Source organism: Carboxylicivirga litoralis (genome assembly GCF_025499605.1).
GTDB lineage: Bacteria > Bacteroidota > Bacteroidia > Bacteroidales > Marinilabiliaceae > Carboxylicivirga > Carboxylicivirga litoralis.
The window spans coordinates 287503-345173 of record NZ_JAFMVC010000002.1; the positions used below are offsets into that span (position 1 = coordinate 287503).

Consider the following 57671-nt stretch of genomic DNA (forward strand, 5'->3'; position numbering starts at 1 on the left):
TCAATGAAAAGATTGGACCATATATGCAACCGTTGTTCGATAACCTGGGAGTGATTAAAAGTCGATTTAAGGCAACCAGTAAAGAGGTGAACAATCTGGATGAGATGCTGAAAAATGAGCAGTTAATCATCACGCCTTTGGCGTATATCAGAGGGCGCAGTTTGTCTGATGCTTTCTTTATTGTGGATGAAGCACAAAACCTGACGCCACATGAAGTGAAGACTATCATAACACGAGCTGGTGAAGGTACCAAAATGATTTTTACGGGCGATGTGCAGCAAATTGATTCGCCGTATCTGGATATGCAGTCAAATGGCTTGGCCTACCTGACTGATAAAATGAAGGGACAGGAAATTTTTGCCCATGTTAACCTGGTGAAAGGCGAAAGAAGTTACTTAGCTGAGCTGGCTTCTGATTTGTTGTAATTAACTGTTTAAGCTTTCAAATATTTATAAATATTTAATAGCTATTGGCTGAAGTCTATCAGCTGATAGCTTTTTTTTACCTTTGCACTTTCATTTTTTTTACAACGATGATTGATACTTCGGTTTTTGAAAATAAGAAAGTGGCGTTTCACACCTTTGGATGTAAGCTCAATTTCAGCGAAACATCAACAGTGGCGCGCACCATGGTAGAGGCTGGTTTTGAGAAGGTAGATATTTCTGAACATGCCGATGTGTATTTGTTTAATACGTGCTCGGTAACGGAGCTAGCCGATAAAAAATGCAAGCAGGTTATTCGAAAAGCCATCAAGCAAAATCCAAATGCCTTTATTGTAGTGACTGGATGCTTTGCTCAACTAAAACCAGAAACGGTCTCAAATATTGAAGGGGTAGATTTGGTATTGGGCTCCAACGAAAAATTTGACATCCTTCAATATATGGAGGACTTTAAAAAGGTTGATAGAGCCACGATTCATGCTGGACAAATCGGAAAGAATAAAGAGTTTAAACCATCCTATTCGTTTGGCGATCGCACCCGCTGTTTTTTAAAAGTGCAAGATGGATGTGATTACTTCTGCAGTTACTGTACTATCCCTTTCGCTCGGGGGAGAAGCCGAAGTGACACAATTGCCAATACAATTCAACAGGCCGAAAAAGCAGCCAGTGGAGGTGCTAAAGAAATCATTTTGACGGGTGTTAATATTGGTGATTTCGGTAAGGAATCAGGCGAGTCGTTCTTTGAATTAATCAAAGCGCTTGAAAAAGTGGAAGGTGTTGAACGTTTTCGTATTTCGTCCATCGAGCCTAACTTGCTGACTGACGAAATAATTCAGTTTGTGGCCAAATCAAATAAGTTTATGCCGCATTTTCACATTCCTTTGCAGTCGGGTTCTGATAAAGTGCTTAAGCTGATGAAGCGGAAATATGATACGGCTCTGTTTCGATCGAAGGTTGAACGCATTAAGGAACTTATACCGCATGCTTTTATTGGTGTGGATGTGATTGTTGGTGTTCGGGGTGAGTCGGGCGAAGATTTTAAAACCACACATCAATTCTTGGCCGATTTGGATATCTCACAATTGCATGTGTTTACTTATTCCGAACGACCTAATACACAGGCTTTAAAAATTGATGAGGTGGTGCCTGTTCCGGAACGTAAAGAGCGAAGTAAAATACTGCATGAATTATCAGAAAAGAAAACACGGCATTTTTACAAGCAATATATTGGCCATGAAAACACCGTGTTGTTCGAAGGCGCTGAGCATGATGGCATGATTAATGGCTTCACAGAAAATTACATCAAGGTTGAGGTGCCTTATGAAAGTCATTTGAGCAATACCATTCAGCCTGTCAAGCTGAAGCATTTAGCCCTGGGAAGCTTAAATATGGTCGCAGAATTAATATAAAACACATGGATTATCAATCGTTATGTCAGCAGGTTTGTGATTTGGCAAAAGCCACCGGAGCGTTTATAAAAAACGAACGCAAGCATTCATCTGTCGATGTTGAAGTGAAAGGTAGTAACGATTTTGTTACCCAGGTCGATAAGGCATCGGAACGAAAAATTATTGAAGGCTTGAAAAAGTTGCTGCCCCAAAGTGGTTTTATTGCCGAAGAAGGAACGGATAATAGCAAGGGTGATGTGTATAACTGGATAATTGACCCCATTGATGGGACAACTAATTTTATTCATGGATTATCGCCTTATGCCATTAGTATTGCTCTGCAGGAAAATGACCAATTAGTGCTTGGTGTTGTTTATGAAATTGGTTTGGACGAGTGTTTTTATTCCTATAAAGAAGGAGCTGCGTGTTTGAATGGGGTACAAATTCAAGTGTCAAAAACAAAGACGGTTAAAGATAGTTTGATTGCAACAGGCTTCCCATATTCCAACTATTCGCGTTTAGAGGGGTTTATGAAATCGATTCAGTATTTTATGGAACATTCGCGGGGTTTGCGCCGATTGGGTTCGGCTGCTACTGACCTTGCTTATGTAGCATGTGGTCGTTTCGATTCGTTTTATGAATATAACTTAAAGCCCTGGGATGTAGCGGCTGGTGCTTTTTTGATTCAGCAAGCAGGTGGTGCTGTATGTGATTTTGAAGGTGGTGATAACTATCTGTTTGGAATGGAGATAATTGCCTCAAATAGTGCTACTTTTAATGAGTTTAAAACGATAATAAATGATATAATGTAATATGCAAAAAATTGGCAATTATATATCACTGGGTTTTTTGTGGTTGTTTAGTTTGCAACCATTTTTTATTCTTTATTTATACTCCGATTTGTTATATCACGTTATTCGGCTAATTGGTTATCGTCGAAGCGTTATTAATAAAAATCTGCGCTATTCATTTCCTGATAAATCACAAGCAGAATTAAGAGATATCCGCTTGAAATTCTACCGAAATTTTTGTGATGTGATGGTTGAAACGATTAAAGTTCAATCGATGACGGAAAAGCAGATGCGGCAGCGCGTCAAGTGGAATAATTCTGAAGTTATTGATCGATTTACGCATCAGGGTAAAGATGTGATTGCAGTGATGGGGCATTACTGTAACTGGGAATGGATCCCATCTATCAATTTAAATGTAGATTGCCTTGGCTGTGCCACCTATCGACCATTGAAAAACAAAGAGTTCGACAAGTATATGTTGAAATTGCGTGGAAAATGGGGAACCAAAAACTTTACGATGGCCGATACGATTCGTGAACTTATTAAGCTAAGAAGGCGCAATGTAAGGTATATTATTGGACTAATAGCTGACCAATCGCCGGGAAAGAAAACGTTGAATTACTGGACCAACTTCTTAAATCAGAATACTGCTGTTATACTGGGACCTGAAAAAATTGCTAAGTCTACCAAGTCACCTGTAGTTTACCTGGATATGCAACGTGTTAAGCGCGGTTATTATGAGGTGAATGTAATACCGGTGTCGGATGATCCGCTTAGTACAGAGGAATATGAAATTACAGAAAAGCATTTACGTTTGTTGGAAGATGCGATTAAAAGAAAGCCGGAGAATTGGTTATGGTCGCACAAGCGTTGGAAGTATTCTGAAAACCGTGAAATATCTGAAGTCGAAAGTTAAGTACTGATATGTCAAAAACAGCTGTTGTAATACTTAATTGGAATGGTGAGGCTTTGTTGAAAAAGTTTTTGCCTGTTGTTGTTGAAAATTCGGAATATCCCAATGTGGAGATTATCGTGGCAGATAATGCTTCAACCGATAACAGTGTGGCTTTTGTAGAAAAGAACTTTTCCAAAGTTGGCCTTATTCAACTCGATAAAAATTATGGGTTCGCCGGTGGTTACAATAAGGCGCTTCAGCAAGTTGAAGCTGATTATTATTTATTACTCAATAGTGATGTTGCGCCTGAAGCGGATTGGTTAGGGCCTTTGATTAAGGAAATGGATGCAGAACCGAACTTAGGTGCCTGTATGCCGAAGATTCGAGCCTATAACGAGCCCGATAAATTTGAGTATGCAGGTGCTTCGGGGGGGTATATCGATTTATTTGGTTATCCGTTTTGCCGGGGGCGCATATTGAATAGCATCGAGAGTGATAATGGTCAGTACAACGAGCCCTTACCTGTTTTTTGGGCATCTGGTGCTGCATTAATGATCCGTTCCGAATTGTATTTGAAAGCAGGAGGTCTGGATGAAGCATTTTTTGCCCATATGGAAGAGATTGATTTGTGTTGGCGCATAAAAAATATGGGGCTTGACATCAAGATTCTTCCATCGTCAGAAGTTTTACATGTGGGGGGTGCCACACTAAGCCAGCAAAATGCTAAGAAGACCTTTCTTAACTTCAGAAATAACTTATTGATGCTTGTTAAAAACCTGCCATCGAAACGTTTGTTACCAATCTTGTTTATTAGGATGGTGTTGGATGGAATTGCCGGCCTTCATTTTATTTCAAAAGGGGAATTCAGGCATTTTATGGCTGTTTTAAAGGCGCATTTTAGCTTTTATGCAAAGTTGCCTTATGTTTGTCGTTTGCGTAAGCAGCAAGCGTCATTCAGGGTTAAAAACGCCCACAAAGAGATTTATCCTCAAAGCATTATTTGGGCATTCTATATAAAAGGATTAAGAAGGTTTAGTGAGCTAAAACACTATCATCTCGATTAAAGATGAGGTAACAATTCCTCTAGTTTATTGCTTCGTGAGCCTTTAATCAGGATGCTTTTACTAATTAAGGGCTTGGCTTCCATTTCTTTTATCAAGATGTCGTTATTGAGATAAAAGTCTGCGCCGGATGTGTTTAAGTCTTTAAATTCAGAGCCAATAATGATGACCCTTTCAAACGATAAACTATTGGCTGTATCAAGTAGTTTTTGATGCTCTTTATTGCAGTTGTCGCCCAATTCCTTCATGCTGCCCAATATAACCACTTTGTTTTGAGCATCTATTTCTGAGAAATTCTGTAATGCCACCTGCATGCTTGAAGGATTGGCATTATAAGCATCCATTATAATCTGGTTGTTCTCTGATTTAATAAACTGCGACCGGTTGTTAGTTGGCGTATAATTTTCAATGGCAGCATTGATGTCTTCAATATTCACTTCAAAAAACTGACCAATACAAATGGCAGAAAGGATATTTTCGAGGTTGTAAGCGCCAATTAATTGTGTTTGTAATGAAAAGCTGTTATCGGCTTCCTGATGCCATTTTATCGCAATAAAAGGATTGTTCTTTGTTATCTGACCATAAACAAAACCACAGTCTTTACCGAATTCAACCCGATTGTCAATGTCGGCTGCCATTTGCATTAAGTGCTGGTTGTCGTGGTTTATAAACAACCTTCCATTGTTGTTTTTTAAATATTTGTATAATTCACCTTTGGCTGTTTTAACACCTTCAAAAGAGCCAAAGCCTTCGAGGTGAGCTTTGCCAACATTGGTAATCATTCCATAATCAGGTTCGGCAATCTTACACAACAACTCAATTTCACCAATGTGATTTGCACCCATTTCAACAATGCCTAGCTCAATGGATGTATCCATGCTAAGTAAGGTTAATGGAACGCCAATGTGATTGTTGTAGTTGCCAGCTGTGGCTTTAATTTTGAATTTCTGGCTTGTCACTGCGGCCACCAGCTCTTTTGTAGTTGTTTTTCCATTAGTACCGGTGATGGCAATAATCGGGATGCCTAAATAGCGACGATGATAAAGTGCTAGTTCCTGCAGGCATGAAAGGACATCGTCAACAATAAAAACATTTTTGAGGCCAGTCAGAGTTGTGTCATCTGCCACGGCATATGCAGCACCCTTGTCGAGCACATCTTTAACGTACTTGTTGCCGTCGAAGTTAGCTCCTTTTAAAGCAAAAAAGATAACATCTTTGTTGTTGCTTCGGCTATCGGTTGAAACGCCTTTGCTCGATAAAAAGGCTTTGTGTATGGCAGCTATTTGACTCATGATGGAGTAGGATGAATGATTACTATTCAAAAACAAAAATAAAAAAAGAGGCTAACTTTTAAAGTTAGCCTCTTGATAATATTCTGCTATAAGAATTATTTTTTTCCACTGCTTACCGGACTTCCTACACGTGTCATTGCACAACGGAAACCTAGGTCATCGCGGCTTTCTCTTTCGTCAAGGTAACGGCGAGCACCAGGTGCTAACCAATAGGCACGGTCTCTCCAGCCACCACCTTTATAGACGCGTGAGCGGTCAGATACAAGGCTACCAAGGCTGCTGTTAGGAGCTCCAGAATACATATTGCTTGTATTCGAATCGTTATCGTTCCAGTCAGTACCTGTTACAGCGTTTGATGTAGCATCACCATCGGCATAGTTACGGTTGTCTGATGTTCGGTAGTTTTTACGATTTAAGATGTCCTTATCTTCTTCGCTTCTGTAACGAATGCGTCCAAGGCTGTCTTTTTCAACAATGTATCCTTCCTCGTCAAGAACTTTTTGCTTAAATACGTTACCACGGTATGGGCTGAATTCTTCAACATCTTCGAATGATAATGGGCGATATACATCGGCAACCCACTCATTTACGTTACCGGCCATACAGTATAAACCGTAGTCGTTAGGGTAATACGAGTCAACCGCTACAGTGATGTCACCACCATCGTTCAGGTTACCGGCCATACCCATCATATCACCAGTACCTCTTACGAAGTTGGCCATCATTTTACCACGCTCTTTTTTGTCAGCGTTTCGTGTGATGTGACCATCCCAAGGATAGATACGACGGTTTGTCATGCGCTCGTCGTAAGAGTTACCAATCAAACCAAGAGCAGCATATTCCCACTCAGCTTCAGTTGGGAGGCGATAGCGTGGTAAAAGCATACCATCATCCCATCTTACACGGCGTGTATCGTTATTTGGATTTAAATCTTCCATTGGGTTTTTGCCCTGGATACCTTCGTATTGGCCATATAAATAGGCTTCGGTGTTGAAGTTATTTTCGCCAATCTGGTTAACGTCAAATTCAAGGATGCCTTCGTCAACCAAAATCATCTCGTTAACACGGTCGGTACGCCATTTACAATAATCTTGTGCCTGAACATGGCTAACACCAACTACTGGGTATTCAGCATAAGCTGGGTGACGCAGGTAGTTTTCAACCATTGGCTCGTTATAGGCCATTGGACGACGCCATACCAATGTATCAGGTAAAGCCTTGCGGTAAACTTCAGGATAATCAACATAAACACGTTGAATCCAGAATAAATACTCAAGGTAATCAATGTTTCTTACTTCTGTTTCGTCCATGTAAAACGAAGGAACTGTTACACGACGAGGAGCGTTGTTCCATTCATAAAGAACATCTTGCTCAACACGACCCATAATAAAGGTACCACCTTCAATAAAGGTTAATCCAGGTCCGGTTTCTTGCTCATAACCTGACTTGTATTGAAAGCCACCATTGTCTGGGTTATTATATTCCCAACCTGTAGCAGAAGAAACAGATTTGCTTCCACCGCCTTTACTACATGACGATAAGCCTACTAAGCTAAAAGCCAAAACAGCCAATATAACTGCGGTATTTAATCTCATAGCACTTTGATATTGTATTCTAATTATCAATTATTTACAAACTCGATATTCACGCACGTTAGACGTGTAACTGACTCCATTATACTGCAAAAATATAAAAAGGTTATAGCTAAGCTCCTTTTTCGTTCGTTTTTTTAATGGCGAACTAATACTAACAATGCAATTTTTCAAGATTCAGAACGTTAAAAATAGAAATTTCTTGTACAGTTATAGCTATTTTTGTGCTTTTTGATGAACAATTGTACTTGAATGAAGTATAAATTGAAGTAAATGCTCCTGATTAGTCAGTAGTAAGTCAGATGGTTAAAGAAAGATAATGGTTAGATATTTATATATAGTTTTACTAATGTGTTTTTGCCAGGTGGAGGCACAAACATACTCGGGGATGGAATATTTTACGTGGTTAGGCTCTGAAACATCTGGTTATAAGGAAAGACCATTTCAAATACAAGAATCAGCTGAGTTTAACGAATCGAGTCAGTTGCCGGTAAAAGTGCTGCAACATGCTTTACCATACTTTGTTGAGCTTGATGATTTGGAAATCAATTACACCATTGAAACTTCGAGTGTAAACGATGAAACCCAGGCTAATTTTCTAAATGCATTGAATCCAAATGATTTTGAGTTTTTAAAAAGCCATGTTGTATGTGTTAGGGGAGAATACTTTCTGCAGTTGGAAATAATACCGCTAGTGTACGATGACTTTGAGAAACAATATCACCTGGTCAATGAACTCAATTATACCATAACAATACCTGAAACTAAGATAGAGCCCGTATTAAAAAGTACGCAAGAGGTAAAGAGTAATTCAGTATTGGCAAGTGGCAAGTGGGTGAAAATAAAAGTCAGTGAATCGGGCATTCATAAAATTCCCTACTCTGTGCTTTCTTCATGGGGGTTTTCAAATCCACAAAATGTGAATGTTTTTGGTAATGGTGGTAATATGTTGCCCCGGTCAAATGCAGCTTTTCGGCATGAAGATTTAACTGAAAACGCCATTATTCACCAAGATAATGCCATTTATTTTTATGCGCAGGGGCCAACTGCTTGGAGCTATAATGCCACACGAAACATGTTTGAGCATCAGAAGCATGATTATACCGATGTTGCCTATTACTTTTTATCGGACAGTAATGGGGATGGTAAACGGGTGCAAGCCAGTGATTTGATAAGTGAAACATTTAACATCGAAACTGATGAGTTTGATAGCTATCAATTTCACGAATTCGATAATCAAAACTTGCTAAAATCAGGAGTGGAGTGGTATGGTTTGCGATTTGATCCGGGGCAAACGCGCAGCTATACTTTTGAGTTTACAAATAGGGTTATTGGTAAAGACGTTAAGTTGCATACCAATCTCATTGGCAGATCAAATGTGACTTCTTATTTTAAAACTCATGTTGAAGGCGTTAGGGTTCAGGATATAAAAATTACAAAGGTAGATTATTCTAATACTGTTGGAGCATTCGCTAACGAAGGTCAGGCATGGTCGAATTTTAGTTCTTTTAAAAACACTATTACAGTTGATTTGACTTATGAATCTACATCAAGTGGAGCCAGTGGTTGGCTTAATTATTTGTGTTTGAATGCAAAAGAGCAGTTAATTGTAGATAAGCAGTTGCAATTCAGAAATGCTGATGTGACAGGGAGTGGAAATGCTACACGTTTTTACCTGGTTGGAACTACGTCATCCACCCTGCTTTGGGATGTAACTGATCATACTTCAGCGAAAAGTATTTCGATCAATGATTATAACGGGAAACAAGGATTCACTTATCAAACCAGTGAATTGAAGGAGTTTGTTGCTTTTGATAAAACGAGCAATTTACCTCAGCCCGAATTTGAAGAGACAGCAGATAACCAGAATATTCATGGAATTTCAGTGCCTGAGATGCTAATTGTTGTACATCCTTTATTTGAGAGTGAGGCTCAACGTCTGGCCGATATTCATCAGAAGCATTCAGGCTTGCAGTGTGAAATTGTTTTTCCATACCAGATATATAATGAGTTTTCGTCTGGTTCGCCTGATATTACTGCTATACGTGACTATGCTCGTTATCTTTATAAAAAAGAAAAAGACTCGAAGTTTAAATATTTGCTACTGTTTGGCGATGGATCGTTTGATAATCGAACGTATAATGACGAAAACACGAATTTTATCCTGACCTATCAATCATATAATTCCATAAATATTAAAGATTCGTATGTTTCTGATGATTATTATGGTTTTTTGGATGATACTGAAGGAAACAATATACTGTATGATAAGCTTGATATTGGCATTGGACGCTTTCCTGTAAGTACACTCGATGAGGCTAAAGTAATGGTAGATAAAATTGATAACTACCTTAATGAAAGTGCTGTTGGCGCCTGGAAAACGGATATTACTTTTTTGGCTGATGATGGAGATAGTAATCTGCACATGCGACAGGCCAATGAATTATCGACACAAGTCTATGATGATTTCCCATCCTTTAATCATAATAAAATATTCTTTGATGCCTATCCTAAAGTGACAACTTCTTCTGGAGATCGTTATCCGGAAGTGAATGAAGCGATAAAGAAAACAATTGGAGATGGTACTTTACTGTTTAACTACACTGGACATGGTAGCGAGCGCCAGTTATCTGAGGAAAATGTATTAGACATTACAATGATAAAAAGTTTTACAAATATTGACCGTCTGCCTGTTTTTGTAACTGCGACTTGTGAATTTAGTCGCTACGACGATTATCATGATACTTCTGCAGGAGAATGGGTGGTGCTATCGCCATTAGGTGGAGGTGTGGCATTATTTACTACCACACGTATTGCCTGGTCGCACGAGAATTTTCAGATTAATAAGAGCTTTTATAAAAACATATTTAGCCAAGATGAAGAAGGTAATAAGATTAGGCTTGGTGAGGTTATTCAAAATACTAAAAATGCTCAGAGTAGTACAAGTGTTAATAAGTTAAATTTTACCTTGTTGGGCGATCCTTCGCTGCAATTGGCCTATCCTCAGGGTAATATTCTTACAAAGAGTATCAATGGCGAAGAAGATCCTGCTAGCAGAGCAGAGATGAAGGCACTTACAATAGCCGAAGTTGAAGGAGAGATTAAGGTTGAATCGCCAAGTAATTCGGTTGTAACAATGCAGGTTTTTGATAAGCCGATAACTGTTAAAACCCTTGGCAATAAAGGAGCTGTGCCATTTGAATACCAAGTGTATCAAAATCGTATTTATCAAGGACAGATGGAGTCAGAAGGCAACCATTTCTTGGCTTCTTTTATTATTCCAAAAGATATTCGTTATAACGTAGGCGAAGGTCGTATTAGCTATTATGCTTATGGTGAAGATGGTGTGGAGTCGTTTGGTGCCGATAATACAGTGTTGATTGGTGGTGTATCTGATAATCCGCCTAATGATGCGGATGGCCCTGCAATTAAAATGTGGTTAAACGATGAATCATTTACGAATGGTGATGTAACAGGTTCGCAACCGGTTTTGTACGCTGAACTTTCCGACGAGAGCGGGATTAATACAAGTGGAGTAGGCATTGGTCATGATATTACTTTAGTGGTAGATGATGAACGTTCTTTGCCAGTTAATTTGAATGCGTATTACACCTCAAATTTTAATAGCTTCACAAGTGGAATAGTCACTTACCAGCTGCCACAATTAACACAAGGAAATCATACACTGGAGTTAAAGGTTTGGGATAATCTGAATAATTCATCTACAGCAAGCCTGAATTTTGAAGTGTATTTAGATGGCGGTTTGCAGATAAGCAATGCGTCGGTTTATCCGAATCCTGTTGAGCCGGCTGCTCCTGTCTATATTTCGTTTAATCACGATGCGCCCAATATGCTACTTGATGTGACTTATAGCGTTTACAGTATGAATGGCCGTTTAATTGAACGTCATGAAACGACCCAGGCTGCTATAGGAACTTCCATCGCACCTATTGAATGGACACCTTCATCGTCGTTGCAGAAGGGTTTATATGTTTTACATTGTGAAATTCGTTCTTCCGAAAATCAAGTTGGGAAATTCTCGAAAAAAATACTGGTGGTTAAATAATAAAAAGTGATTTTTGCAGTTCTGTAAATACTCCCCTAACACAATGGACTAGTAATTTTTGAAGAGAGTTATACATTATGAATCAAAATATGAAGCAAGTATTGACAAAAGTAAGCCTCCTTGTTGTGGCTTTTCTGTTGAGTTTGAATGTGATGCAAGCGCAGTCAGATGGTAATAACGCTATCACTACTGCTGCCCCGTTTTTGAATATCAACCCGGATTCAAGAGCGGCTGGTATGGCCGATGCAGGGGCTGCGACAACGCCAGACTTGAATTCTCAGTTTTTAAATCCCGCCAAATATGCTTTTATCGATGGCGATATGGGTGCTGCTATTTCATTTACACCGTGGTTGCGTAAACTGGTTGACGATATTAATATGTCAACGGCTACATTTTACTATCGATTAGACAAAATGCAGGTGATTAGTGCCTCATTACGTTATTTTTCAATGGGTACCATCGAGTTTACCGATGGAATTGGAACACCACTTTATAGCGGTAAGCCCAATGAATTTGCTATTGATGCCGCTTATTCGCGCGTACTATCAGATAAATTCTCAGGAGCTGTTGCTTTTCGTTACATCCGCTCTGACCTGACCAATGGTTTTTCAAGCGATGGTGGTGACTTAAAGGCAGGTAATGCGTTTGCTGCAGATATTGGTTTTTACTTTAGAGAGCCTATGCGTGTTAACCGCAATGATGCAGAGTTTACGGCTGGTATCAATATTTCTAATATTGGTTCAAAAATTAGTTACGACGGCATTAATAAAGAATACCTTCCAACCAACCTGAAGTTAGGTTTAGGTTATGCAATGGAGCTTGATCGCTATAATAGCATTGCCTTTGCATTAGATTTTAATAAGTTATTGGTTCCATCGAATCAGATTAAACCGGAAGATGCGGATGAGGATTGGGTTGACCCCAATGAAGACAAATCGGTTCCGGCAGCCATCTTTGGTTCATTTAGCGATGCACCAGGTGGTTTTGAGCAGGAAATGCAGGAAATCACATTTTCATTAGGTGCTGAATATTGGTACAACAAGCAATTTGCCATTCGCGCTGGTTATTTTCACGAGCATGAAAACCAAGGGAATCGTAAATTTGCATCAGCAGGTTTTGGATTGAAGTTTAACATGTTCACACTGGACGCTTCTTACATTATTCCAATGGTTCAGAATAATCCATTGGCCAATACAATGCGTTTTTCTCTTTCATTTGATTTGAGCGACTTCAAATAAGAACTTTATTCATTATATTTGAAAAGACCTTAGGGAATATCCTTAAGGTCTTTTTTTATGCATTAACTATGAAGATAAAAGTAGGATTTGGATACGATGTTCACCAGCTGGGTGAAGGCGAAGAATTATGGATTGGCGGATTGCACATTGAACACACCAAAGGGAGCATTGGACATTCGGATGGCGATGTGTTGATTCATGCCATATGCGATGCTCTATTGGGAGCTGCTAACAAACGTGATATAGGGTTTCATTTCCCCGATACCGATCCAAGTTTAAAAGGTGTTGATAGTAAATTATTATTGAAAAAAACCATGCAATTGATACGCGAAGATGGATTTGAGTTGGGAAATATTGACAGCACAATTGCGTTAGAACGTCCTAAGCTAAAGAACCTGATTCCTGATATGCAAACGACTTTAGCTAAAGTAATGGATATTGATGTAGCAGATATAGCTATTAAAGCCACCACAACCGAAAAACTTGGTTTTGTGGGAGAGCAAAAAGGAATCGCTGCTTATGCTACAGTGTTGATAGAAAAAATATAATACTCACCTAATACCAAACCTATGGATAAGCCAGTACTAAAGTATTTTTCTCATCAGCGATGTAATGTTTGCAAAGTGTTAAAACCCAAAGTGCAGCAAATGTTAACAGAGAAGTTTCCAAAGATGAGTTTCGAATATGTAGATATTGAGGAACAGCCTGCTGTTGCTGCCGAAAACCAGGTTTTTACCGTTCCTACATTATTAATATTTTTTGAAGGTAAAGAGTATTATCGCTTTGCACGAAATGTTTCGTTAGGGCAATTAATTGATGCTATCGAACGTCCTTATCAGATGCTGTTTGAATCGTAGTTTGATGTGTTTTTTAACTATTTTTAGTCAGTAGGTATAAGTTTGTGTGGATGTGCATGACTTTTGGCTAAAAATACCTTAATTTAAAGAGCCCTAAATTTTTACAGTAGTTGAAAACACATCTATTTCTAATATTGCTTGCTGCAATTTCTATTTCTGTTGATGGACAAAACCTTTTGAAGATCCGAAAGGTGAGTTTTAAAGGGAATAGAACGATTAGCGCATCAAAGCTTGAGGGAGAATTGAGTCTTCATGCGGCTACTAAGTTCGGAGAGCGGTTTTCAGACAAAGAGGCCGATCGATTTACCATGCCACTTTACGAAGAAAATCTGGATAGAATCAGGTACGTCTACCAAAAAGAAGGATTTTTAGATGTTCAGTTCAATGAGCCAGTCATAAAAGTCACTCGCAATAATAAGGTTAAACTGACTTTCAATATAATAGAAGGCGAACCGATTGTGATGAGCGAGATTAAGTATACGGTCGATTCAATAAAGTATGAAGATTTTCTGGCTAAAAAAACACGACGTAAAATTCGCTTGCAGTCTGAATTGAAAGTTGGTAAACGATTTCGGGATGAATGGTTTTATACCGATCAATCATTTATCAGCGAAGAATACAATAACATGGGCTATGCTTATGCCAAAGTAAAGCATAAATTGAATGTTGATACACTTCGGAGAACGGCTGAATTAAACTGGATTATCGATAAAGATAAGCTTTGCTATTTTGGACCTATTGTGATGCAAGGCAACGAGCGTGTGCCAACAAAAAAAGTGGCTAAACAATTACGTTTTAAAACGGGTGATACCTGGTCGAAATACGAAATTGACGAAAGCCAGAAGCAGATTTACAACCTGGGCATGTTTCGGGTGGCTTCTATAAAAACACTATTAAGCGAGGAAAAACCAGATACTCTGCCAACTATGATAGTGCTTAAAGAAGCACCTCGATGGTCGTCAAGGTTTGGTGCTGGATATGGGCGTGAAGATGATTTTAGGATATTTGTTGATATTCAGTATCTTGGGTTTATAACCAATACTGGTCGAATTAGTCTTTATGCCAAACACTCAGGATTAGAGCCTTATAATTTTCAACTAAAATTTATACAGCCGGCGGTTATATTTCCTTTTAATTCCATGATAATTAATCCATTTTTGATGAAGCAGAACGAACCTGCCTACAGAATTATCAGGAATGGTTATAACTTAACTTTCCTTCAGCATTTTTCCGAACAGTTAAATACTTCTATTAATTTTTATTTAGAGGATGTTGATTCTGACACGACGCTAGTAGAAGGTAAACGTTCGTTGGCGACTAGTAGTGACTTAGGTTTTGATAATTATAGTAAATCAGGTATCTCCGTCGGATTTATATACTATAATGGATTACCGCGCCTGGATCCTGTTACAGGGTTTTCATTGGCCGTTAATGTTAAACGTAATGGTACTTTTATTGAAGAATCGGTACCTTTTTACCGTAGCTTGGTTGAGTATAAAAAATATTTAGGTCTTAAGCCGGGTGTTACAATGGCCTTAAAAGGAAAGATAGGAGTGGCTAAAATGGCACAAAATGATGGGCTGGTACCTGTTGAAGAGCGGTTTTATGGCGGAGGCAGCTATTCGGTCAGAGGTTGGGGACGAGCTCAGTTAGGGCCAAAAGATGCCGAAGGTAAGCCCATCGGTGGAAATAGCTTATTGGAAGGAAGTATCGAAAATCGCTACCTGATTGCTCCGAAGTTGATATTTGCGGTATTTTGTGATGTGGGAAACGTGTGGCAGGATTCGTTTTATTACCGCTTTAATGATTTGCATTACGCAGCAGGATTTAGTTTTCGCTTTAAAACGCCTATAGGCCCTGTTGGACTCGACTTTGCGCGACCAATTTTCGACACTGAAAAACGATGGCAGATTCATTTTAATATAGGGAACCCATTTTGATATGCTTAAAAAACTGTTCAAATATCTGCTTCTTTTTATTGGCCTTTTAATTGTTTTATTAATTGGAGCCCTTGCTTATACTCAAACGGCATCTTTTCGTGAGTTTTTGCGAGTAAAAGTACTTGAAGTGGCCAATCCCTATTTTAATGGCAAGTTGGCTATTGGGCGAATTGATGGGAACCTTTACAATTCGATTCATTTGAGTAATGTTGCGCTCACAGAAGGTGATTCAACCGTCCTGAGCATTGATTCAGTTTACCTTAACTACAGGTTGGTTGACCTATCAACAAAGCATATACAATTGGATACAGTGTTTTTTCAATCGCCCCAATTCAACCTATGGTACAAGGATAGTACTACCTTACACCTTATGTATGTGTTTGATAAAATAATTGAGATTGCTAACTCCACGCCCTCGAATTTCCCAATCATTCTTGATGTTAAAGATATCGCTTTTGAAGATGGACAGGGGAAATATCAGCTTAGCTATGGCAAAGAGCCAATCGTATTTCAGAAGATAAATATGGAGGCGAGCGGTTATTTTAAGAAAGAACATGTTGAGCTGACCCTTCATGCTATGAATATAAAAACGGATAATCCTGATTTTGAGCTTCAACAAGGTCGGTTTCATGCATTGAAACAGCGTTCGATTATTCAGGCAGATAGTATCTATTTAAAAACCAGAGCTTCAGAATTATCAGCTGATGTTCGGTATGTGTCTAATAATGATTTTAAATTAAGGCTAGAAGCTAATCCTTTGGATAAGAGTGATGTTGTTACTTTTTTGCCTGACCTGCCGCTGCGGTCAATTTCTGAGCTGAAATTTGGCTTAGAATCCGATGATGAAGTGTTGCAGTGCGATGTATTATTGGCTAAAGGTCGAAAGCACGTGGGTTTAAATGGTTCGTTTTTTAATCTTCCGGAAGCATTGAAAGATAGTAGCCAGACATCGGAATACAACGCAATTATGTTTTTCAATGAATTTGTACCCGAAGAGTGGTTTGAGATTGACCAAACGGGTGCTTTTCTGAATGGTTCATTGGCTGTAGATGGTGATAACGTGTTTGATTATAAGAGTGATGTCAATGTCAAGGCTCGTTTCAATCATTCATCCTATCAAAATACGGTGGCCGATACACTGCATTTTGATGCCTCGCAGGTGAATAAGCTGATTAAAGCAGAAACGTTGGTGGTGTACAATAATAGCCATAGCGAAGGGCACCTGACTATTAACGATTTGTATGAGACGCCCGTTTATTCAGCTAATTTCATGACACGCAATCTAGACATCGGAGCTATTCAACCAAGTGCCAAAAACACCATTGTTAATGGCCATATTGTGTTATCCGGGAGGCATATTTTATCGGATGAGCGTAACTTTATCACTCACGCCGAATTATACGATAGTAAGGTTTACGACATTGGTGTTGATACGGTTGTATTGCGTTCAGCCTTTAAAGGAACAAGCCTTAGGATTGATACATTGGCTTTTATTGTTCAGGATAACACAGTGATAAGTTCGGGAACGGTTGATTTTGATACTTTTGATTTTGATACTCAAACAAAGATCAGGAGCCGGTATTTGGGATTCCTCAAAAAGTTTGATGTTCCTGAATTTTCATTCAACGAAGCAAATCTTAACCTTTCTTTAGCTGGTAATCTAGATTCTGTAAGTTACCAGGGTGAGATGAGTGTATTTAATTTTGGATACGACTCCATGTATGTTGATATAATTAATGCTAATGCAATGGGGCGTTATCAGCCCGATTCTTTATCGGCACGAGGCGTAATAAGTTTACTAAAATTTTCAAATCAAGGACAAAACCTCGACAGTCTGCGGCTTCAATTTGATTATGCCAATAATAGTTTGTGGACACTGATAAACCTGGCCCGGGAAGATACAATAAGGGCTTCGGTGGAATCGGAATTAAGTATACAGGATACTGTAGAGCTGCATCTTGCCGCTGCTGAGGTCGAATTTCCGTGGACGCACTTTTATCTAACGGACGCCAGGCAGATGCTCAAATACCATAATAGTTCGTTGTTAATTGATGGTTTGGAAATTAAGGATAAAGATAATGAAGACTTTAGCTTAAGAGCCAATGGGAGTCTAAGTGCCAACAATGTTGAGAATTTCGAGTTGGATATGGATAATTTAAACTTGCATTTGTTTAATCATTTTATCGAATCATCCGATAGTATTGGTGGTCAATTATCACTAGCTGCTAAGCTGATGGGGTCGCCCGATTCTGTTATTTTAAAGGGCGATTATCAACTGAGAAATATTTATTTTAATGAAATTGTAGCGCCAAAGTTGGAAGGTCATTTAGCCTATGCTGTAGATACCTTTGCTGTTGATGTTTGGTCACCGGACTTAGATAGCACGGTTTATGCAAATGCTCATTTACCCATTAAGCTGATCCTGGATTCGGCGGGCTATAGCATGAAAGTGCCTGAAACATTTAAGGCCGAAGTGGTCGTAGACTCGCTTGAGGTGGTGACACCCGATATTCCTGAGTTTGCTCACGTGAAAGCCGGAATATTAGTGGATGGAAAGGTCAGGGCAGAAGGCGCATTTGATAAACCACTTTTTTATGGGCAAATAAATTTAGACAATGGTTTTGTAGATGATCATGAGCAGGGCGTTTATTATAAAGATGTTCACGGACAACTTGTTTTTCGTGAAAACAATCTCAATGTTGATACATTTTATATTGGTTCAACCAAAGGTTACTATGCTTCAAAAGGACATCTCTTATTCGATTCAACACTTGTTTCGGGTAAGATAATTGCTTCAAATATTGAAACCGATATAAAGAATTTTCAAGTAGTGCAGCATAAAAACTACGATGTCAATATAAGTGGAAATCCGCATTACCGGTCTGATATAGAGGGTGAACCGCGTTTTGGGGGAGGCATTCTGGTGAATCGCTCATCCTTTTATATACCTGGCCTGGTAACTAACGATGAAGATCAGAAACACACTAAGAGTACGCCATTGTTAGTGGTAGCTATTCATGAGAATGATTCAACTTATCGGATCGAACAAGAGGTGGAAGAGGAAGAGATGTCACCATTCATGCAACAACTTAAGGGGCGCTTAAATATTGAAATACCACGAAGTACCTGGCTCAAGAGTGATGATATGAATATTGAAATTAGTGGAGATATGGATGTGGCAAAAACGGCTGATTATTTCGAGCTGTTCGGCGACGTGGAGGTGGTTAGGGGTTATTATATTCTTTACGGACGCAAGTTTAATATTGAAGAAGGAATCATCACATTTATGGGTGGTGAAACACTAGATCCGCGTTTAGAAGTAAGTGCCGATTATGTTTTCAGGGGGAGTGATAAGGAAAAGCACACGCTTGAACTTTCCATATCGGAATATTTATCGGAACCTGAGATCAGCTTTACATTAGATGGCGTGTCAATCTCACAGTCGGATGCCGTTTCTATAATGGTATTTGGCAAAACCATGGATGAATTAAGTTACGATGGACAAAATGGAATTGTCGGTTCTGTTGGGTCTAATATGCTGGCCAATATGGTAACATCCTCTTTGAATAATACTATTGGACAACGCTTTAAGTTGGATATGATAGAAGTTAATTCAACGCAGAATTGGGAAACAGCTGCTTTTGTGGTTGGAAAATACATCACTAACGATTTGTTTGTCATTTATCAGCGAGGATTTGGAGAAACTGAGGATGATGAAATTACACCAGAATCCATCACGCTTGAATATGAATTAAGTAAAGTTTTATTCTTTCGATTGCAAAGTGGTAGTTCCAAAACATCAGGATTTGATGTAATTTTGAAATTCGAATCATCTAAATAGTTTAGCTATGATGAATGTTAAGGAAATTAAGGCTTCCCATAAAGAAATTTGCCTGCTTTTATCTGAAAAAAAAATCAAAGATAGCCTGGATCAGATTCAGGTTTTGGTTAAAGAGTCACAGAATGGCGATTTAATTGATAATCATTATAATATTGAATTTACCTATAAAAATATTCTTAAGTATACGGTTGAGGGGATTACCGACCCTGAGCGGCAAAAAGTGTATAATCACCTGTTAAGAGATGTTTATCACCTTGCCGATAAAGTGTGTGATGTGTTGTTAAGTCAATATTCGGGCGAGTTTGTTTACGAGGAACGAAAGGAACAGGGCGACCTTAATTTCCAGATTGCTATTGATGAAATTAACTCAATTTGGAGTTCGATTGAATTGCAAAAAGTTGTCGATTCCAACGCCGAGAACAAACCTGAATTGCAGACGGCTGTTAATAAGCTGTTCAATCAAATATGGTCAGTTTCGGCAATAGGTGGCGCTAATAAGGCTTTGTTGCGCGAATTTGTTGATAAAAGCACAATTCCATTGCATTACAAAGCAACCATTGTTGGGGCCATCAACTTATCGTTAATGCGCGATTTTTCCTTTGACTATATACACTTGTTAATTGAGTTAAGTACACATTCTGACGATGAAATTAGTGCAAGGACATTGGTGGCGCTTTTATTGGCACTTAATAAGTACGATGCCCGTTTGCCATTATACCCTGAGTTGTATACTCAATTATTTATGACGATTGAAGAAGCAGGATTGCAAACGTTGATTCAAAGCATAGCTATACAGTTGATAAGAACACGTGAGACAGAGCGGATATCGAAAAAACTGAATGATGAAATTCTGCCAGAGGTGGTGAAGATGCATCCTAAATTAAAGGATAAGCTGGATTTAGATAATCTGATCAGTGATAATTTGACTGAAGGTAAAAATCCAGATTGGGAAGATGTGTTTAAAGACTCACCCAACCTGATGGATAAAATGGAAGAACTGACTCAATGGCAAATGGAGGGAGCTGACGTATTCCTTTCCACATTTAAGCACCTTAAACACTTTTCATTTTTTAATGAAATTAGCAATTGGTTGATGCCATTTTATCCAACACATCCCGATGTACAACAAGCTCTATTTAAGGAGGATGCCGTTTTTAGTAGTCAATCTTTGCTCGATGGTCTAGCCTCATCTCGTTTTTTATGCAATTCTGATAAATACTCGCTTATACTGAGTATTCCACACATGCCGGGTATGCAAAAGGAAATGATGGGACAAATGTTTTCGGCGGAGATAGAGCAAATGGTGGAATTGCAAAAAGATGAGCAGATGTTGCAGGCTAATCAAAAGAAGTTGGTGGCGAGCAATCAGTTTATTCAGGATTTATATCGTTTGTTAAAAGTGCACCCACAGAAGCACCAGTTTGAGGATGTTTTTGCCCAGAAAATGGATTTTTATAACCGATGGTTTTTTAGCCAGATGCTGGACGATTCGGATTCGTTGCGTGATATAAGTGAGTATTATTTTAAGAAGAACTATTTTGAAGATGCTTTAGAGATATTTCAGAAGATAGCTGATAAGGAAAAAAACAATAAGCAAGTTCTTCAAAAGATGGCTTATTGTTACCAGCAAACAAAGCAATATGAAAAGGCCTTGTGCTATTATCAGCAGGCCGAGTTGTTGGGTTCTCAGAGCGTTTGGAACAAAAAGAAGATTGCTCTGTGTTACCGACATCTGAATGATCCTCAGAAGGCATTGGATTACTACAAAGAAGCTGAGAAATTAGATGCAGAGAATTTGCATACACAAGTGTCTATTGGTCAGTGTTTGCTTGAGTTGGAGGATTTTTCTGAAGCATTAAAGTATTATTTTAAAGTCGAATATCTCGATCCGGGTAATAATAAAGTAGGGAGACCAATTGCTTGGTGTTCTTTTGTGGAAGGTAAATTTGAACAAGCCGAGAAATACTACCATAAGCTGATTGTAACTGAAAAAAATAAGCACGATTTAATCAACTTGGGGCATACTTTGTGGTGCCAAAAAAAGCGCAAAGAGGCTCTGTCGTTCTACCAGCAAAGTATACAATTGCCTAATCATTCATTAAAAGAGTTTATCGTCACCTTTATGGCCGATGTGCCATATCTGAAAATGCATGGAATCGATTCTGGAGATATTCCTTTGATGCTGGATCAGGTGCGATATTCACTTGAAAGCTAACGGAATTAGGGTATGGCTAAGAAGAAGATAAGTTGGGAGTTGTATAGTTATGGCGAATACAGTCGATGGGAACGTACATCGAAGAAACTACCGAAACTACTGAAAATAACCGATGAGATTCGGATTCAACCAGACATTGAGTTTGGTTACGTGGTTAAAATTAAAGGAGCAAAAGGTAAAGTCGTCGAGTTTAAAATTGAACATCCGCCATTTACGGATGAGCAAGGGAAAGTCCAGCCACCCTTTAAAGGGCAGTACTTTATTAATTCAAATGATTACGAATTTTTTCTGGGAGATACTGTGTGGGAACCGTTTGATGATAAGGTAGGAAAATGGGTTCTTACAACATGGTTAGATGGTAAAATATTAGCAGAAAAGACAATTACGCTTTACCTGTAATATTAGCTCATTAAAACCATGATTAAGAACATGATAAACCCTAAAAGGGCAATGATTAATGCTACTTCAATTATTGAATAGATTAATATTTTCCGTTTAAGTTTTAATGTAATATCTGTTTCTTTCTTCATTTTCTTCTTATCCATTTGTAGTAGGTACTATCCTCAATGTACAAACATACAAGGCTTGACGAGAAAATCAAGATGCTTTAACAGTAATTAACAGGAGATTGACGTTTTTTAACCGTAAGAGATAAAAAAGTATCAATACAGTCCTAAATGATGACTCACTAATATCATATTATCAGATATCAGCTTTGTTTTGACTAAATTGTAACTATTGCCCTTAGCTTAGGTGTTTCTTCATTTTTCTGATTAAGTCTTCGGGCTGAAATGGTTTACTAATATAATCATCCATACCTGTAGCCAAACAACGTTCTTTGTCTTCAGGAAAAGCATTGGCTGTAACGGCAATAATTGGTGTGTGCGTGCCGGTGCTCTTCTCAATCTGACGAATTTTTTCAGTGGCCTTAAACCCGTCCATAATTGGCATTTGAACATCCATTAAAATTAAGTCGTATTTGACTTTACCAAACTTGTCGAGAGCCTCTTTACCATTAAACGCTACCTCAATCTTCTTGACTTCATCTTTAATGTATAAAATGATAATTTGTTGGTTGCTAAAGTTATCTTCTACTAAAAGAATATTAGCATCTGCAATATCCACGACTGGTTTGAAGTAGTTTTCAGATTGCTTGGTTGGTGGCTTTATGCTTTCAATGGATTGGCTTTGGTTGTTTTCTTTAAAAGTAGCTGTAAATTCTATCACCGTTTTTACCGAATCGGGGATGATGTCGATGTGATTGCCATCCATCTCAATAATTTTTTGAGTGATGCCTAAATCAAGCAGGTTGATATATTTCGAACGGTTCAGGTGTATAACATCGCTTGAGTGAATAGCATCTTCGCCAAGCTGAGATTTTGGCATTGGTACCACTGTGTTGCTAATAATCCTGAATTTTAACACCAGCTTGTTTGGTAATGTTTCTTTGCGCGAAACTTCAATTGTTATGTCTTTTAATTCTGATTTATTGTATTTCAATAAGCTGTTGAGCAGGTTAAGAAATATCTGCTTGACTTTAATGCTGTTGCCGATAAGGTTGGTTGGTATATCGGCCGAAAGAGAGAGGCTGAACTTTTTCTTTTCCTGATCGTCCTGGAATAACTTGATCGTATTATTGATGGTTGAATACAGGTTGAAACTAACTTCTTCAGTTGGTATCTGGCTGAAATTGGTTTTAGAGGCAGCCACCATGTTATTAACTACGTTTACCAAGTTGTTTGATGAAGCATGAATAGTATTAATGTAATCACGTTGATCATCACTTAAGTTGGTCTTTTCAAGTATATCAATAATGCCGGTTATGTTGCTAAGAGGTGTGCGGATTTGATGCGACAGTTTTGATATTAATTCCTCCTGCGTTTTATTAAAGTTTTGAGAATCTAATACTCGTCGTTCTTTTCTTAGTATGATTTCTGTATAGGTAAAGTGTATGGCATATGTTGTAATGAAAAAGAAGGTGTAAAAGCCAATAAAAACAATCTTTTCCGTTAATGAATATTCTCTTGCCAGTTCAATCCATCCGTAGTTATTAATCACAAGTACTACAATGGCAATTAAAACCAGGAATAATAAAGAAAAGATTGAACCTCTTCGCATTCCCATCAATGAAATAATGAATGGTGGGAATAAAGCTGTCCATATAATATCAATACCTGTACTGCTGCCAAATACAACAAAGTACAAAAACGTGACGCTTGAGAAGAAAAACAATGAATGTTGCATGCCTTTAGCCATGGAGTTTCGACTTAGGTATACAAAGTGGAATGCAAAAATCAAACTTAATGTTAATAAGGGAATTGCAAAAAATATATCTTCATTTCGTAAACAGATGATTCCCTCGATAAATACAATGCAGAATAGAAAAAAGTTAATCAGATTATTGATGAGCATTGGTGTTTGCTCTTCATCGTCAACTTTTGCCTTATTTTCTGATTTAAATAATAAAAGAAATCTATTTAATAGTTTCATCTGTCAGTAATTTAGATTATTCATCATGTGTGGGTCGGGTATCAGTAACTAAATAACGTTTGGTATGCGCTTAGTGTTTAAGTTGGCCTATCCCATTGTTTGTCTAGTTTCCTAAAACAAAAATAAACTAATAACTCACTTAATTAATAATTAAGAAGCTTTTTTTACCGATTTGCAAAATAATATGATTTTGATGTAACCGTTTACTAAAGTAATCGCGTATGATGCAAAATAACTTAATGAAAAGACAAAAAAAGTTTGAAATATGAAGAAGATACTAACGACTGTATGTTGCTTAATTGCTGTAAGTGGTGTTTTTGCCAAAGAGCACATGCCAACAAAAGAGGAATACAAAGCTTTCTTAAACACAAAAACACTTGTTGTGATGGATGCTAATCCAATGAGTGACTTTAATTTTAAGATTAAAGAGGTAATGGATGCAGTGTGGACATTAACCGATTATGAATTTATATCGAACGATGAATTTGAAGATAAACGTAACGATCCTGCCTATTCATTTTTAATTTCGACAGTAGCAACTTTTGATGCTGATAAAACCAAGGCACGTTATAACTTTTTAAGCTTGTTGCTTGGAGAAACGGATAGTGAAGTGCGTGATTTGCCTGATTTGTGCTCATTGCCTCTGTCGTACCTGCGTGTTGAAGATGTGAGTTATGCCTACAAACTAGAGGCATTTGTGCGCTTTATTCAGGATCATGTTAACCTGATGAACGAACGTCCAGAGCTAATTAAACCCAATGCTTTTAAGTACTACAATGATAATGTAAAAAGCTTGGACGATAAAACATTGTTTCTTGTCAAAGAAGACCTAGCTCCTGAAGTGAATACTGTGGCAAAGATAAAAAGTTTTTATCCTTATGATGTCAAAATTGTAACACGTTCAGAAGTAGAGGATGCTATTGAACGAAAGGATGATTCAGTTGTTTTCATGCATAAGGTGGGCCCCGAAGGAACCAAGTACAAGGCCCGCTGTTATAAAATATTAATTGGGGCAGACAGTTCTACATTTTATTATTTCGATTATCATATGGTTACAAAGAAAAATCGGGATGGGCTGTTAATGAAGGATTTGAAAAAAATGGCCTCGTAAGCCAGCCTGAAAAAATAATTAGCAATAACCAAACGATTAGTACTAAATAGCTGATATAAATCTTGTCAATTTTAATTAATGAATGGAGTTATCATTCAAAAACTTAATTAATTTTGTAAGTTTGTTAAACAGAAGAAATGAGATTGAGAACTGACTACCTGTCTTGTTGTGGATTATGGTAGTCATGTTTTTCTTGTATGATTCTGTTGGCAAGCAAGAGGAAAGTATAAACGTATGAATTAATCATTATGTCGCTAACTAATCGTAAGAAAAATAACTTGGTGCCGGAGCCAGCGCTACGTCGTATGCCTTGTTATTTGGCATATTTAAAGCTAGCTCAAAAGGAGGGACTTCAGCATATATCATCTACATTAATCGCTCGTGATATGGGTGTTGACCCAACCCAGGTAACCAAGGATTTGTCATATACCAGTATTGTAGGAAAAACACGCGTTGGTTATGAAGTAGAGCCTTTAATTGAAGTACTGGAAGACTTTCTTGGTTTTACGGTTGTTGATGAAGCCTACCTGTTTGGAGTAGGGAGTTTGGGTAAAGCATTGCTGCACGATCACGGATTAAAGCAGTTTGGTCTTAAGGTTGTGGCAGCATTTGATGTCGATCCTGAAGTAGTTGGAAAAACTATTGAAGGGGTGCCAATTTATCATTTTGAAGAATTGGCAAACATGCATGAAGAAAAAGCAAAAATCGGTATTTTAACGGTTCCGGTAGATAAAGCGCAGGAGGTGGCTAATAAGTTGGTTGAAGTTGGTATAAAAGCGTTATGGAACTTTACACCTGTTCGTATAAAAGTAGAAGAAGATATTGTGGTTCAAAACACATCATTGTATGCTCATTTAGCAGTAATGTTTAATCGTATGAAAGCTGAATGAACTATGATTAAGAGCTAAAAGAAAGGTGCAAATCAATGGGATTTGCACCTTTTTTATTGTTAAAAAGTGAGGGTGAATTTGGTTGCCTTTTCAGGTTCTGAGTAGGCCGAAATTGTTCCGCCATGCAATCGAAGAATTTGTTTTGATAGGCTTAAGCCGATTCCCGAACCTTGAGGTTTTGTGGTGAAAAACGGAATGAAAATTTTATCCAAAACATTAGGCAAAATGCCTTGTCCATTGTCAATTACCTGAATTGTAATGCGCCCTCTTTTATTCAAGAAAGCATTGAGTTGTATTTCGGGATTTTCTCTTGAATCAAGTGCCTGAATAGCATTCTTCACCAGATTGATGATAACCTGTTCAATTAGTTTTTCATCGGCCGACAGTTCCAGTGAGTTAGGCTCAATGTTAATGTTGCACTTAATGTTCTTAGTCTTTAATTCTTCGGTTAATAATCCTTTGATGTTGAGCAATAGCTTACTGACAGGGAAAATTGTAAAGGTTGGCGTTGGAATTCGTGTTAAATCCCTGTATGTATTAACAAAATGTAACAAGCCATCGGTTCGCTTGTGAATGGTTTCTAAGGCGCCTTCAACTTCTTTTATGGTCTCCAAATCGTCTTCATCGATATTTTTCTGCTGAAGGCTATTTGATAAGTCCTTCAATATCATAGTGATGGTTGATGATAGTGAAGAAATTGGAGTAATGGAGTTCATGATTTCGTGGGTTAAAACACGAATCAGCTTTTGCCACGATTCCATCTCTTTTTCTTCCAGCTCATCCTGGATGTTTTTGATGGACGTCAACAAGATAGTTCGGTTGTGTATTTTGAACTCCGTAGCATAAATGGCAAGCTGTAAAAGTTCATCTTTTTCCTGAACCCTGATTAAGGTGTTTTCACCATGACGAATGGTTAAGAGCTTTTGCACCAGCTCGGGGCTGAAATCATTTAATGCCTGAATATTATTCAAGGCTCTTACCTGGAATAGTTTTTTAGTAGCATTATTAATTAGTTCTACTTTCCCATCTTTCGAATAGGCAATTAATGAGATGCCTATGTGCTGAATCACTGTTTGCAGATAATAATAATTTTCCTCTTTTTCAGCTCTTACCTCTTGGAAATCTTTAATTACTTCATTAAATGATTTTTTGAGTTTATCAAATGAAGAGTCGAGACTCTCAACCTGAAATGTTCGTGTAAAATCAGAATAGCGGATAGACTCCAAAAAGTTGTTAAGTACACGATTCGTACGGTCAACATAGTGAATCATTGCGAATATCTGAAAAGCAATGAGTAGACCAACCAAAACCAGAGTCATGGTTAATTCTGTATTGAAAAACAGATAGAAGAATGCAAAAATAGACCCTGCCAATAGCAAGGTCCGTACAATAAAGTTTATTCTAAAGTTGTTATAAACCATGCTTCTCAAGTCTTCTGTACAGTGATGTTCGTGTTAAGCCAAGGTCGGCCGCTGCTTTTGAAACATTACCCCTATTCATGCGCAGGACTTTCTCAATGATTTGTTTTTCAATATCTTCAAGATTATAAGTGTCAAATTCAAAACCTTCCGATGAGGTAGGTAATGACGATAGTTGAAAGTCAGCTTCTTCCAGGTTAGGCGATTCGCTCATAATCACTGTACGCTCTAATATGTGCTGGAATTCCCTAACGTTTCCAGGCCATGGATAATTGGTTAACTTTTTAATAACTTTTGAAGATAATTTGTTAACCTTTTTCTTGTACTTCTTCGAGAAAATATTCAAGAAGTGTTCAGCTAAAACAGGTATGTCTTCAGGGCGTTCGCGTAAGGGTGGAAGTTCAATCTCAACGGTATTGATACGATAAATTAAATCCTGACGATAGCTATCTTCCTGCGCCATTTGTTTAAGGTTCATATTAGTAGCACAAATCAGACGAATATCAATTGGTTTCGACTTGTTAGCACCAACTCTAGTCACTTCGCGTCTCTCAAGGACTGTTAAAAGTTTAGCTTGCAGTGGTAAAGATAGGTTTCCAATTTCATCAAGGAAGATGGTTCCCTTCGATGCCAACTCAAAACGTCCTGGACGATCTGCTTTTGCATCGGTAAATGCACCCTTAACATGGCCAAATAATTCGCTTTCAAAAAGTGTTTCGCTTAAAGCTCCTAAATCTACACTGATAAAGCTTTCGTTGTTTCTCAATGAATGTCGGTGAAGAGCTCGGGCAACTAGCTCTTTTCCTGTTCCATTTTCGCCAAGAATAAGTACATTGGCGTCAGTGCCTGCAACTTTTTTAATGGTGTTAAACACATTTTGCATGCCCGGCGATACTCCAATGAAATCGGCAAATGGTTGATCGAGAATGGTGTTAATCTCTTTTTGCTTACTCTTTAAGTCTTTGACCTCGTTGCGCGATTGACGAAGCTTAATGGCTGAATTAACGGTTGCCAATAGCTTCTCGTTTTGCCAAGGTTTTAATATGAAATCAGTAGCACCAGCTCGCATTGCTTTAACCGATTTCTCAACATCCCCATATGCTGTAATAAAGAGCACAACAGCTTGCGGGTCGATTTCCAGTATTTTTTCAAGCCAATGAAATCCTTCTTGCCCGCTTATTGCGTCTTTTGTAAAGTTCATATCTAAAAGAATTACATCGAAAGAGTCTTCTGCCATTAAAGCAGGTATTTTATTCGGATCTGTTGAGGTGCTGATGTGCTCAACATGCGGCTTTAATAATAGTTTTAATGCGAATAATATATCTGCATTGTCATCTATTGCAAGAATGCGTCCTGATTTCTTTGTCATATTTTGAGTTTTTCGCTACTAAATATACCATAATTAAGTCACAACTATAGTAAGAATTGTTCGAAAGCGTACGGTTGATCTTTGTTTTTGTGACATCCAAAAAAAGTGCCGTTTTTGTAATTGCTTTGATTATAAGGCATTAAGGCTTGTGGCATAGAAAGTGATGTTGATATTAGCAAGTTTTAAGTTATTTTTATAACGAAATCTTAAAGTGGTGAGATTGTAAAATGCAGTTGTTTAGAGGATTAGTGATGTCGTTTAAAAAGGAGATAGTTAACTGTATTTTATTGAATGGGGATATTTTAGTAGATAATATATAAAAATAGATGTTCGATTTCGTACAGTGTTGTTTCGAAATCGTACATAATTAGATTAAATATGATTCATGCTAGGAACTTAACAAAGGTATTAAGGAATGGAGCCATCGAGACGACCGTTTTGCAAAATGTTAATATTGACATTGAGCAAGGGGAGTATGTGGTTATTCTTGGTCCATCTGGGAGCGGAAAAACATCTTTGATTAATACCATTGGTTTGATTGATAAGCCTACCTCTGGAGAGTTATTTTTTATGGGGCATGAAGTAAGTCGTTTGAAAGAGCGGCAAAGAAGTAATTTGAGAAGAGGGGGCATCGGGTTTGTTTTTCAGAATTTTGGTTTGATTGATGAACTTAATGTTTATGAAAACATTGAATTGCCACTGCAATATTTGAAATATTCGAAAAAGGCAAGGCAACTTAAGGTAAACGAAATGTTATCGAAGTTTCAGATTTCGCATTTGAAGCAGTATTATCCAAAACAATTATCGGCATTACAAAAACAATTGGTCGCCATTGGTCGTGCTGTTGCAATTAGTCCAGATTTGATTATTGCCGATGAACCAACAGGCAATCTTTCTTCTGCTTCAGGAAATAAAGTGATGGAGGTGCTTTCTTCATTGAATGAAGAGGGGTATACAATAATAATGGCAACTCATTCGGCAACTGAAGCCGAGAGAGGACAGCGTGTTGTGCAGTTGTTTGATGGCCACATTGTAACAGAGAACATTAAGAGTCGTTTATAATGATGCTAAGTCACCATATCAAAGTAGCCATACGCGGTATTCGAAAACAGGGAGTTTATGCTTTGCTGAATATTTTTGGTTTGTCTATTGGTCTGGTCTTGGGTTTGTTTGTGGTCTTACTTGTTCGTCACGAGGCAAGTTATGATACCTCATTTTCAGACAATAATCGAATATATAGATTAGCTACAGAAGGTGTTCTTGGAGCCAATATTATAAAAAGTGCAACGTCTCCAATGCCGCTGGCTAATGTTGTGCGTGCAATGGATGAAGTTGAACAGGTGGTGAGATTTGTGCCAGGTGCTAATAATGTGGTGCAATATAATGAGCTCCGTTTTAATGAGGATGGATTTATTTTTGGTGAAAATAACTTCTTTGAGCTTTTCGATGTTGAGATTGTGAAAGGAAGCAAGCTTTTGTCGCATCCAAGACAGGTGGTTGTTACTGAATCGGTGGCCGGTAAGTATTTTGGAGATGATGATCCGATTGGAAAGTTTGTAGTACGTGAAGGTATCAGTTACGAGGTAGTAGGGGTTTGTAAGGATTTACCTTTAGCCACTCATTTTACTTTCGATTTTGTTGCATCATTAAATACGATTGATGAGATATTATTAAAAAAAGCTGATTCGGCATATGTTGAGAACTGGAAGTCGGATTGGATGTATTTGAATTGTTATACTTATCTAAAACTTAACAAGTCGGTCAAAAAAGAAGAATTCATAGAAAAGGTTAATGCAGAGAAGGATATGTTAATTGCACCTCAAGTTGAGGAGATAATGCAGTTGGAGCAAACAAATGACAGTATTGAGCTGGAATTTATTGCTCAAAACATAAAGAGCATACATTTTACATCGCACCTGGATGGCGAATTGAGTGCTAATTCAAAACCTATTTACATAGAGTTGTTTGCGTTTGTGGCTGTTTTCATTCTTTTAACAACCTGCATCAATTTTATGAACTTAACTACAGCCAAGCTCAAAATGAAGTACCAGGAAGTGGGGTATCGCCAATTGGTTGGAGCAACAAGGGGACAATTGATAGCGCAGTTTTTGGTTGAAGCTTTGGTTTATGGCTTGGGTGCAATGTTTATCGGAATGGTTCTTCTCGAATTAATGCTGCCTTTCTTGAATAATTTCTTTCAGTTAGAACTTGAATTCAATTTCTTCAGGGGCTGGGTAGATTTTTTCGGAATATTGATTGTGCTTTTATTTATTGGATTATTAACAGGTAGTTTTCCAGCATTCTTTTTCTCTTCTCGAAAACCGGAGAAGTTAATTTCGGGTGATTATAAAATCAGTAAAATTGGTTTTATTGTTAGAGGGCTTCTGGTGACAAATCAGTTTGCGGTTGCTATGTTTTTAGTTGTAGTAGCAAGTGCAATGTGGTGGCAGGTCAACTTTGTCAAGAAAAACGATCATGGTTTCGGTTCTGATAATATCATTGTGGTTGAGCGTGGGCATGCTGTGCGTAAGGATATGCAAGCTTTTAAAAAGGCAGTTCTTGATGTGGAGGGAGTGAGGTATGTGGGTGCTTGCAATAGCCTTCCGGGTGATGATTATTTTCAGGGAACGTTTCGGGCCAACAACAGTAAAGAGGGAAGTGTAGTGATGCTTCCGATGAATTATGTTGACGAGGATTATTTCAACGTTATGGGACTTCGTTTAAAGCAAGGACGTTTTCTTAGTAGTGAACTGGGTGATAGCATTGGTGTGAATTTAAATATTGCCGCGGTCAAGGAGTTGGGGCTGAGTAAGCCGCTTGATGAGAAAATTGAGGTGTTCGGTAATGATAAATGGGCTTTGAGCATCGTTGGCCTCGTTAAAGACTTTAATTTCGAGTCGTATTTTACGCCCATAAAGCCTTTGGTGATAATGCTTTTATCTGACAAAATGCGTTTTGAATATATTTTAATTAAGCATGAGGGTACAGTAGATGCAGAAGCGATAAAATCAATTTGGGACAACTATTCTGAAGGAGCACCATTTGTTTATACAAGCTTAAGCGATCGACTTGATAAGCTTTACGAAGAAGACGTTCGTATTGCTAAAATCATGTCTGTTTTTGCACTTTTGTCTTTGTTTATTGCTATTCTGGGAGTTGTTGCTCTAGGAGCTTTTATTATTGAGTATAAGTCTAATTCTATTGTAGTTAAAAACATTCTTGGAGCTCCACGACAGTCTATTATGAGGCAAGTTTTTTCCATGTTTGGAGTCTATGTTATTATTGGTGTATTGTTGGCTTCGGTACCAGCTTATTGGGCTATACAAGCCTGGGGGAATAGTTATGCATACTTTGATTTTATCGGAATAGGATCCTTTGTTTTTTGGGCATTAGCACTTATCGGGTTATCTTTTGTAGCCACGTTTGTTCAAACTTTCCAAGGAGCCACATTCCGCCCTGAAAGTTAATGTTTACATGTCGAGTGCTTATTTCAGAATCTTAATCGGATAAGAATTCAAAAGAATCTCTGCGATTATCAATTTAACACTTCTTTTTACGTTCTGTATATGAAAAATTTCGATATATTTGCGCGACTATGACGTGAAGTTTGTCAAAACGAATTATAAAAATTATTAACAAATGCAGAACAAAGGAGCTATAAGACTTTTTGCCATACTATTGGTATTAGTCAGCTTATATCAATTGATGTTTACATTCCAGACTCGTAGAGTGGAAAATGTGGCGAAAGAGATAGCAGGTGGCGACCCGGATAAAGAATTTGCCTACCTGGATTCGATTAAAAACGAGACGGTTTATAACTTTTTATGGGTAGCCCGTAAGTATACTTACCAAGAGTGTAAAGAACGCGAAATAAATTTCGGTCTTGACTTAAAAGGTGGTATGAACCTTATACTTGAGGTTAAGGTGGCAGACATCGTAAGAGCTCTTTCGAATTATAATACAGACGAAACATTTTTAAAAGCTTTAAAAGCAGCTGAAGTTGCTGAGAAAAGCTCATCTAAAGATTTCATTACATTATTTGGAGAGGCTTTCGCTGAAATTGATCCAAATGCTCAGTTAGCCACTATCTTCAATACTGTTGAATTAAAAGAACGTGTAAGTTATAACTCAACCAACGAAGAAGTGTTGAAAGTGATTCGTGAAGAATCTACAAGTGCCATTGATAATGCATTTAACATTCTTCGTTCACGTATCGACCGCTTTGGTGTTACACAACCAAACATCCAACGTCTTGAAAAGGCTGGACGTGTGCTGGTTGAATTGCCAGGTGTGACTGACCCACAACGTGTACGTAAATTACTTCAGGGAACGGCTAGTTTGGAGTTCTGGGAAACTTATGAAAACTCAGAATTATTCGAATATTTAGTTCAGGCTGATACTAAAGTGCGCGAAATGGAAGCCGCTAAAGCTCCGGCTGAAGAAGCTGCCGCAGAAGAGGCTGCCGAAGAAACAGCTGAAGAGTCAACGCTTGTTGACCAGTTAGCCGCTGAGGCTGCAACAACTGATTCTTTAGAGGATGTTAACGCTAAGTCATTATTTTCATATTTACAGCCAAACCATCCACAGCAAGGTGGACCAGTTGTTGGTATTGCACTTTCTCGCGATACGGCTGAAGTAAATTCTTACCTTCAGAACCCTTCAGTTAAGAGCTTGTTCCCAAAAGATGCTCGTTTCTTTTGGACTGTTAAGCCAATTGAAAAGGATTATTTAGTAAGTCGTTTCGGTGCCGATATCAACGAAAAAGAAACAGCTTTCCAGTTGGTGGCTATCAAAGTAAGCACGCATGATGGTCGTCCTCCATTGGAAGGAGATGTAATTACTTCGGCTCGTAGCCAGACTAACCAGCGTGGTCAGTTTGAAGTGAGCATGAGCATGAATGCTGAAGGTGCTAAGACATGGTCGCGCTTAACGGGAGCTAATGTTAACCGTAGCATTGCTGTTGTGTTAGATGGTTTTGTATACAGTTTCCCGACTGTTAATCAAAAAATTGACGGTGGTCAAAGTCAGATTACAGGTAACTTTACGCCAGAAGAATCTCAGGATTTGGCCAATATTCTTAAGTCAGGTAAGTTACCTGCTCCGGCACGTATCGTAGAAGATACAGTTGTTGGTCCTTCTCTTGGTCAGGAAGCTGTTGATAGTGGTTTAACATCGTTCATCTGGGCGTTTATTGTTGTACTAATCTACATGTTATTATACTATGGTATGCGTGCTGGTTGGGTAGCTGATTTTGCATTGGTTGCTAACATGTTCTTTATCATGGGTGTTTTAGCATCGTTTGGTGCTGTGTTAACATTACCTGGTATTGCTGGTATTGTACTAACAATTGGTATGTCAGTGGATGCGAACGTACTTATCTATGAGCGCATCAAAGAAGAATTGCGTTCTGGTAAAGGTATTCAATTAGCTATTAAAGATGGTTATAATAATGCGTTCTCAGCTATTATTGATGCGAACGTAACTACTTTCTTAACTGGTTTGATTTTATTCTTGTTCGGTACTGGCCCTATCAAAGGTTTCGCAACAACTTTAATGATTGGTATTGCTACATCTTTCTTCTCAGCGATTTTTATTACACGTTTGATTTTCGAACAATTGTTGAGCAAGAACAAGACCTTAGTTTTCGATACAAAATTAACACGCAACTTATATAAGAATTTGCATGTGAAATTCTTAGAAAAGAAGAACATGTTCTTCATTATCTCAGCAGTTGCTATTTTAGCGTCAGTAGTTTCATTAAGTACTTTAGGTCTTAAGCAAGGAATTGATTTCACCGGAGGTCGTACTTTTGTAGTGCGTTTCGATGAGCAGGTGTCTTCTGTTGATGTTCAAAAAGCATTAACTGACGTATTTGAAGGAGCTCACGTAGAAGCTAAGCAGTTTGGTAACGAAGGTAACCAGGTGCGCATTGCTACTAACTACATGATTGAAGAGAACTCAGAAGCGATTGACAATAATGTAGAAACTAAGCTGTATGAAGGATTGAAGGCGTTCATCAAAGGCAACGTTACTCAAGATGAGTTCCTGGCTGATTACCGAATGAGTTCGCAGAAAGTAGGACCTACTATCGCCAGTGATATTAAGAAGAATGCAGGTTTAGCAATTGGTTTTAGCTTGATTGTTATCTTCTTGTATATCTTAATCCGTTTCCGCAATAAGGAGTTTGGTTTTGGTGCGATTGCCGCCTTGGTGCACGACGTTTTAATCGTGTTAGGTGTATTCTCAATTTGTTATTCGTTCATGCCATTCTCAATGGAGATCGATCAGTCGTTTATCGCTGCGATTCTAACTGTAATTGGTTACTCTATTAACGATACCGTGGTTGTATTTGACCGTATTCGTGAGTACTTTAAGTTGTATCCTAAGCGTGAGAAAGATGAAGTGGTTGATGCAGCTCTTAACTCAACGGTTAGCCGTACAGTAAATACATCGTTAACTACTTTCGTTGTGTTATTGGTAATCTTCTTATTCGGTGGCGAAGTTATCCGTGGATTCGTATTTGCTTTGATGGTAGGTGTGCTTGTAGGTACATACTCATCATTATTCATTGCGACGCCAGTGGCATTTAACTTCCTTAATAAGAAGTCGAAGAAGAAATAATATTTCTATCATATGACGAGAAGCCCTGTAGTTGTTCTGCAGGGCTTTTCTTTTATAAAGCTGCTGCTATTTTATTATCTTTGAATCTGAAAATTTAGATTATGAATACGATTCTTTTTATTTCCGGAGGAGAGATTATTATTGTAGTACTGGTTGTACTGCTGTTGTTTGGTGCGAAAAGTATTCCGGACGTCGCTCGTATGCTTGGAAAAGGAATGAATGAATTTCGCCGTGCTTCTGATGAAATAAAACGAGAGTTCAGGGAAAACACCAGTGATATTACTGAAGTGGTTGAAGAAACGAAGAAAGAGCTTACTCAGGAGGTGAAAGAGGTCAATAAAGCCATTGAAGAAGAAGCAGCTGACTTGGATCCTTATAATTTAAATGAAGAAAAGGAGGATTCAAAAAATAGTAAAGATGTGCCTCCAACTACGCCTGATGGACCTGTCTCTCGCGAAGATTCTGTGGATAAATAAATAGTGATATATGCCCCCAATTTTATTTTTATTAGCCGGATTTGTGCTGTTGTTTTTTAGTGGTGATTGGCTGGTAAAGTCAAGTGTGCAACTGGCACGTCATTTTAAAGTGTCTACCTTGGTGATTGGTATTACCGTTGTTGCCTTCGGTACTTCAGCACCCGAACTACTGGTAAGTTTGAGAGCTGTGTTTGATGGAGCTGCTGATATTTCCGTTGGTAATGTGGTTGGCTCTAATATTGCCAATATTGCTTTAGTACTTGGTCTGGTTTCAATTGTTTATCCGGTTAAGGTAAAGAAAAAAGCTATTTGGCTTGATTGGTTAGTGATGATGGCAGCTACTGTTGGATTAATGATCGCGAGTCAGAATCTTATTCTCAAATCAGTCGAAGGAATTATCTTTTTGGTATTACTTGGATTGTATATTATTTGGGCGGTATATAGTAGTCGCAAGCAGAGTAAGGCGGAAGAGAAAATCGAAATACCATCCATGGCATTATGGAAAGCTCTTTTGTTATTTCTTTTGGCTGCCGCCGGCTTGTATTTTGGAGCAGAATGGTTAGTGATTGGTGCTAAGGATATTGCAAGTAACCTTGGGGTTAGCGAACGTGTTATTGGTATTTCTGTGGTTGCTTTAGGGACAAGTGTTCCTGAACTGGCTACCTCATTGGTGGCTGCCATCAAGAAAGAGTCTGACATATCCATTGGTAACATCATTGGTTCAAATATTTTTAATATTTGGGCTGTACTGGGTGTTACTTCAGTGATTAAGCCAGTTAATGTTAATGCATCAATGGTGAATACTGATTACTGGTGGATGTTTGCAATCGCCATTTTGCTTTTTGTTAGCATTCTGCCATTGTCAAAAGGTATGGTGTCGCGTTGGAAAGGAGCTATTCTTTTGAGTGTTTATGTCCTATATATTTATCTGTTATTTGTATAGTGTATGATTAAATGCGAGCAAATCCGAAAAAGCTATGGAGAGCTGGAAGTTCTGAAAGGAATCGATTTAAATATTGATGCCGGAGAAGTAGTTTCGATAGTTGGAGCCAGTGGAGCCGGTAAAACCACATTGTTACAAATTTTAGGGACACTGGATAAACCTTCATCAGGAGATGTGTTTCTGGATGATGTTAACTTAAGCTCTTTATCTGGCAAGCAATTGTCCAGGTTTAGAAATACAAAAATCGGATTTGTTTTTCAGTTTCATCAGTTATTGCCTGAGTTTAATGCGCTGGAAAATGCGATGTTACCAGCTCTAATCAATGGTCAATCGAAAGCGAAAGCTGAAGAAAGTGCCAAAGAGTTATTATCCTTTTTAAGCCTCAACCATCGCCTCGACCATAAGCCAGCCGAATTAAGTGGAGGTGAAAAGCAACGTGTTGCTGTCGCTCGTGCTTTAATTAATAAGCCCGCAGTTGTATTTGCCGATGAACCATCCGGAAATTTAGATTCGCATAGCCAGGAGGAACTGCAAAAGTTGTTTTTCGAATTGCGTGAAGCTTTTAATCAGACCTTTGTTATTGTAACGCACGATTACCATTTGGCCAAAATGTGCGACCGCATGATTGAAATTAAGGATGGTTTGATTTGTAATTCGTAACAATGGATTTAACAGATTTAAAGTCTTTTCTAGAAGAAAAGGTTGATAAATACAATCGATCGGATTTTATCGAAAATGATCCAATTTCTATTCCGCACCAGTTTAGCCGGAAAGAAGATATTGAAATTGCAGGTTTTTTAATTGCAACCATTGCATGGGGTAGGCGTGACCTAATCATCAAAAGCGGAAAGAATTTAATGGCTTTATTAGAGCATGAGCCCTATGAATTTTTAATGCATTCTGAACCTTCTGACTGGAATCGTTTCGAAAAATTCTATTACCGTACTTTTTCATCCGTTGACTGCCTCTACTTTTTAAAAGCGTTAAAAGCGATTTATACCAATTGTGGTGGGCTTGAGAAGTTATTTCTTTCGGCTTACAAAGGAGATGATATAAAACCGGCTTTAGTACATTTTCGGGAGGTTTTTTTGAGCTTTGATTCGCCACATCGAACACATAAACATGTCGCTAATATTTTAAAGGGTGCGTCAGCTAAGCGTTTAAACATGTATTTGCGCTGGATGGTGCGTGATGATAAGCGAGGTGTCGATTTTGGGCTTTGGAAGAATATATCGTCTGCCGATTTGTTACTGCCATTGGATGTACATACCGGTAATGTGTCGCGAGAGCTGGGTATTTTAACCCGTAAGCAAAATGATATGAAGGCTGTAGATGAACTGATGCAGACTTTACGTTTGCTGGATGCAGATGATCCGGTTAAATACGATTTTGCGTTGTTTAGCCTGGGTGTTAACGAGCGTTTTTAAGGAATGGCAAATTCATATTTTCAATTTAAACAGTTTGTTGTTCATCAAAGCAAGGCTGCTATGAAAGTAGGTACTGATGGGGTGTTGTTAGGAGCCTGGGCAGATGTTGAAGGTTGTACCACTATTTTGGATGTTGGCACTGGAACGGGTTTGATTGCGTTGATGTTAGCGCAACGAAATGCCGCGGCTAAAATTGCTGCCATTGATATTGATGAAGGTGCTGTATTGCAAGCAAAGGATAATTTTGGATTATCTGATTGGAAAGAAAGGTTGCAGGTTAAACATAGCACATTGCAAGCCTTTGTCAGGGATAGCAATACGATGTATGATCATGTGGTTTGCAATCCACCTTTTTTTAATAAAGCTTATAAAAGCGACAATCATTCGCGTAATTTAGCGCGTCATACCGAGTCTCTTTCTTATCTGGAATTAATTAGAAATGCCTATCGCGTAAGTCATCCAAGGGGTAAATTATCTGTAGTGTTACCTTTTGATGTTGAGGAAGAGTTTAAAAAAATGGCGATTGAGGAAGGTTTTTGTCCGCATAGAATTACCCGAATTAAACCAACGCCACAAAAATCATATGTTCGTGTTTTGATCGAACTGTCCAAGCAACAGATAGAGCAGGCTGAGATTGATGAAATGATAATTGAAGACAAGGGGCGCCATGGATATTCCGATGATTACATTGCATTGACTAAAGCCTACTACCTTAATATGTGATTTTTTTCAAGTTTAAATGCAACATATTATATAATTTTTCAGTAGTATATAAGTGCGATAAATGTTAGAATTGTGCATATGTGCACTGGTGGTAATAAGTGCCATTTAACATTCGTAAAAACAACAATTAAATAAAAATCACTATTTTAGCGTTGGAAAACAATAAAGATGTTAAAAAGGAAATATACAGATAGTGAGTTGTTGGAAGCCGTCTATTCCAGGGATAGTAAGCTTATAAAGTACATCATGCAATTGGTGTGGGGACAGGTAAAAACAATAATTACCGATAATAGCGGCACCAATGAAGATGCTATGCAAATAATGCAGGATGCTTTTATCGCCATTTATTCAAAACAAGAAAAGCCGATTTTAGTCAGTTCATTTAGTACCTATTTTGTATCTGTTTGTAAAAACCTGTGGTTATATGAACTTAGAAAAAGAAAAGGTGCACCTGTCTATCAAGTGCTAAACGATGAAATCCCCGAATTGGAAAGTGAAATTCATGAGAAAGAGCTTTTTGAAAAACGTCGACGCTTGTACTTGAAATATTACAACAAAATTCAAAAAATTTGTCAGGATGTTTTGCGCCTCGTGGCTATTGGCTTTACTAATGAGCATATAACAACCGAATTGGCTTTTAGCTCGGTGGCTTATACTAAAAACCGAAAATCGATGTGCAATAAGAAGTTGTTGGAGATGATTAAAGCTGATCCTGAATATAAAGAGTTAAAGTATGGATTATAATAAAAGAATATTGCAATTTTTTACCAATGAGTTATCACCTGAAGACCGTCAGGAGTTAAAATTGGAAATGGCCAATGATGCTCAACTTAATGAAGATATGAAATTGCAGCAGGAAGTATTGTATGCCATTGCCAATGACAAGGCTGAAAATGATGATTTTAAAAAGCAATTACAGGAGATTGGAAACGAATTTCTGGAAGAGCAGGAAGAAAAGAGTCATTCATTTAAAATCAACTATTGGTTAGCTGCAGCCTCTGTTATTGTAGTCATTGGCCTTGGAAGTTATTTAGGCCTGTTAAAGGATTCAAACTATACCGGCAATCAGGTGTTTGTAGAATACTATACCCCGTATGGAGCCGATATGACTGTGCGTGGAGGTGAGCAATCGACATTGTTTGATGCCGCTCTAACAAAATACCAGTCGGGTGATATGCCGGCTGCCATTGAGGCTTTTAAAGAGCTGGGCATTGAGAACGAGGAGCTGGCTGGTTTCTTTACTGGACTTTGCTATTTGGAGATGGGTAATATTGAAGAAGCTCAGCAACAACTAGAGGCCACGCAGGATATTGCTATTTTTTACGAAGAGCAGATTAAGTGGTATATGGCTTTATGCTATCTAAAACTGGAAGATTATCAGCAGGCAGAACTGTTATTAACACAGTTGCAAACGAGTGGTAATAAATATGCTAAGCAAGCGGAGGAAATTTTAGGAAAAATGAAGTTTTAAGATTTTTTTCTATCGACGTAGAAGAAGATAATAACCGACAACATAGCAAATGCTAAAAGGTAAATAAACAGGCCTTTTGGCATTTGTTGTTTAACAGGATTTGTGTTGCCAGCTAACACATAATTGGCCCAGTAATAGGGATGAGACTTTACACCGTCGGCACTTGATAAATAGTTCAGTTTACTTACTTGTAAAGCTTTGTTCTTATCTAAACCATTATCCAGTTGCGTATAAAAATCTTCGACTATTGACGCTCCACTTTTATCGTTAACTGGCCAGAGAGTCATTACCTGGGCTTCAACACCGGCATATGTAAAAGCCCGGGCGATACTCAGTAACCCTTCTCCTCTTTGTTTTTGTCCACGCCCCGTGCTACATGAACTTAACACAACCAATGGTGATTTAATACTGTAATTGTAAATTTCACCGGCTGTAAAACTACCTGATAAACTGTCGTCAGAGGCAAACACCAATTGCGAATTGAATGGCTGCACCTCATCGTTTAACGAGTGCATTGCCAGGTGCAAGATGTAATTATCTTGCATCGATTCGATAAAGTTGGTTCTGTTGGCTTCATCTCCGGTATACGACTTGGTTGAGAAAAGCGCTTCAATGGCTTTAATTTCTTCTTTAGCACCTTGTAGTGGCATTAGCACTGAATCTAATGCTATTGTTTCATCAAGCCTTATTGAATCAGTTGATACATTCCCTTTGTACTTGGGGGCAAATGCAAGAATCTTGCTAAACGGAATAGCTTCTGCACTTTTATTGTGGAGCATGGCTGTATTATACGAGTAGCTAACTGTTTGTTTTTTTATTAGCCAGGGGTAAGCGCTAAATTTTGGTTTCTGCATTGAAACATCCTCTGTAAGCAAAATCTCAAACGGTAAATATGAAAGTTCTCCGTGAGGTACAATAATTAATTCGCTATCACCAATTAATGGTTCTAAGCCTTTTAGCAAGTGGTTATAGAGTGAATAGGCCGCAGCTGCAAACTTTTGAGTATGCTCTTTGGTATGCTGCCCGATAAAAGGGGTTGATACCTCCTTGGTAACAAGTTTAAAACATTGCTTGAAATCAGTTTCTGTTACGATAACATCGCATAATACGGTGTCTTTGTTAATGGCAAAGCGAAATATTTCTGAGTTGGTTTGGTAGAAGTCAACAATAACCTGGTGCTTGCCTAATCGGTCCTGAATTTGCTCAATGCTTAAAAATGGGGCTCTCGCCTCCTCCTGATGATATTCTGGGAATTGTTTTTTGATTAAATCATTAAGGCTGTCTATGTTAGCCATGCTTTGGCTCATTTGGTTGTTGAGAGAGGCAATCAAACTGCTATCCGTTGTTGATGAAAAATAAGCTTCGTTGTAGTGTTTCTCATAGCGATCGTATTGCTTTTTAAAAGCATTAAGTTCATTAATCATTTTTAGGGGAACACCCGAATTCAATTTATAGCGTTTCTCATTAATCCCTTGCATTAAAGCATATGCCTTGCCTTTCTGAACGAAATCAAATGCCTTTTGTAAATATTCGTTCTTACCAGTTGCTTCATAAAGAGCCATGCTCACTTTGGTGCTTTGCTCGGTGAAATTATAATACAATTCACCTGCAACCAGTCTGTCTCTGTCGTAATTTTGTTTGCTTCGTAATAACTTTATGCCTTGTTCAGCTTCGGAAATATAAGAAAAAGCTTTTTCAAGTAATGATAAGTCTTTGTTTTTTAGATACTGGTTGTAAAGATTTTCTGCCAAGGCAATATTTACATTTCTATATAGCAAACCAAATCGACTGTTTTGTATAGTTGATGATTTGTCAAGTAAATGAGGATATTTCTTTAACATTTCAATATTTACAACTTTAAGCAAATCGTATGCTTTAGAAAAAAAACTAAGTTGATGGTAGCATAATGCTCGTTCATATTCGTTATCCCAAAAAAAGTAAGATTCATAATTACCATTAAGAACCATAACTTTATTTGCATTTTCTAAATGGAAAAGACATTGCGAATACTGTCCCAATTCATAGTAGGCACGAGCAATAATATTTTCGAATGTCCTATCTTTAGGTAGTTTAAGTTTATTGTAGTAAAGGTGTGATGCCGAATCTATATAAGAATAGGCTATTTCGTCATTATATATTTTCGCAAGGTTGATGCCAGTATTTAAATAGGCATAAGCAAGACTTTCTTGATTAGTTGTTTTACATTCTCCAATATTTTTCAAGAGATAAGAACGCATTTTTTCATACTCTTGTAAGTCAAAATAACAGCGTATTAAGTTATAATATGCAACATCTTTTAGTTCTTTCAGCTGTTCTTTGTTTGAACAAATTGATAAAGCATTGGATGCGTACAAAATGGATTTGGTATAGTTATTTTGCATCCAATAATGGTTTGCAAGGGTATTCAAGTGGGATATATACTCCTTTAAAAGGTATTCTTCCTTATTTTGATAAAACTTAGTAAGTTGGTTAATATAAGGTTGAGCTTTATTTTCCATGCCCATGCCAAGTAATAGTCCAATGTAGTTTTGATATAAGGCATGGTTGTGCAAGCCAATTGTTTTATTAAAAGGTAAAGCAATTGCTTCCTGAAACACTTTATAAGCCTCCTCATATTGCCGATATTTACCGAACAGGTTACCCGCATATACTTCTACCGATAAGTTATAGTTCTCATAATTGGCATTGCTTATTAATGTTTTCTTTTCTAATTCAAATGATTGACGTAGGTATTGTAGTTGCTGTACACGGTTATTTTCTTTATAACTGATAACTGCCATGTTATGGTATATTTTGGCTTTCACTGAATCATTCAAAAAAGTGGAGTTGTCTTCTTTAAGGAGACCTTCCAGGATTGTTTTGGCCTCAGTGTTTTTGTCTATGTCAATTGCAATTATTGCCTGATATAATTGAATATATCTGGAGAATAGCCAATCATTTTGATTGACTTCGATGTGCTTAAGCAAGTTATAGGCATCTGGCATTTTACCGGCATAAGCATATGAACGAATAGTTTTGTATAGCAAACGAAAACGTTCATCATCTTTAGGTCTTGATTCTTCGGAACTTAAAATATTTGTACCAATTTTTGCCGCCTTTTCGAAATTATTGGACGAATAATGCTTCGTAAATAATATTATGTTATCATTGCTTTCTTGAGAATAAACTTTTTTTATAGTACTTAATGTGCACATTAACAGCAATATGAGTAGTTTGTTGCTCATTTTTTTTAAAAAAAGTTCAAAAAAAGGTGTTACGCTTCCCGATTCTTGCAATTAACCTATAGAAACCATTAATACGACAGTAACATGAATTCTTTAGTTAATACAAAAAAACAGGCACAATTTAAAAAGTTTATGGCAAAAGACAGCTCCTTTTTAAAAAAGGTTGTTGGTGGCGATAGTGGCGATTCAAAAAATGATCCTGTTAATCAGAGTGATAATACGAAAGTGAAACTTTAAATAATTCATGTTCTATCATTAAGCGGCTTTGGACGAGCTGACAAAATGAAAAGCATTAAAAAAACTATGACTATCCCGATTAGTAGAAGTCTGAACGCAGGCTGTTTGTAGGAACATAAGAAGGTGAGGCGGTTTCCCTTATAGATTCCCGATTCTCACATTATCTCACCTAGTACCCCTCACCTTCTTTATCCTCAAATTAATCGGTGTAGTTGATAAGAGAGCAAAATTTGCCACAGCACGAAGTACATAAAACAATTGCGCTAATCGACGAAGAGATTAGGCGCAAAGAAACCGGTTCGCCAATAGAGTTAGCCGGGCAGCTACGTATGTCTGTACGTATGCTGTATTTTTATTTAGATGTAATGACTTCATTAGGCGCTATTATTTACTTTTCAAAAGAAAGCAATAGTTTTGTTTATGAGGAACAAGGGTTCTTTCAAGACGGCATCCGTTGGATCGAATATGAAAAAGTAGAAGTGCGTAAATAACTTACTAATTTGAAGGCTTAAATAAAAAAATGTTATTTTCGGGAAGTAGCTGATAATAATTATGCCTGTCAATACACCCAAAACAAGTCAGAGTAAAAGCAAATACCATCATTATTCCGCCATTAACTACCGTGGTTACAGTTTGTATTGGCTTATTCTTATTGCTCTTTTCACGTGTTTAGTTGCTTTGCCATTTATTTACGTTGATGTCTCGGTGCAAAGTAGAGGAGTAATTACAACACTTAACAAAACAGTACATCTAAATTCTCCGATTACAGCAAAAGTTACACGTGTCGATATGGCGGAGAATAAAAAGGTACAGAAGGGAGATACGCTTCTTGTATTAGAGCAGAGTGGTCTTACGAATGAAATTCAGCTAATTAATCTGCAGCTGGAACAACAACAAAGCTACATTAATGACATAACCCACCTGCTAAATGCCTTTGAAAATGCTGCTATCCAAACCTCGTTATATCTAAAGGAAAGAGAAGACTATACAACTTCTATTAATACGTTTAAGCGTAAAATAGAAAAGCTTAACGTTGAGTTTAAGCGAACTTCAGCACTGCATAACGACGGAGTAATACCGCTCAATACATACCAGGAGGACTCCTTTAAGCTCGAAGAAGCGCGAGATGAATTGCTAATGTATAAGACAGCTTCGCATGCCCGATGGGAAAAAGAACGAAACGATTACACCATTTCCAATCAGGAGCTAAAACGAAAAGCGAACAATTTGGTGCAGCAACGCAGTCAATATCAAATGACGGCTCCATTTGATGGCAGTATTATTGATTTTAATGGTGTAGCAGTAGGGAATTTCTTAACTGAAAGTCAGTTGATTGCCTATTTGTCACCTCAGCAGGAATTAATAGCCGAGTGTTATATTTCTCCTTCAGATATTGGGTTTATTGCTCAGGACATGCCCGTCCGATTACAAATTGATACCTATGATTATAATCAATGGGGCATGCTGGATGCCGTTATATTTGAAGTGGCCGATGATGTTATTTTTGTTGATGGACAATACCGGTACTTAATTCGTTGTCAGCTTAAGGATAATAGGTTACAATTGAGTAATGGAGTTGTCGGAAATATGAAAAAAGGAATGAGCCTGACTGCACGATTTATTGTTACGAAACGCTCATTATATCAATTATTGTTTGATACTGTTGACGACTGGTTCAACCCTAAAGTTATACCAAACAAAAGTTTTAATGCATTAAAATAAATGAGATTAGCCATTCAGCAATATGATACAACCGATTGTGGAGCAGCGTGCCTGGCATCTGTAGCAAGGTATTACAAATTGAGTTTGCCCCTGTGGACCATACGTCAACACGCGGGTACACATAAAGGCGGTACCAGTGCCTATGGTTTGATAAAAGCTGCCGAAATGATTGGTTTTGATGCCAAAGGCATTGAAATTGAACTTTCCGAAACTTATGAAATTCCTTTACCGGCTATTGCTCATTTAAAACTACCAGGAGGAACCCATCATTTTGTTGTTGTCTACAAGGTGAGTAAGAAGTATGTGAAAGTGATGGATCCGGCAATTGGTAAAATGATAAAATTGTCCATTGAAGAGTTTTCAAAAAAGTGGACTGGTATTGCCATCTTGTTAATTCCTTCAACCAATTTTTCAAAGGGCGATAAAACGATTTCAAATTTCAGGCGTTTCTGGAATGTTATAAAACCTCATCGTGCCGTTTTTATTCAGTCTGGTTTTGGTGCTTTGGCTTTTTCTTTTCTTGGACTATCTACTGCTTTCTATATACAGAAGCTCACCGACTTTGTTTTGGTTGGGCACAATAATAATCTATTAAATCTGCTGGGTTTAATCATGATTGTTGTTTTTGTAGTACAGGTACTAATCGGCGTGTTGCAGTCGTGGTTTGTGTTACGCGTAAGTCAGAATATTGATACCTCATTAATATCCGGATATTTCCGACATCTTATTAAACTACCTCAGAAGTTTTATGACAGTATGCGTATTGGCGAGTTGATTTCGAGGGTGAATGATGCGGTCAAAATTCGCAATTTTATTAACCAGATAGCTGTCGAGTCGGTTGTTGACGTGTTAGTTATTGTGATTGCTTTTTTGGTGATGATGGTGTTTAGTTGGAAACTGGCTTTGTTGTCTTATGCCGTTATTCCTGTTTACCTTTTGTTATTGGCTATTACAAATGCTATTAATAAGAAGTTGGAGCGTGCTAAGATGGAGGAAACCGCTGAACTGGAGATACAGTTAGTTGAATCGTTGAGGGCTGTGAAGACCATTAAACAGATGGGTGCCGAAGAGCATTTTGCCGACGGTGTTGATAACCGGCTCGTGAAGGTGCTGGAACAGGTATATCGCTCTGGTAAGTTGGATATTTTATCCAATTCAGGTATTCAGTTTATCAACCGACTATTGACTTTGGCAGTGCTGTGGGCCGGCGCTTTATTTGTTATTAAAACCGAGATGTCTACTGGTGAATTAATGTCTTTCTTTGCCATTTCGGCCTATTTTACCGGGCCGGTGGCTCGCCTGGCTGCTATCAATAAAAGTGTACATGGAGCATTAATAGCCATGGATCGTTTGTTTGAGTTATTAGAGCTGGACCATGAACAAGAAACAGAACAAACCATTCCGTTTAGTCATGCCGATACCGGGGTTATTAATTTTTCGAAAGTCGATTTCTCGTATACGCTAGAGCAGGATTTGTTTATCGACTTTAATCTCTCTATCCAGGCTAACACTATTTCGGTTTTATTGGGTGATAGTGGAAGCGGAAAGTCTACTGTTGGCGCATTGATTCAGGGATTGTACCCAATACAAAATGGTGAGATAAGCATAGGTGGTTTAGATATTAAGCATGTGAATTTGACCGACCTTCGAAAGGTGGTTGGCATTGTTCCTCAAAATATTGAGTTATTCGCTGGTAATGTCATTGAGAATATTGCTTTGGGCGATCCTCAGCCCGATGTTAAACGTGTTCTTACTATCATCAAACAATTAAAGCTCGAAGAAACCATTGAGCAATTGCCCGAAGGTTTGTATACCTGGTTAGGTGAAAATGCGAGTCAGTTATCTGGGGGGCAACGCCAGCGATTGGCCATTGCCCGTGTGCTGTATCTCAACCCCCAAATCTATATATTCGATGAGGCCACGTCCTTTTTAGACGACCGCTCAGAAGCCGTGGTGATGGATTTGGTTCAGAAACTAAAAGCTGAAGGGAAGACAATTATTATGGTAGCTCACCGCATGAGTGTGATTGATATTGCTGATGAGGTGTTCGTCTTTGAAAAAGGAAAACTCATACAATCCGGAGCCGTTTCCAAACTCAAAAAACAAAAAGATGGTCGTTTTTACGAGATGATGAAGCATCATTATCGCTAATGAACATTCTAATGTGAGCATACATCCACAGACTTTGATTATTTTTGTGCCTTCAATTTTAAGAAGGTAGAGGATGAAGAATAAGTATGCTGCTCATTATTGGCCTAATATAAAGCTGGCCACACCGGTAGTTTTAGCCATGGCGGGTCAAATGTTGGTGAATGTGGCCGATACAGTTATGGTGGGACGTGTGGGCACTATCCCTTTAGCAGCAGCATCTTTTGCCAATAGTATTTTTATCAATGTGCTGTATTTTGGTATTGGTATCTCCTTTGCTATTACTCCATTGGTTGGTAAGGCGTTTGGTGCAAAAGATAAAGCATCCTGTGCTTACTGGTTTCATCAGGGAATTTATAGCAATGTAATTGTTGGCTTAGGTCTGACGCTCTTATCGCTGTTGATTATTTTTATGATGCCATTAATGGGGCAGGAGGCCGGTGTGGTTGAAGAAGCCATACCGTATTACATTCTTTTAGTATTGTCGATTGTACCCCTGCAACTATTTAATAGTTATAAACAATTTGCCGAAGGCCTGAGTAATACCAAGGTGGCCATGTATATTACTATTGGCGGCAATGTGCTCAACGTTGTACTCAATTATATGTTTATCTATGGACATTGGGGAACACCTGCTTTAGGTTTGCTTGGAGCCGGTATTGGAACTCTGGTGTCACGGGTGATGATGAGTATTGCATTTGCTGTTGTCTCGCGTCAATTGAGCTTGTTCAATGATTATAGAGGCGATAGGATGGCGGCTTTTTCAAAAGATGCTTTTTTACGCATCTGGAAGCTCGGTTTGCCTATTGGCTTGCAGATGATAATTGAGGTATTTGCCTTTAGCATAGGAAGCATCATGATGGGATGGATTAGTGCGGTGAGCCTGGCTGCACATCAAATTGTGTTGAGTATTGCCAGCCTGACATATATGATGTCTTCGGGTTTGGGATCGGCCACAACGGTTAAAGTCAGCATCTTCAGAGGACGAAAAGATTACCTATCGATGAAAAATAGTGCTTTTGCATCTTTGCATATTGTGGTGTTGTTTATGACAACGACAGGCATTCTGTTTTTATTGCTGCGTTATTTCTTGCCATCTCTTTTCGTTGAAGATATGGAGGTGATTAATGTGGCAGCCGGTTTGATGTTGGTGGCTGGTTTATTTCAGATATTTGATGGTATTCAGGTAATTACTTTGGGTATTCTCCGAGGATTGGAAGATGTGGTAATGCCAGTTGTTGGAGCCGGAATAGCTTATTTATTGCTATCAGTGCCTGTTGGTTACTTGAGTGCTTTTATTTTTAATATTGGTCCGGTTGGCATCTGGATTGGTTATTTGACAGGTTTGGCATCTGCAGGTGCATTTTTGCTTATTCGCTTCAGGGCCTTGTATAAAAAACGGTATGGGGTTTAAGGTTCAAGGTTTGGGGTTTGCCAAATCATCACATTAGCAGATTAACAAATAGGCAATTCAATAGTTAACCAGTTCAACAAAAATAAATTATGAAGATTGAAGTAATTGCTACCGCTCAGCAAGTAACAGAAGAGCAGGTCAAAAATAAAACAGTAGTGGTGATTGATGTATTACGCGCAACATCAGTGATGGTAACAGCTTTAAGCAATGGAGCCAAGGCGGTTGTTCCTGTTTTGTCGCCTGATGAAGCCTTTCAAATAAAAAAGTCGAGTGGTTGTGAAGTGCTATTGGGAGGTGAGCGCCACGCTGAACTAATTGAAGGGTTCGATTATGGTAATTCACCACTTTCATATACGCCTGATGTGGTAAAAGGTAAAGTTGTAGTGATGACAACCACTAACGGTACTTTGGCTATTCATAATTCGCTATTGGCAAAAGAACTTTACATTGCCTCCTTTTTAAACGACAAAGCCATCGTCAATCAGTTAAAAGAGAAACAGGACATTGTGTTGGTGTGCTCAGGCAACAACGGCTTATATACTTTGGAAGATGCTTTATGTGCCGGGCGAATTATTCATTTGCTTCAGCAACAACATAGCAATATTAGATTATCTGATTTTGCCCTGTCAATAAAAGCGCTTTACGAGTCGCATCAGCAAAATATTCATAATGTTGCTGCCCAAGGATACCACTATAATGTACTCAGGCAAAAAGGGTATCAACAGGATTTAGATTATTGTTTCCAAACCAATGTTTGTGATATTGTTCCTGAATGGAGTGGAGATCGAATAGTTGGATAGGTTATTAGGGTTTAATACCGAGTACAAATTAAATGCGATAGCTTCACATGATTAGTAAAAATCAATCTGTGATTTTCTTTTGAAATACACATCCTACAGACACCTATCTCTGCATTTCACATTCTTTCATCCTCAACCTGAGTTACATCATTTCTTTTTTTAAGCATTGCCATTATCCTTGTGGTGTTAACTTCTTTGTAGGCGCCAAAAAAGTTTGTAGGCCATTCCAACCATTTCACAAGTCGTATCGTCATTTAGTAAGGAGAGATAGCATAATGTATATAAATAGACTGATTTTCATTATAATATTGCTGGTTTCGTTGCTTGTCATTTCATGTCAAAAGAAAGAGTTTACCGAGCCGGTTAGGGTTAATCTTGAGGTCGCATTAGCTGAAGGGTCATCATCTTATTTTACTTTTTACAAAGGTTGTGTCATGTTTGAGCAAATATTGTTTGACGGACAGAGGCAACAAGGTGGTGATGTTCATTTTGCAACAGAGGAAGATAATAATATCGGGCCAATTGAGTTTCAAAATAACTCGGTGGGCATCATTAAAAAGTTTGATATTCCGCAAGGTATTTATAACAATATGCAGTGGCGTTTTGTGCTCGATGAAATTGAAACTGATGAAATTGATGGGGATGATGATGACTCGGAGACTGAGGATCTGGAAGAGGGCGGATTGATTTTGACAGGTGTATATACAAACCTTGAAGGTGAACAAATACCGATTTATATCATCATTGACGAGGATGAGCAGTTGCGTGCAAGCAGTCAAAATGAAAGTAGTTATGGCGATATCATTCTGAGCTCAGAAAATTCATATTCAGCACAGTTACTAATCGACCCTTATTATGCGATGCAAAGTATCTCCATCGAATCAATGGAAGAGGCCGAGATAAGTGATAGTGAATCGAGTGATTTCATAGAAATTTCAGAAGACGAAAACGAGACTTTGTATGAGATTATTGCCTTCAGGATTCAAAGTACATTAAAAGTGGTTATCAAATAGGTGTTGACTGTAGCAATGATGGTAGACGATATGCAATTGGTTGAAGGCTGCAGAAAACATGAGCGAAAATCGCAGGAACAACTGTACCGCAAATATGCCGGCGAAATGCTGAGAATATGTCTGGCCTATGAGCCCGACAGAGACGCGGCCAAGGATATTTTGCAGAATGCTTTTTTAAAAGTATTTCGCAACATTGAAGCATATACTGGTGAAGGGGCGTTAAAAGCCTGGATTAGGCGAATCATTACAAATACAGCCATCGATGCCTACCGGAAAAAGCAAAAAGATGCCATGTTGCGTATTGATGATATTAACGAGTTGAGTGTGCCTATTAAGGAGGAATCAGACCCAATGGTTTGTCAGGATTTACTGCGGGAAGTGGAGCGTTTGCCCGATGGTGCGCGTATTGTTTTTAACCTGTATGCCATTGAAGGTTATGGCCATAAAGAGATAGCTGAAATGCTGAATATTAGTGAAGGAACATCGAAATCGCAGCTTAGTAGAGCACGCAAGTTGTTGAATGAACAAATAATGAGTGAATTGTAGAAGGTGGGTAAAAAGAATTTCCATATAAACTACCGAAGGCTTTTGGAGCAGCAAGCTACTGAAGCTCCTGATGATGTATGGAATAATCTGTCGGCTCAACTGGATGCTGAGGCCTCTGAAATACATCTGAATGACGATGAACATCGGATGATTGATGAGGTATGGAGAGGTCTTGAAAATGAATTGGACATTGATGAAGTGTGGGGGGCTATTTCGGATGAACTGGATGAATCGAAGAAAAAGCCACTATTACCTACTATTCGATATTGGTTGATGGCGGCCATTGTCCTGTTGATAGTTGGACTGACAGCAGTGATGCATTTTTTTACCGAGCAGGTGACGCAACCATCTGGCATTAGTTTGCGTCATACTGAAGAATCAACCCGAGTTAATAGGTCGGTTGTAAGTGATTCGCTTAAAATTGAATTAAAGAGTCGAGAAATTAGAGAGGCTGGAAATGATGAACTTATTCAATCTGACTCAGCCGACATTGTCAAAAGACAGCAAAATATATTACTACGTGAAGAGTCTGGTGCGATAAAAAGTGCACTGCCCGATTGCAACCAAGAAAGCAACACTACAATACATTCCCCAATGTTAGCATCAGGCTCTTTTTTTATAACTAACAGCAATGCATTATTACAAGGAAAGCAGGCGTCTATAGGTATTGAACATGCATTTGTTTTAAATCCTGCATTAGTATTACCCGATAATAGCACAGTTAATCAGGGTTGGATTGAATTGCTTAAACCGCTGGCTCCTCAAAATAGCAAAGAGGAATTGGTTTTCGATAGAAAAGATAGTCGTTGGACTACTGGTGTGGTAACTGCTTTGAAAAATACATATCTGCTCAACGCCGAGACCATAGATGGTTTTTCGCCATCAGGCATGAATAGCTCTGACGTTACCTTTCAGCCCGATATTGGATTGAATGTGCAGTATGCCATCAATCAAAAATTTATTGCCAGTGTCAACGTGTTCCTGTCTTCTACAAGTAAACAAAATTCTCATGTGTACAATTATGGCGAGTATGTGCATAAAGAAACTCAGCTCGATTACCTGGCTGGCGAACTGGCCATAAAGCACAATGCTAAGCACAGTTTGTTTGGCGATAAAATAATTAGGCGAAATGTTGGTGGTGTTTATGTGGCGCATCTGCAGTCGGCCTCTGAAACTATTTCGCAAACGACAGAGGATGCATCAATGCAATATGCCTCGCTCGACTATGGGGTGATATTAGGGCAGGAGTTTGAGCTGCGCAACCGTGGACCTGTTAAAATATCAACCGGTTTGACTGTTAAATATGGTTTGCCTAATGTGTTTAAAGGGGATGCTAATGTACCTGGTAAATTCAATAAAACCCAAAACGCTTCTATTGAATTTCGTATTGGTATAGCCTATCGCTGGGGAGCTAAGGTAGGTATCGACCATTATTTGGGTTTTATAGGTAGCCGGCGAAAGATGCTTTCGTACCAATAATGTCGAATGATTTTTGCATTGTCTATTGCCTTTTGTAATTCTTAGACTTTTTAGGTTTAAATATTGATATAAAAACAGCAATAATTAGTGTGCTAGTCATGCAAATACCCATTAATAAGTGATTCTCGACATACCAATGGTATTCGGAATTCTGCAATGCATCCAGGCCAAGTTTTCCTGATATTTTGACCGTTTCTGCAATCCATGGACCAGAAAAGAAAGTTCCAAGGGCGATAATAAGAACCGTAATTGCCCATTTAAAAATTAACCAGCCATGTTTAAAGTATCCCCATTGAGTAAATTGAGAATATATCCAACCTGTTAAAAGGCAAATTATTGCAGAAGGAACAAGTAGGTTCATATCAATAAAATAGATAATTTTATTTAGCAGGTAAAGTTGGCTACCAGATGATAAATCATCACCCATAAAATGGATTAGAAACATTACAAGTCCTGTGGTTATCCATATTCCGGCTGCAATGATATGGATGGATTTTAACCATTTTTTATGTTTTAATGTTAGTTGTGCCATTTGTTTTATTTTAAGAAAGTATCCGTATTGATGAGTATTTGTTTAAGGCCTTTTAGCATAACTTCTCTGTTATCGGCATCAATTCCTTTAAGGGCAATATTTGTCGATTCAAAAGCACATTGATGAAGTTGTTCGATTATTGCCATACCCGAATCGGTTATGAATAACTTGAAAACCCGTTTATCGGCATCGTCTCTTCGCTTTTTAATTAAACCAGCTACTTCAAGTTTTTGAGTTATTCTACTAATATTAGCAAAATCTTTAAAAGTCAATTTACTAAGCTCACCAACCGTAAAGCCTCCTGATTCGGAGAGATGATAAAGTACGTTCCACTGCTCAGGAGTAATGGTTAATTCATTTTCACTCAATATTTTAAAGAAAACGCGTTTTATCATAATGGCGCTTAGTGCGATATGATGATTTACTGAAGTTTCTAAATCTACTTTATTCATTGGAGTATACTTGTCATGACAAATATAGAAAATAAAATTGTCATGACAAGTATATTTTGGTTTTGACTTTTCCTATAATAACTCAGCATGAGCAACTCGTGATTATTAGTCGTTTATGCAGTAAAGAGGTTTTCCCTTGTATAAAAAATCGAAAAAAGGATGGATTCGTTCCAACCTCCAAATCTATCTTTTCGTCATGATAATAGAGTAACGAAAAGAAGTAAAACAAAAAATCTATTATTATGAAAAAAGTAAGCAACCTATTCTTATTAGCTCTAAGTGTGTTAGTATTAGTCAGCTGTAACGATGATGATAACAATACGGATATGAGCCGTGTTAAAGTAGCTTTAAAAACCAGCCAGACTGCTTTAAAAAGTGATGCCACCACTACAGAATCTTTTGTATTGGAGAAATTCAACATCTGCATAGGCGAAATTGAATTTGATATCAACGATGATATGGAAGATGTGTTGCCTGAAGGAACACCAACTTTTAGCGATGTGGAGCTGGAAGGTCCTTTCTTAATTGATTTATTATCGGCCGATGCTATTACAGGTATTGATTTGGCTAGTGTTAACGTGCCAAATGCCATTTATGAAGAAATTGAATTCGAATTTGAGCAATATGACAAAGAGGAGCCAGCTGAAATGACCAACAATACGATTGTGGCATCTGGTACTTACGAAGGAACACCGTTTACCATTATCAGTGAAGAAAAATTGGAAATAGAGCTAGAATACGAAAATGGCTATACACTTGATGGAGCCGACTCACGCCTGTTTATCGATTTAAACCTGGGTAATTTAAAAACCTTAGTGGCCGCTATTGATTTTTCGGGTGCTATAACCGAGGAAGATGGTAGTATTTTAATTACGAAAGACAAAAACGACAACATATTGGAGCAGTTTGAAGATGCCATCGAAGATTCATTCGATATAGATGAAGATGATGAAGAAGATGATGATTAATCGACATAGTATCTGAATCAATTAGGTAAAAAGCGCTTTGGTAACGACCGGGGCGCTTTTTTGTTTCAGACACGATTTCAAATCCTACCTGGTTTTTTATATCTTTCAACTATGAACGTTACTCGCATATGCTTCACCCTGTTTGTTTTAGTTGTTAGCCAACAGCTATTATCCCAATCTTCATTTCAACTGCAATTAGCCGATTCAACTTTAACACTCACCAGGCAAAAAGTCATTTATGACCCGTCGTACTTCTCACTCGATTACCCCAATGGCGATGTGCCAGCCGACCGGGGCGTGTGCACCGATGTGGTGATTCGTGCCTATCGGAAATTTAACATTGACCTGCAGCAACTGGTGCACGAAGATATGTGTGATAATTTTGAGTTGTATCCTAAAAACTGGGGTTTAACGAGCCCCGATAAAAACATAGACCATCGACGTGTACCCAATCTAATGGTATTTTTCTCGCGTTTTGGCAAAGAGTTAACTATAAGCCAAAATCCTCATGATTACTTGCCCGGCGATATCGTTTGTTGGGATTTAGGACGAGGACTCACCCATATTGGTATTGTAATTAATCACAAGTCTGCCGATGGCATACGTTATTTAATTGTGCACAACATTGGTGCAGGACAGGTAGTGGAAGATTGCTTGTTCAGCTTTAAAATGATTGGGCATTATAGGTTTGGTTGTGATTTAAATAGATGATAATCTTTGACCTGAACCCCATCCTTACACCTGGGGTGTAGAACTTCCCCTTTGCTTCAATGCAAAAGGGAAGAAGAAATTATGTAATCCGCCTCACTATTTACATCTCGTTAAAATTCTTCGGACTCTGGACTTTGAGCTACGTACTTATTTTTTTCGCTTACCGTTCCAGTACTCAATGTATTTATCCAATGTAATAATACCCACCGGTCCTTGGTAGATGCCCCCTGTTTGAGTGCGGTCTTGCACGCGAACGGCGATTGTCATAGATTGAATATTCTGATATAAATGAGGCGAAATGGTATAGCCTCGAAGTGCTTTCCAGGCGTCGCCATAGTTAAAGAATAGATCGTCATTAATCTCGCCGGTTTGGCCAATCAGTTCGCCATTGATATAGACTTCATCCACATCGTCAATTTTACCAAGCAGGATAACGAGCGGCTGGTTTTTTAAATGATCAGGCAAGGTGATTGTATGCCGATACCAGGCAATGCCATCGTAGTTGTCATAGCCTTGTGCTTCCCAGGCACCCGGAACCATTATTTCGTCCCAGTTATTGTCGTTATAGGCTACTGCTTTGTAGTAGTTTTTGTCGCCCGTTTTAAATTTCCATTTTCCTTCCAGCGATACGTCTGGTTGTAATGGATTAAGCTCGGCACGTAAGCGGATATTACCCGAGATGATGCCGCCTTCGCCATACTTGTCATATATGCGCACGGCAATCACATTCGATTGTCCATAACGGATGTATTGCGCAGGTAACCTGTACAAACGATGGCCGTTATAAGCTGTTTTAAAGTTAGGTGGAAATTGACCTGAACGACCAATAAATTCACCATTAAGATACACTTCGTCGGTGTCGTCGATATAGCCCAGGTCGAGCCACAGGCTTAGTTTTTCTGCTTCTTTAGGAATGTCAATTTCTTTGCGGTACCAGGCATAGCCATCGTACCCATTAAAGCCCTGGTGCTCCCACATGGATGGAACGCGTATCTGCTCCCAATTAAAGTGATTGTAATGGTAGCGCGCCCAGTCGGCATTATCGCCAATAGAGAAATACCACTTTCCGTTTAACGACATATAATCGCGCAGGTTTTGTGCCTCTTGCCCTTTTGCTGCAAAACATATAATGAGGAAGGCTATGGTGGTGATATGGAGTATTTTCCTTTTCATAATTAGTTGTTTAGCCATTCCCAAAATTGATCCATGTAGTTGGGTTCTTTCTTAACCAGTTTTTTAAATCGCTCGAATTGTTCTCTGGTCATAATGCCAACAGGTCCTTCATAAATACCGCCGTCAATGCCACTATCGACCACGCGTACTGCAATCGTATTTTTTCCATTGGTTGTAACGACAGAGTTGGGTATTTTGTAGGCCCTTATGGTTGTATATGCTTGATAACTGCCGTTAATGCCTCTGGCCAATGATGAACGTGTAGCACCTGGAGAGACACCTCCGATGCGGGTTCCATTGACATAGGTTTTATCTTCATCATCAATTTTACCGAGTAAAAGTATCAGTTCTTCGTTTTGTAGCTTGCGAGGAAGTATAAAGCTGGTTCTGTACCAGGCTACACCATCAAAACCATCCCATCCTTCGCTTTCCCAAAAGGCAGGTACATTAATATTGCTCCAGTTCGAATCGTCGTAATGGCTTTTCTCGGCATCCTTGTGGTTATGAACGGCGAACTTCCATGTGCCGGCCAGGTTGATGGACAGAAGTTTATTAGTCAAGTTGGTATTAAGCGAAACCGGACCACTTAGTATGCCGCCATTATTGTAAAAATCATACACACGAATGGCTATCACATTTTTGCCACTTCTCCAATAGGCGCTTGGTACTGTATATTGGCGCTGTTTGTCATATGCCG

At 38.3% G+C, this 57671-nt stretch carries 46 protein-coding genes (2 of these 46 only partly in view); 36 read left to right on the top strand and 10 right to left on the bottom strand.

The window, feature by feature from the left end; all coding sequences use genetic code 11:
• The 5 genes from J1N10_RS03380 to J1N10_RS03400 all read left to right on the top strand — a co-directional run.
• A protein-coding gene (locus J1N10_RS03380) for a PhoH family protein (protein WP_262325260.1) crosses the window boundary here: on the top strand, nt 1–425 show its end. It extends 892 nt beyond the left edge of the window; 425 of the gene's 1317 nt are visible here — the last part of the coding sequence; the start codon falls outside the window, past its left edge; the stop codon is at nt 423–425.
• A 107-nt stretch (nt 426–532) separates the two neighbouring features.
• Nucleotides 533–1849 carry a tRNA (N(6)-L-threonylcarbamoyladenosine(37)-C(2))-methylthiotransferase MtaB gene (gene mtaB, locus J1N10_RS03385; RefSeq protein WP_262325261.1) on the top strand — a complete coding sequence of 439 codons (1317 nt, stop codon included), beginning with the start codon at nt 533–535 and terminating at the stop codon, nt 1847–1849.
• 5 nt (nt 1850–1854) lie between these two features.
• Nucleotides 1855–2640: an inositol monophosphatase family protein gene (locus J1N10_RS03390; RefSeq protein ID WP_262325262.1), complete on the top strand. Its 786-nt coding sequence runs from the start codon at nt 1855–1857 to the stop codon at nt 2638–2640.
• A gap of 1 nt (nt 2641) precedes the next feature.
• Entirely contained in the window at nt 2642–3535 is an 894-nt protein-coding gene (locus J1N10_RS03395; RefSeq protein ID WP_262325263.1) for a lysophospholipid acyltransferase family protein, read from the top strand.
• Nucleotides 3536–3543: 8 nt separating this feature from the next.
• Nucleotides 3544–4578, top strand: coding sequence for a glycosyltransferase family 2 protein (locus J1N10_RS03400; RefSeq protein WP_262325264.1), 1035 nt, complete (start codon nt 3544–3546; stop codon nt 4576–4578).
• Here the strand turns inward: J1N10_RS03400 and J1N10_RS03405 are convergent.
• Entirely contained in the window at nt 4575–5867 is a 1293-nt protein-coding gene (locus tag J1N10_RS03405; RefSeq protein ID WP_262325265.1) for a UDP-N-acetylmuramoyl-tripeptide--D-alanyl-D-alanine ligase, read from the bottom strand. The two genes, J1N10_RS03400 and J1N10_RS03405, sit on opposite strands and share 4 nt — an antisense overlap.
• A 95-nt stretch (nt 5868–5962) precedes the next feature.
• Entirely contained in the window at nt 5963–7462 is a 1500-nt protein-coding gene (gldJ, locus tag J1N10_RS03410; protein WP_262325266.1) for a gliding motility lipoprotein GldJ, read from the bottom strand.
• 385 nt (nt 7463–7847) lie between these two features.
• On the opposite strand from gldJ, the gene porU reads away from it, so the two are divergent.
• The 8 genes from porU (at nt 7848) to J1N10_RS03450 (ending at nt 22015) form a co-directional block, all read left to right on the top strand.
• Nucleotides 7848–11525, top strand: a complete 3678-nt coding sequence (gene porU, locus J1N10_RS03415; RefSeq protein WP_262325267.1) for a type IX secretion system sortase PorU — start codon at nt 7848–7850, stop codon at nt 11523–11525.
• Between the two features lie 89 nt (nt 11526–11614).
• Entirely contained in the window at nt 11615–12763 is a 1149-nt protein-coding gene (porV, locus tag J1N10_RS03420; RefSeq protein ID WP_262325268.1) for a type IX secretion system outer membrane channel protein PorV, read from the top strand.
• A 68-nt stretch (nt 12764–12831) separates the two neighbouring features.
• Nucleotides 12832–13311, top strand: a complete 480-nt coding sequence (ispF, locus tag J1N10_RS03425) for a 2-C-methyl-D-erythritol 2,4-cyclodiphosphate synthase (protein ID WP_262325269.1) — start codon at nt 12832–12834, stop codon at nt 13309–13311.
• Nucleotides 13312–13332: 21 nt separating this feature from the next.
• A complete protein-coding gene (locus J1N10_RS03430) occupies nt 13333–13620 on the top strand; it encodes a thioredoxin family protein (protein WP_262325270.1) in 288 nt (95 codons plus the stop codon).
• Between the two features lie 110 nt (nt 13621–13730).
• Nucleotides 13731–15560 carry a BamA/OMP85 family outer membrane protein gene (locus J1N10_RS03435; protein WP_262325271.1) on the top strand — a complete coding sequence of 610 codons (1830 nt, stop codon included), beginning with the start codon at nt 13731–13733 and terminating at the stop codon, nt 15558–15560.
• Between the two features lies 1 nt (nt 15561).
• Entirely contained in the window at nt 15562–19401 is a 3840-nt protein-coding gene (locus tag J1N10_RS03440) for a translocation/assembly module TamB domain-containing protein (protein WP_262325272.1), read from the top strand.
• A gap of 7 nt (nt 19402–19408) precedes the next feature.
• A complete protein-coding gene (locus J1N10_RS03445; protein WP_262325273.1) occupies nt 19409–21616 on the top strand; it encodes a tetratricopeptide repeat protein in 2208 nt (735 codons plus the stop codon).
• A 12-nt stretch (nt 21617–21628) separates the two neighbouring features.
• Nucleotides 21629–22015 carry a DUF3859 domain-containing protein gene (locus J1N10_RS03450; RefSeq protein WP_262325274.1) on the top strand — a complete coding sequence of 129 codons (387 nt, stop codon included), beginning with the start codon at nt 21629–21631 and terminating at the stop codon, nt 22013–22015.
• Nucleotides 22016–22360: 345 nt separating this feature from the next.
• Here J1N10_RS03450 and J1N10_RS03455 read toward each other — a convergent pair whose 3' ends face one another.
• Nucleotides 22361–24106, bottom strand: coding sequence for a response regulator (locus tag J1N10_RS03455; protein WP_262325275.1), 1746 nt, complete (start codon nt 24104–24106; stop codon nt 22361–22363).
• 265 nt (nt 24107–24371) lie between these two features.
• Between J1N10_RS03455 and J1N10_RS03460 the strand changes: the two genes are divergently transcribed.
• Both J1N10_RS03460 and J1N10_RS03465 read left to right on the top strand, forming a co-directional pair.
• The gene (locus tag J1N10_RS03460) at nt 24372–25217 is read left to right on the top strand and encodes a hypothetical protein (RefSeq protein ID WP_262325276.1); all 846 of its coding nucleotides are present in this window, start codon (nt 24372–24374) and stop codon (nt 25215–25217) included.
• A 248-nt stretch (nt 25218–25465) separates the two neighbouring features.
• Nucleotides 25466–26107: a redox-sensing transcriptional repressor Rex gene (locus J1N10_RS03465; protein WP_262325277.1), complete on the top strand. Its 642-nt coding sequence runs from the start codon at nt 25466–25468 to the stop codon at nt 26105–26107.
• Between the two features lie 59 nt (nt 26108–26166).
• Here the strand turns inward: J1N10_RS03465 and J1N10_RS03470 are convergent, their stop codons facing one another.
• Together J1N10_RS03470 and J1N10_RS03475 are read right to left on the bottom strand one after the other, a co-directional pair.
• The gene (locus J1N10_RS03470; protein ID WP_262325278.1) at nt 26167–27528 is read right to left on the bottom strand and encodes a sensor histidine kinase; all 1362 of its coding nucleotides are present in this window, start codon (nt 27526–27528) and stop codon (nt 26167–26169) included.
• On the bottom strand, nt 27518–28894 hold the full coding sequence (locus J1N10_RS03475; protein ID WP_262325279.1) for a sigma-54-dependent transcriptional regulator: 1377 nt from the start codon (nt 28892–28894) through the stop codon (nt 27518–27520). Before J1N10_RS03475 ends, J1N10_RS03470 begins: the two co-directional genes overlap by 11 nt.
• A gap of 378 nt (nt 28895–29272) precedes the next feature.
• Here J1N10_RS03475 and J1N10_RS03480 point away from each other — a divergent pair, with 378 nt between their 5' ends.
• The 10 genes from J1N10_RS03480 to J1N10_RS03525 all read left to right on the top strand — a co-directional run bounded on the left by J1N10_RS03480 (nt 29273) and on the right by J1N10_RS03525 (nt 40555).
• The gene (locus tag J1N10_RS03480; RefSeq protein WP_262325280.1) at nt 29273–29956 is read left to right on the top strand and encodes an ABC transporter ATP-binding protein; all 684 of its coding nucleotides are present in this window, start codon (nt 29273–29275) and stop codon (nt 29954–29956) included.
• The gene (locus J1N10_RS03485) at nt 29956–32361 is read left to right on the top strand and encodes an ABC transporter permease (RefSeq protein ID WP_262325281.1); all 2406 of its coding nucleotides are present in this window, start codon (nt 29956–29958) and stop codon (nt 32359–32361) included. The genes J1N10_RS03480 and J1N10_RS03485 overlap by 1 nt, the downstream gene beginning before the upstream one ends.
• Before the next feature lie 172 nt (nt 32362–32533).
• The gene (gene secDF / locus J1N10_RS03490; protein WP_262325282.1) at nt 32534–35515 is read left to right on the top strand and encodes a protein translocase subunit SecDF; all 2982 of its coding nucleotides are present in this window, start codon (nt 32534–32536) and stop codon (nt 35513–35515) included.
• 101 nt (nt 35516–35616) lie between these two features.
• Complete coding sequence (locus J1N10_RS03495; protein ID WP_262325283.1) at nt 35617–35991, top strand: twin-arginine translocase TatA/TatE family subunit; 375 nt, start codon at nt 35617–35619, stop codon at nt 35989–35991.
• A gap of 10 nt (nt 35992–36001) precedes the next feature.
• A complete protein-coding gene (locus J1N10_RS03500; protein WP_262325284.1) occupies nt 36002–36934 on the top strand; it encodes a calcium/sodium antiporter in 933 nt (310 codons plus the stop codon).
• A gap of 3 nt (nt 36935–36937) precedes the next feature.
• Nucleotides 36938–37594 carry an ABC transporter ATP-binding protein gene (locus J1N10_RS03505; RefSeq protein ID WP_262325285.1) on the top strand — a complete coding sequence of 219 codons (657 nt, stop codon included), beginning with the start codon at nt 36938–36940 and terminating at the stop codon, nt 37592–37594.
• Nucleotides 37595–37596: 2 nt separating this feature from the next.
• Nucleotides 37597–38361 (top strand): TIGR02757 family protein, encoded by a 765-nt coding sequence (locus J1N10_RS03510; protein ID WP_262325286.1) that lies wholly within the window; start codon nt 37597–37599, stop codon nt 38359–38361.
• A gap of 3 nt (nt 38362–38364) precedes the next feature.
• The gene (locus tag J1N10_RS03515; protein ID WP_262325287.1) at nt 38365–39084 is read left to right on the top strand and encodes a tRNA1(Val) (adenine(37)-N6)-methyltransferase; all 720 of its coding nucleotides are present in this window, start codon (nt 38365–38367) and stop codon (nt 39082–39084) included.
• Nucleotides 39085–39252: 168 nt separating this feature from the next.
• A complete protein-coding gene (locus tag J1N10_RS03520) occupies nt 39253–39828 on the top strand; it encodes an RNA polymerase sigma factor (protein ID WP_262325288.1) in 576 nt (191 codons plus the stop codon).
• A complete protein-coding gene (locus tag J1N10_RS03525; RefSeq protein WP_262325289.1) occupies nt 39818–40555 on the top strand; it encodes a hypothetical protein in 738 nt (245 codons plus the stop codon). The genes J1N10_RS03520 and J1N10_RS03525 overlap by 11 nt, the downstream gene beginning before the upstream one ends.
• Here the strand turns inward: J1N10_RS03525 and J1N10_RS03530 are convergent.
• Complete coding sequence (locus tag J1N10_RS03530; protein WP_262325290.1) at nt 40552–43779, bottom strand: CHAT domain-containing protein; 3228 nt, start codon at nt 43777–43779, stop codon at nt 40552–40554. The two genes, J1N10_RS03525 and J1N10_RS03530, sit on opposite strands and share 4 nt — an antisense overlap.
• An 84-nt stretch (nt 43780–43863) precedes the next feature.
• Between J1N10_RS03530 and J1N10_RS03535 the strand changes: the two genes are divergently transcribed.
• The 9 genes from J1N10_RS03535 (at nt 43864) to J1N10_RS03575 (ending at nt 53138) form a co-directional block, all read left to right on the top strand.
• Nucleotides 43864–44016, top strand: a complete 153-nt coding sequence (locus J1N10_RS03535) for a hypothetical protein (RefSeq protein ID WP_262325291.1) — start codon at nt 43864–43866, stop codon at nt 44014–44016.
• Between the two features lie 212 nt (nt 44017–44228).
• The gene (locus J1N10_RS03540) at nt 44229–44507 is read left to right on the top strand and encodes a hypothetical protein (RefSeq protein WP_262325292.1); all 279 of its coding nucleotides are present in this window, start codon (nt 44229–44231) and stop codon (nt 44505–44507) included.
• A gap of 61 nt (nt 44508–44568) precedes the next feature.
• A complete protein-coding gene (locus tag J1N10_RS03545) occupies nt 44569–45738 on the top strand; it encodes an HlyD family secretion protein (protein WP_262325293.1) in 1170 nt (389 codons plus the stop codon).
• Nucleotides 45739–47889, top strand: a complete 2151-nt coding sequence (locus tag J1N10_RS03550; RefSeq protein ID WP_262325294.1) for a peptidase domain-containing ABC transporter — start codon at nt 45739–45741, stop codon at nt 47887–47889.
• A 73-nt stretch (nt 47890–47962) separates the two neighbouring features.
• Nucleotides 47963–49300: an MATE family efflux transporter gene (locus J1N10_RS03555; protein WP_262325295.1), complete on the top strand. Its 1338-nt coding sequence runs from the start codon at nt 47963–47965 to the stop codon at nt 49298–49300.
• A gap of 89 nt (nt 49301–49389) precedes the next feature.
• On the top strand, nt 49390–50100 hold the full coding sequence (locus tag J1N10_RS03560) for a 2-phosphosulfolactate phosphatase (protein WP_262325296.1): 711 nt from the start codon (nt 49390–49392) through the stop codon (nt 50098–50100).
• 275 nt (nt 50101–50375) lie between these two features.
• Complete coding sequence (locus tag J1N10_RS03565; RefSeq protein WP_262325297.1) at nt 50376–51113, top strand: hypothetical protein; 738 nt, start codon at nt 50376–50378, stop codon at nt 51111–51113.
• Nucleotides 51114–51659 (top strand): RNA polymerase sigma factor, encoded by a 546-nt coding sequence (locus J1N10_RS03570; protein WP_262325298.1) that lies wholly within the window; start codon nt 51114–51116, stop codon nt 51657–51659.
• 3 nt (nt 51660–51662) lie between these two features.
• The gene (locus J1N10_RS03575) at nt 51663–53138 is read left to right on the top strand and encodes a hypothetical protein (protein ID WP_262325299.1); all 1476 of its coding nucleotides are present in this window, start codon (nt 51663–51665) and stop codon (nt 53136–53138) included.
• A gap of 22 nt (nt 53139–53160) precedes the next feature.
• Here J1N10_RS03575 and J1N10_RS03580 read toward each other — a convergent pair whose 3' ends face one another.
• Nucleotides 53161–53670 carry a DUF2269 family protein gene (locus J1N10_RS03580; protein WP_262325300.1) on the bottom strand — a complete coding sequence of 170 codons (510 nt, stop codon included), beginning with the start codon at nt 53668–53670 and terminating at the stop codon, nt 53161–53163.
• Nucleotides 53671–53675: 5 nt separating this feature from the next.
• A complete protein-coding gene (locus J1N10_RS03585) occupies nt 53676–54122 on the bottom strand; it encodes a MarR family winged helix-turn-helix transcriptional regulator (RefSeq protein ID WP_262325301.1) in 447 nt (148 codons plus the stop codon).
• 242 nt (nt 54123–54364) lie between these two features.
• Between J1N10_RS03585 and J1N10_RS03590 the strand changes: the two genes are divergently transcribed.
• Together J1N10_RS03590 and J1N10_RS03595 are read left to right on the top strand one after the other, a co-directional pair.
• On the top strand, nt 54365–55090 hold the full coding sequence (locus tag J1N10_RS03590) for a hypothetical protein (protein WP_262325302.1): 726 nt from the start codon (nt 54365–54367) through the stop codon (nt 55088–55090).
• A gap of 111 nt (nt 55091–55201) precedes the next feature.
• Nucleotides 55202–55801, top strand: coding sequence for a DUF1287 domain-containing protein (locus J1N10_RS03595; RefSeq protein ID WP_262325303.1), 600 nt, complete (start codon nt 55202–55204; stop codon nt 55799–55801).
• Between the two features lie 147 nt (nt 55802–55948).
• Here the strand turns inward: J1N10_RS03595 and J1N10_RS03600 are convergent, their stop codons facing one another.
• The gene (locus tag J1N10_RS03600; protein WP_262325304.1) at nt 55949–56974 is read right to left on the bottom strand and encodes a glycoside hydrolase; all 1026 of its coding nucleotides are present in this window, start codon (nt 56972–56974) and stop codon (nt 55949–55951) included.
• A gap of 2 nt (nt 56975–56976) precedes the next feature.
• Nucleotides 56977–57671, bottom strand: the 3' portion of a protein-coding gene (locus J1N10_RS03605) for a beta galactosidase jelly roll domain-containing protein (RefSeq protein ID WP_262325305.1). The gene runs 379 nt beyond the window's last position; only the last 695 of its 1074 coding nucleotides appear in the window; the start codon falls outside the window, past its right edge — the gene reads right to left on this strand; it ends in the stop codon at nt 56977–56979.

Coding starts and splice junctions, on each gene's coding strand:
- mtaB (WP_262325261.1), top strand. CDS start 533: ATGATTGATACTTCGGTTTTTGAAAATAAGAAAGTGGCGTTTCACACC.
- J1N10_RS03390 (WP_262325262.1), top strand. CDS start 1,855: ATGGATTATCAATCGTTATGTCAGCAGGTTTGTGATTTGGCAAAAGCC.
- J1N10_RS03395 (WP_262325263.1), top strand. CDS start 2,642: ATGCAAAAAATTGGCAATTATATATCACTGGGTTTTTTGTGGTTGTTT.
- J1N10_RS03400 (WP_262325264.1), top strand. CDS start 3,544: ATGTCAAAAACAGCTGTTGTAATACTTAATTGGAATGGTGAGGCTTTG.
- J1N10_RS03405 (WP_262325265.1), bottom strand. CDS start 5,867: ATGAGTCAAATAGCTGCCATACACAAAGCCTTTTTATCGAGCAAAGGC.
- gldJ (WP_262325266.1), bottom strand. CDS start 7,462: ATGAGATTAAATACCGCAGTTATATTGGCTGTTTTGGCTTTTAGCTTA.
- porU (WP_262325267.1), top strand. CDS start 7,848: ATGGAATATTTTACGTGGTTAGGCTCTGAAACATCTGGTTATAAGGAA.
- porV (WP_262325268.1), top strand. CDS start 11,615: ATGAAGCAAGTATTGACAAAAGTAAGCCTCCTTGTTGTGGCTTTTCTG.
- ispF (WP_262325269.1), top strand. CDS start 12,832: ATGAAGATAAAAGTAGGATTTGGATACGATGTTCACCAGCTGGGTGAA.
- J1N10_RS03430 (WP_262325270.1), top strand. CDS start 13,333: ATGGATAAGCCAGTACTAAAGTATTTTTCTCATCAGCGATGTAATGTT.
- J1N10_RS03440 (WP_262325272.1), top strand. CDS start 15,562: ATGCTTAAAAAACTGTTCAAATATCTGCTTCTTTTTATTGGCCTTTTA.
- J1N10_RS03445 (WP_262325273.1), top strand. CDS start 19,409: ATGATGAATGTTAAGGAAATTAAGGCTTCCCATAAAGAAATTTGCCTG.
- J1N10_RS03450 (WP_262325274.1), top strand. CDS start 21,629: ATGGCTAAGAAGAAGATAAGTTGGGAGTTGTATAGTTATGGCGAATAC.
- J1N10_RS03455 (WP_262325275.1), bottom strand. CDS start 24,106: ATGAAACTATTAAATAGATTTCTTTTATTATTTAAATCAGAAAATAAG.
- J1N10_RS03460 (WP_262325276.1), top strand. CDS start 24,372: ATGAAGAAGATACTAACGACTGTATGTTGCTTAATTGCTGTAAGTGGT.
- J1N10_RS03465 (WP_262325277.1), top strand. CDS start 25,466: ATGTCGCTAACTAATCGTAAGAAAAATAACTTGGTGCCGGAGCCAGCG.
- J1N10_RS03470 (WP_262325278.1), bottom strand. CDS start 27,528: ATGGTTTATAACAACTTTAGAATAAACTTTATTGTACGGACCTTGCTA.
- J1N10_RS03475 (WP_262325279.1), bottom strand. CDS start 28,894: ATGACAAAGAAATCAGGACGCATTCTTGCAATAGATGACAATGCAGAT.
- J1N10_RS03480 (WP_262325280.1), top strand. CDS start 29,273: ATGATTCATGCTAGGAACTTAACAAAGGTATTAAGGAATGGAGCCATC.
- J1N10_RS03485 (WP_262325281.1), top strand. CDS start 29,956: ATGATGCTAAGTCACCATATCAAAGTAGCCATACGCGGTATTCGAAAA.
- secDF (WP_262325282.1), top strand. CDS start 32,534: ATGCAGAACAAAGGAGCTATAAGACTTTTTGCCATACTATTGGTATTA.
- J1N10_RS03495 (WP_262325283.1), top strand. CDS start 35,617: ATGAATACGATTCTTTTTATTTCCGGAGGAGAGATTATTATTGTAGTA.
- J1N10_RS03500 (WP_262325284.1), top strand. CDS start 36,002: ATGCCCCCAATTTTATTTTTATTAGCCGGATTTGTGCTGTTGTTTTTT.
- J1N10_RS03505 (WP_262325285.1), top strand. CDS start 36,938: ATGATTAAATGCGAGCAAATCCGAAAAAGCTATGGAGAGCTGGAAGTT.
- J1N10_RS03510 (WP_262325286.1), top strand. CDS start 37,597: ATGGATTTAACAGATTTAAAGTCTTTTCTAGAAGAAAAGGTTGATAAA.
- J1N10_RS03515 (WP_262325287.1), top strand. CDS start 38,365: ATGGCAAATTCATATTTTCAATTTAAACAGTTTGTTGTTCATCAAAGC.
- J1N10_RS03520 (WP_262325288.1), top strand. CDS start 39,253: ATGTTAAAAAGGAAATATACAGATAGTGAGTTGTTGGAAGCCGTCTAT.
- J1N10_RS03525 (WP_262325289.1), top strand. CDS start 39,818: ATGGATTATAATAAAAGAATATTGCAATTTTTTACCAATGAGTTATCA.
- J1N10_RS03530 (WP_262325290.1), bottom strand. CDS start 43,779: ATGAGCAACAAACTACTCATATTGCTGTTAATGTGCACATTAAGTACT.
- J1N10_RS03535 (WP_262325291.1), top strand. CDS start 43,864: ATGAATTCTTTAGTTAATACAAAAAAACAGGCACAATTTAAAAAGTTT.
- J1N10_RS03545 (WP_262325293.1), top strand. CDS start 44,569: ATGCCTGTCAATACACCCAAAACAAGTCAGAGTAAAAGCAAATACCAT.
- J1N10_RS03550 (WP_262325294.1), top strand. CDS start 45,739: ATGAGATTAGCCATTCAGCAATATGATACAACCGATTGTGGAGCAGCG.
- J1N10_RS03555 (WP_262325295.1), top strand. CDS start 47,963: ATGAAGAATAAGTATGCTGCTCATTATTGGCCTAATATAAAGCTGGCC.
- J1N10_RS03560 (WP_262325296.1), top strand. CDS start 49,390: ATGAAGATTGAAGTAATTGCTACCGCTCAGCAAGTAACAGAAGAGCAG.
- J1N10_RS03565 (WP_262325297.1), top strand. CDS start 50,376: ATGTATATAAATAGACTGATTTTCATTATAATATTGCTGGTTTCGTTG.
- J1N10_RS03580 (WP_262325300.1), bottom strand. CDS start 53,670: ATGGCACAACTAACATTAAAACATAAAAAATGGTTAAAATCCATCCAT.
- J1N10_RS03585 (WP_262325301.1), bottom strand. CDS start 54,122: ATGAATAAAGTAGATTTAGAAACTTCAGTAAATCATCATATCGCACTA.
- J1N10_RS03590 (WP_262325302.1), top strand. CDS start 54,365: ATGAAAAAAGTAAGCAACCTATTCTTATTAGCTCTAAGTGTGTTAGTA.
- J1N10_RS03595 (WP_262325303.1), top strand. CDS start 55,202: ATGAACGTTACTCGCATATGCTTCACCCTGTTTGTTTTAGTTGTTAGC.
- J1N10_RS03600 (WP_262325304.1), bottom strand. CDS start 56,974: ATGAAAAGGAAAATACTCCATATCACCACCATAGCCTTCCTCATTATA.